Here is a 57671-nt window from a genome sequence, read left to right as displayed (position 1 = left end):
GCATGTCGGCCACCCCGATCCCGAGGACGCTGGAGATGGCGATCACCGGCATCCGGGAGATGTCGACCATCGCCACCCCGCCGGAGGAGCGGCACCCGGTACTGACCTTCGTCGGGTCGTACGACGACCGGCAGGTGGCCGCGTCGATCCACCGTGAGCTGCTCCGCGACGGGCAGGTCTTCTACCTGCACAACCGGGTCGAGTCGATCGACCGGACGGCGCGCAAACTGCGCGAGCTGGTGCCCGAGGCGCGGGTGGCGGTGGCCCACGGGCAGATGGGCGAGGAGGCCCTGGAGAAGGTGATGGTCGGCTTCTGGGAGAAGGAGTTCGACGTCCTGGTCTGCACCACCATCGTCGAGTCCGGCATCGACATCCCGAACGCCAACACGCTGATCGTGGAGCGGGCCGACCTGCTCGGCCTGGCCCAGCTGCACCAGATCCGGGGCCGGGTGGGCCGGGGCCGGGAGCGGGCGTACGCGTACTTCCTCTATCCGCCGGAGAAGCCGCTCACCGAGCACGCGCACGAGCGGCTGGCCACCATCGCGCAGCACACCGAGCTGGGCGCGGGCATGTACGTGGCGATGAAGGACCTGGAGATCCGGGGCGCCGGCAACCTGCTCGGCGGCGAACAGTCCGGGCACATCGAGGGCGTCGGGTTCGACCTGTACGTCCGGATGGTCGGCGAGGCGGTGTCGGCGTTCAAGGGGGAGAGCACCGAGGAGGAGACCGACGTCAAGATCGACCTCCCGATCGACGCGCACCTGCCGCACGACTACGTCGGGGTGGAACGGCTGCGGCTGGAGATGTACCGCAAGCTCGCCGAGGCACGCGACGACGCGCGGCTGCGCGAGGTGGTGGCCGAGATGACCGACCGGTACGGCGAACCGCCCGCCCCGGTGCAGAACCTGGTCGCGGTGGCCCGGTTCCGGCTGCTGGCCCGCCGCTACGGCCTGACCGACGTGTCGATGCAGGGCAAGCACCTCCGGTTCGGGCCGCTGCCGCTGCCCGACTCGAAGCAGTTGCGGCTCAAGCGCTACCACCCGGACTCGGTCTACAAGCAGGCCACCGACCAGGTCAGCGTGCCCCGGCCGAGCACCCGCCGGGTCGGCGGCGAGCCGCTGCGCGACCAGGCGCTGCTGGAGTGGTGCGCCCAACTCCTCGCCGACGTCCTCGGCGAACCGGCCGCGCTGGCGGGGGCGCGGGGATGAGCGGTCCGTCGCCCGCCCGGTGCGGAGCGCGGCACGGGGCGTCGGGCGGGGCCGCAGCGCACGGTGGGCGGCGTCACCGTACACAGGCAGGCATGAGAGAGTGACCGTCATGCGTGCACGCCGTCTCATCGCCGCCGCCAGCGTCGCGGCCCTGGGTGTCCTCTCCCTCACCGCCTGCGGCAAGGCATCTCCGGATGTGGCCGCATACATCGGCGACAGTCGCTACTCGGTGGCCCGGGTGGACGCGATCTACACCGACGCGCAGACGAGGTACGCCGAGGCGGTGCGCCAGGGCGCGGCCCAGTCCGGCCAGACCCCCGGCCCGGAGCAGTTGCGGGCCGGGGTGACCCGGCAGGACGTGGTGAACCTGCTGGTCAGCATCGACCTGGGTAAGCGGGTCGCGGCCGAGAAGAACCTCCAGGTCCCCGACCAGATCACCCCGGACCAGCTGGCCCAGCAGCTCCAGATGCCGCCGCAGGCGGAGTTCGCGAAGCTGTGGGGCGAGTGGGCCGACCTGTTCGTCGTGCTCAGCCAGCAGTTGCCGCCGGCCGACCTGAGCGACGAGTCGGTGATGGCGGTCTACCACGCGATCGAGAAGACCGGCGGCATCGACCGGGGGCTGTCGGTGGCGCAGGTGCGGCAGCTCTTCGGTGACGGCGGTTTCGTCCGCAGCTCGTCGGCGTTGAGCGCCGCGCTGGGCGAGCAGGCCGACAAGGTCGACGTCGAAGTCAACCCCCGGTACCGGCCGCTCGGCGTTCCCGCCTGGGTCAACAAGGGCCAGGAGCTGGTCTTCTACGCGCTGCCGTACATCGACGCGAGCGGCCCGGTGACCGACGTGTCGACGCCCGAGCCGGTCGCCAGCCCGACCCCGGAGCAGGGGCCGGCGGCCTCCTGAGCATGTCCGACCGGATCGTCCTGCTGGTCACCTCGCCCCGGTTGCCGGCCGGTCTGCTGACCGCCGCCGCCTGGGACACGCTGCGCTCCGCGCCGGTGCTGACCGGCGCGGAGGGTGCCCAGGTCACGGCGGTACGCGCGGCGGGCGTCACGGTCACCGTCGTCTCCGGCGGGGCCGGCGACGCGCTGCTCGACGCGGCGGCGGCACACGGCACGGCGGTCTGGCTGGCCGGCCCGACCGGCGACGAGTCCCTGGCCCGGGAGGTGGGCCTGCGGCTGGCCCGGCAGCCGGGGCTGGCCGAGCTGGAGCTGATGTACGGCTCGTGGGACCCGCCGGGGGCCCGGCTGCTCGACGCGGTCGAGGTGATGGACCGGCTCGCCTCGCCGGGCGGCGACCCGTGGAAGCGGGCGCAGACCCACCGCAGCCTCGCCGGCTTCCTGATCGAGGAGTGCTACGAGGCGTACGACGCGATCAGCGACGGTGACACCGACGCGTTGCGCGAGGAACTGGGCGACGTGCTGCTCCAGGTGCTGCTGCACGCCCGCCTCGCGGAGAACCTGCCCGAGGACGAGCGGTGGAGCGTCGACGACGTGGCCGGCACGCTGGTCGACAAGATGGTCCGCCGTAACCCGCACGTCTTCTCCGGTGCGCAGGCGGGTTCGCTGGCCGAGATCGAGGCGAACTGGGAGCGGATCAAGCAGGCCGAGAAGGCCCGTGCGTCGGTGCTCGACGGCATCGCCCTGAGCCAGCCCGCCCTGGCCCTGGCGGCCAAGGTGCTGGACCGCGCCGGCCGGGCCGGCCTGACCGTCCCCCTGCCGTCCCCCGACGCCCAACCCGACCCGGAGTCCCGCCTGGGTGCCACCCTGCTGGCCCTGGTGGCCCAGGCCCGCCGCGCCGGCCTGGACCCCGAAGCGGCCCTCCGCCACACCACCCTCGCCCACACCCGAACCCTCCGCACCACCGAACCCCCCACCCCGTCGAGTTGACCAAGAGGTTTGCGTCAGATCCGCGCGCCCCGGTGACGCGAAGCTCTTGATCGACGGGGTCGGCGCGCGGCCGGTGGGGGACCGGCGGGGTGGGTAGGGTCGGGGGATGGGTGCATTCGTGCCGCTGGCGGAGCGGATCGTCGAGGCCGTGCTGGAGAGCCGGCCCGGGTTCGCCACGTCGGCCGGGGACCACCGCTACGACGACCGGCTGCCCGATCTGTCCGCCCCGGCGGTCGCCGCCGACCAGGCGATGCTGCGGGAGGCCGCCGACGCGCTCGCCGAGGTCGACGCGGATTCCCTCGACGTCGAGGAGCAGGTCGACCACGCGCTGCTCGCCGCCCTGGTCGACCGGGAACTGTTCGAGCTGAGCGAGATCCGGGCCTTCGAGTGGGACCCGCTGGTGCACAACCCCGGCCCGCTGCTGCACGCCCTGCTCGCCCGCCCGTACGCGCCGGTGGAGCAGCGGCTGGCGCACCTGGTCGGGCGGCTGACCGCCGTACCCGACGCGTTGGCGACCGCGCGGGCGACGCTACGGGACATGCCCCGGGTGCACGCCGAGACGGCGGTCGGGCAGTTCGCCGGCAGCGCCGCGCTGATCCGCGACGAGGTGCCGCTGCTGCTCGCCCGGGCCCCCGCGCTGGCCGGCACGGTGGAGCCGGCGGCGACGGCGGCGATCGCCGCGCTCGACGAGTTCGTCGGCTGGCTGCGCGCCGGGCTGGCCGCCGACGCCGGGCCGGGCCGCGACCCCCGGCTGGGCCGCCGCCGCTGGGAGGCCCGGCTCTGGCACACCCTCGACACCGAGCTGGGCGCGGCCGAGGTGCAGCGCCGCGCCTGGGCCAACCTGGACCGGGTCACCGCCGAGATCCGCGCCGCCGCCGTCGAGCTGGTCGGTGGCCCGGCCGACGACGCGACGGTACGCCGGGCGCTGGACCTGCTCGCCGCCGAGCACCCCGACGACCACTCCATCGTGGACCTCGCCTCGGTCACCCTCGACGAGGCCGTCGACTTCGTCCGGGCGCACGACCTGGTCAGCCTGGTCGACGACCCGTGCGTGATCCAGGAGATGCCGGAGTTCGCCCGGGGCGTCGCGGTGGCCTACTGCGACTCGCCCGGCCCGCTGGAACCGGCCGACCTGCCCACCTTCTACTGCATCGCGCCCACCCCGGCGGACTGGCCCGCCCACCGGGTCGACTCGTTCTACCGTGAGTACAACGACCACATGATCCGCAACCTGACCGTGCACGAGGCGATGCCGGGGCACTTCCTCCAGCTCGCCCACGCCCGCCGGTACGCCGGCCCCACCCGGGTCCGGGCGCTCACCGAGTCGGGGGTGTTCATCGAGGGCTGGGCGGTCTACACCGAGGAGCTGATGGCCGGCCTCGGCTTCGGTGGCCTGCCGGTCCGCCTCCAGCAGCTCAAGATGCAGCTGCGGATGACCATCAACGCCCTGCTCGACCAGCTCGTCCACTGTGACCAGATGACCGAGGCGGACGCGCTGGCGCTGATGACCGGGCGCGGCTTCCAGGAGGAGGGCGAGGCGGCCGGCAAGTGGCGGCGGGCGCTGCTCACCTCGACCCAGCTCTCCACGTACTTCGTCGGCTACAGCGAGATGGCCGACATCGCCGCCGCCCGCCCCACGGGGGTGCCGCTACGCCGGTGGCACGACGCGATGCTCGCCCACGACTGCCCACCCCCGCGCCACCTGCGTACCCTGCTCGGCGTCTGAACCGGCCGGGTTCAGCCCCGGGCGACGACCGCGTCGATCAGCCAGCGGGAGATCGAGTACGCCGGTGGCAGCTCGGCCGGCAGCGCGTCCACCGGGAACCAGCGGGCCCGCACCAGCTCCCGCCCGTCCACCTCCGGCTCGGCGGTGGGGTCGGCGGCGGTGGCGAAGAAGCCGGCGAGCAGCACCCCCGGCCCGGAGATCGCCCAGGGCTGGCTGCCGAAGTAGTCGACGCTGCCGAGGGTCAGCCCGACCTCCTCGGTGACCTCGCGACGGACCGCCGTCTCCAACGACTCCCCGGCCTCGACGAAGCCCGCGACCAGCGCCCACAGCCCGGTCGGACCGGACGCGTGCCGCACCAGCAGCAGCTCGGTGGGGCCACCGGCCGGCCCGGGGCGGGTGATCGCCGCCAGCACCGCCGGGGAGAGCCGCAGCGGCACGTACAGGTCGCAGGCGGGGCAGCGCCGGGCCGTCTCGCCGGGCACGTCGGCCAGCTCCGCCCGGCAGGCCCCGCACCAACGGTGGGTACGCCGGAAGGTGACCACGGCCACCGCCCGCCCGGCGAGCGTGGCGAGCGGTTCGGGCAGCTCGGCGGCGATCGCCCGCCAACTGCGCCAGCGCCCGGCCGGTCGGGTCGCCCCGTCCGACGTGGCCGCCCAGGCGGGTACCCCGTCCAGCGTGCCCAGTGGCACCCAGCCGGTTCCGTCCGGCAGCTCGCCGACCCGGGGCAGGCCCCCGTCGGCGGTGGTGAGGATCCGGTGGCCGGCGACCAGCAGGCCCAGGTCCCCGGGGGCGGGTGACGGGTCGGCGGTGTCCCCGGCGGCGGGGGCGGGGTCTGCGGGTGGGGGAACGGTCACGACGTCGCCGGCCGGCGGTCGGTCACCCCGGCGCCGGCCGGCAGGTCGAACGCCGTCGGTGCCACCGAGTCGGTGTAGCGGTCCAGGGTCAGTTCGACGGGTTGGCCGTCGAGGACCCCGGTGAAGCTGCCGAGCACACCCTCGCTGGTCACGCAGGTGTCGAAGTTCCCGGCGGCCCGCCGGACGGCGACACAGGTGGCGTGGTGCCCGGTGATCGTGGTGTCGGTCTGCTTGACCTGGGCCGCCGGGTCGAGTGCGGCCTCGGTGAGCAGGCCGATCACCGCCGGCGGGGTGACCAGGCCGGCCTTGCGGGCCTCGGTGAACAGCGGCACGGCGGCCTTGCCGGACATCAGCACCGGCGGCTCGACCGTGCACGTGGTCCGCCCGGCGGTGGTCCCGCACCGGGTGATGGCCTGCTCGGAGACGGTGATCTTGCCGGCGGTCCAGGTGTACGCGGACCGGGCCGGTTCCTTCGTCTGGGCGATGGTGAAGTCCCGGCCACCGGCGAGCCGGTACTCGGCGGTCCAGGTCCGCACCAGCGACTCGTCGAGCCGGGTGGCGAGATCGTTGATCAGATCGGCGCGGCCGAGGGTGCGTCCGGCGTCGTCCAGGGTCTGACAGCCGGTGACGGTGAGCGACGCGATGACCGACACGGCGAGCACGCGGAGGGTGGTCGAGACGGCGGGCATGGCGACCAGCGTGGTCGATCGGGTCCACCCGGCGCAAACCGGTTGCCGGTTCAGGGGTGAGAATCCGGGAATGTCCGTCCCGGCGTACCGATTAGGGGTGGGCTACGTGTCCCCGGACGCCGTGCGGCCGGACGCCGCCCGATACGCTGCGTTCAACACACCTGCCTCAGCCGCACCGTCGCGGCCCGAACCGGATTCGCACACACGAACGAGGAGCGACTCAGTGGCAACCATCGAGGGAATCGTCGCCCGGGAGATTCTCGACTCGCGGGGCAACCCCACGGTCGAGGTCGAGGTAGGGCTGGACGACGGCACGATCGCCCGCGCCGCCGTACCCTCCGGCGCCTCCACCGGCGCCTTCGAAGCGGTCGAACTGCGCGACGGTGACAAGGGCCGCTACCTGGGCAAGGGCGTCGAGAACGCGGTCGCCAACATCGAGGACAAGATCGTCGACCAGCTCATCGGCTACGAGGCCAGCGAGCAGCGGCTGATCGACCAGAAGATGCTCGACCTCGACGGCTCCGACAACAAGGGCGAGCTGGGCGCGAACGCGATCCTCGGGGTCTCGCTGGCGGTCGCCAAGGCCGCGGCCGGCAGCGCCGAGCTGAGCCTGTTCCGCTACCTGGGCGGCCCCAACGCCCACCTGCTGCCGGTGCCGATGATGAACATCCTCAACGGTGGGGCGCACGCCGACTCGAACGTCGACGTGCAGGAGTTCATGATCGCGCCGATCGGGGCGTCCAGCTTCCGGGAGGCGCTGCGCTCCGGGGCGGAGGTCTACCACGCGCTGAAGTCGGTGCTCAAGAAGAAGGACCTCTCCACCGGCCTGGGCGACGAGGGCGGCTTCGCCCCCAACCTGCCCAGCAACGCCGCCGCGCTGGACCTGATCGCCGAGGCGGTCGAGAAGGCCGGCTACCGGCTGGGCACCGACATCGTCTTCGCCCTCGACGTGGCGGCCACCGAGTTCTTCGACAACGGCACCTACACCTTCGAGAGCGCGGCCAAGAGCGCCGAGGAGATGAGCAACTACTACACCAAGCTCATCGGCGACTACCCGATCGTCTCCATCGAGGACCCGCTGGCCGAGGACGACTGGAGCGGCTGGGCCACCCTGACCGCCGCCGTCGGTGACCGGATCCAGATCGTCGGCGACGACCTGTTCGTCACCAACCCGCAGCGCATCGCCCGGGGCATCACCGAGAAGGCCGCCAACGCGGTGCTCGTCAAGGTCAACCAGATCGGTTCGCTGACCGAGACGCTGGACGCCGTGGACCTGGCCCACCGGGCCGGCTTCAAGTGCATGATGAGCCACCGCTCCGGCGAGACCGAGGACACCACCATCGCCGACCTGGCCGTCGCCACCGGCTGCGGCCAGATCAAGACCGGTGCCCCGGCCCGGTCCGACCGGGTCGCCAAGTACAACCAGCTCCTGCGGATCGAGGAGGAGCTGGGCGACGCGGCGCGGTACGCCGGCGTCGGCGCGTTCCCGCGTTACCGTTCGGCCTGACCCGGGCGAACCTCGGGGGGAGGGGTGTGACGATGCAGCAGCGCCGCACACCGGGTGGACAACGCCCGGCCCGCCGGCCGACCGGTCGGCCGGGCGGGGCCCGGGGCGCCCGCACGCCGCTGCGCGACGGCGGGGTCCGCGCCGAGCCGCGGACCACCGCGGCCCGCTCGCGTGGCGTCGACGGTGTCCGGTCGGCGAACCGCCCGGCGGCGGCCCGCCGGACGGCGGCCGGCGGCACCATCCGGCGGCTCACCGCACCCCACCCCCGACGGTTCACCGGGCGGGCCACCGTCCTGTTCGCGGTGCTGCTCGCGCTCGCCCTGGCCTACACCTATCCGGTCCGGGTCTACCTCGACCAGCAGGTCGACATCGAGCGGATGGAGGCCAGCCAGGCCGCCCAGCGCGAAGAGATCGCCGAGTTGTCGGCCCAGGCGGCGAAGTGGCAGGACCCCGAATACATCAAGATCAAGGCGCGGGAACGGTTCTACATGGTGGCCCCGGGCGAGACCCCGGTGATCGTGCTCAACGACGCCGACGGCGCGGCCCGCGACGCCAACGGCGGCCGGCCGCCGGCCCCGCCCAAGGCTCCCGCCCCCTGGTACGACACCCTGTGGTCGAGCGTCCGGGCGGCGAACGGCGAAGCCGCCGACCAGTGAGCAGCACCCGCGTACCGAACGAGAGATGGGCACCGTGAACGTCGTACCACCGCAGGAGCCGGCGGCGGACTCCGTACCCCCGCCGGAGCACCAGCCGGCCACCGAGGCCGACCTGGCCGCGGTGGCCGCGCAGCTCGGACGCCCGCCCCGGGGCACCCGGGCGGTGGCCCACCGCTGCCCGTGCGGCCTGCCCGACGTGGTCGAGACCACCCCCCGGCTCGCCGACGGCACCCCCTTCCCGACGCTGTTCTACCTGACCTGCCCCCGGGCGACGGCGGCGTGCAGCCGGCTGGAGTCGGCCGGGCTGATGAAGGAGATGGCCGAGCGGCTCGCCGACGACCCGGAACTGGCCGACCGGTACCGGGCCGCGCACGAGGACTACCTGGCCCGCCGGGCCGCGATCGGCGAGGTGCCGGAGATCGCCGGCATCTCCGCCGGTGGGATGCCCGGCCGGGTGAAGTGCCTGCACGTGCACCTGGGCCACGCGCTCGGTGCCGGGCCCGGTGTCAACCCGTTCGGCGACGAGACGCTCGCCCTGGTGGAGAAGTGGTGGGCGGCCGGGCCCTGCGTGGACGTGCCGACGGCCGGGTGAGATGACCGACGAGATCGAGGTACGCCGGGCCCGCACCGGCGACGTACGCGGCATCCGGCGGCTGGTCGACACCTACACCGACGACCGGCGGCTGCTCAGCAAGGCCACCGTCACCCTCTACGAGGACGTGCAGGAGTTCCGGGTCGCGGTGGCCGGCGACGGGCGGGTGGTCGGCTGCGGCGCGCTGCACGTGATGTGGGAGGACCTCGCCGAGATCCGTACCGTGGCCGTCGACCCGGCCTGCCGGGGGCGGCGGCTCGGCCACCGGATCGTCACCGAGCTGATCGACGCCGCCCGGGAACTGGGCATCGCCCGGATCTTCGTGCTCACCTTCGAGACGGCGTTCTTCGGCGCGTTCGGGTTCACCGAGATCGACGGCGCGCCGGTGCCGCAGCCTGTCTACGAGCAGTTGCTGCGCTCCTACGACGAGGGTGTCGCCGAGTTCCTCGACCTGGAACGGGTCAAGCCGAACACGCTGGGTAACACGCGGATGCTGCTGCGCCTCTAGCCGGTGGGCGCGGTCCGCGCCCGGCACGGCAGGTTCCCGTCCGGGGCGGCGGACCGGGGGCGGTGCACAGTGGACCGGCCCCGCCTTGACCCGGCCCGGCACCCTGGGTCGGTGACGATCGTGCGCCGGTTGGGCGCGGTGCTCGCCGCCCTGGTGACCCTGTTCGCGCTGGTCGGCGTGGCCCGGCTGATCGCCCCGGCGACCGGTGGCGTCGACCGCCAGCCGCCCGGGGTGGACCGGCAACTCGACTACCTGCGAGCCGAGCTGGACGACGGTGCCGGCGAGGACGCCCAGGCGATGTTCCCGGAGGGCTGGTTCTTCGCCCACGCGCTGTACGGGCTGGCCCGGGTGGAGACCGGCCTGCGGCAACCGGCCGAGGGGCGTGCCGAGGCGCTGCGGGAGGCCCGGTGGGCGCTGTCCCGGCTGGAGTCCCCGGCCGGCACGGCCCCGTTCAGCGCCGACCTGACCCCGGCGTACGGCGTCTTCCACGCCGGCTGGACGAACTGGCTGCGCGGCGGGGTGCTCGCCCTGCAACCGGCGTCGGGGCGGGACCCGGCCGAGGTGCGGCGGTTCACCGAGACGTCGGCCGCGCTGGCCGCCGCGTTCGACGCCTCGGCCACGCCGTACCTCGCCGCCTACCCGGGGCAGGCGTGGCCGGTCGACTCGACGGTGGCGGTGGCCTCCCTGCGGCTGCACGACCACCTGCTGCCCGCGCGGTTCGACCGGACCACGGCACGCTGGCTGGACGGGGTACGCCAGCGGCTCGACCCGAACACCGGGCTGCTGCCGCACCGGGTCGACCCGGGCACCGGCGCGCCGGCCGAGGTGGCCCGGGGCACCTCGCAGAGCGTCATCCAGCGGTTCCTGCCGGAGATCGACCCGACCTTCGCCCGCGAGCAGTACCTGCGCTTCCGCACCGACTTCGTGGTGTCGCCGCTGGGGCTCGGGCCGGCCGTGCGGGAGTATCCGCGCGGCCTGGACGGCCCGGGGGACGTCGACTCGGGGCCGCTGCCGCTCGGGGTGAGCTTCTCCGCCACCGTGGTGACCCTCGGCGCGGCCCAGGTGCAGGGTGACGACGCGCTGGCCGGGGCGCTGGCCAACTACGGTGAACTGGTCGGCTTTCCGCTGGACACCCCGCACACCCGGCGGTACGCCTTCGGTCTGCTCCCGATCGGCGACGCCTTCCTGGCCTGGTCGAAGACCGCCCGCCCGTGGGTCTCCGCACCCGCCGACCCGCCACCGGCGACGGTGGACCCGTGGTGGCGCGCGCCGCTGGTGGCCCTGCTGGTGCTGCTCGCCGTGCTGCCCTGGCTGCCGTGGCTGCTGTGGCGTCGGCACCGGCGACGCTGACCAGGCCGGCCGGTGCTGCCGTGCGCGGTCGGCGGCGCCGGGCACCCGGCCGGTGCTGTCGTGCCCGGTCGGCGCTGCCGTGCACCCGGTCGGCGGCCGGGGGCGTCGCCGGTCCGGTCGGCGTCGCCGGGCCTGCGGTCCGTGCTGCCGGGTGCCCGGTCGGTGCCGCCGTGCGCGGGCGGCGGCTGCCGTAGGGTTGCTGCCGTGACGACGCGTGTGGCCGCCATCGACTGCGGGACGAACTCCATCCGGCTGCTGGTCGCCGACCTGCCCGACCCGTCGGCCGGGCCGCAGGCCCCGCTGGTCGACCTGGCCCGCCGGATGGAGATCGTCCGGCTCGGGCAGGGCGTCGACCGCACCGGCCGGCTGGCCCCGGAGGCGATCGAACGGACCCGGGTGGCGCTGGCCGGGTACGCCGCCGAGATCGACAAGCTGGGCGTCGACCGGGTCCGGATGTGCGCCACCTCGGCGTCCCGTGACGCGAGCAACGCGGCCGACTTCCGGGCCATGGTCGAGCAGACCCTCGGGGTCGCACCCGAGGTGGTCAGCGGCGACGAGGAGGCCCGGCTGTCGTTCACCGGCGCGGTCCGGGGGCTGCCCGCCGACGCGGAGCCGCCGTACCTGGTGGTCGACATCGGCGGCGGCTCGACCGAGTTCGTGGTGGGCACCCGTGACGGTGGGGTGCAGGCGGCGATCTCGGTCGACATCGGCTGCGTCCGGATGACCGAACGGCACCTGCACGGCGATCCGCCGACCGCCGACGAGGTCGCCGCCGCGCAGGCCGACATCGCCGCCGCCGTCGACCGGGCGCTCGCCGCCGTCCCCGGCCGGGAGGCCGCCACGCTGGTCGGGCTCGCCGGTTCGGTCACCACCGTCGTCGCCATCGCCCAGGACCTCCAGGAGTACGACCCCGAGCGCATCCACCACGCCCGGGTGCCGTACGAGCGGGTGGCCGGGGTGACCGCCGACCTGCTGGGCAGGACCGCCGCGCAGCGGCTGGCGATCCCGGTGATGCACCCGGGCCGGGCGGACGTGATCGGGGCGGGCGCGCTGGTGCTCAAGGTGATCATGGAGCGGGCCGGGATGTCCTCGGTGGTCGCCTCCGAACACGACATCCTCGACGGCATCGCCTGGAGCCAGCAGCCCACCCACGGCTGACCACCACCGTCCCGGCCCTTCTCCGCCCGCCCCCGCCGCTCGACATCGAGCCCGGTGATCAAGAGATTTACGTCAAAAGTCCCGTCGAGAATGCCTCGAACTTCTTGATCACCGGAGCGGAAGCCTGGTGATCAAGAAGTTTGCGTCAAAGATCCCGTCGAGGATGACCCGAACCTCTTGATCACCGGGGTCGGGACGGGGTGATCGACAGGCAAGGTGAGAGTCGGGGCGTGGTATCGCGTTGTTGACGGTACTGCGCACTGCGCAGTAGTGTGTGGTGCGTGGACACCACACAACTGCTCAAGGGTGTGCTCGACCTGGCCGTGCTGGCCGTCCTGCGGGATTCCGACGGCTACGGCTACGACATCCTGCGCCGGCTGCGCGAGGCCGGCCTCGACGAGGTCGGCGACGCCTCGGTCTACGGCACCCTGCGTCGGCTCTTCGCCGCCGGCCTGCTCACCACCTACGTCGTGCCGAGCGAGTCCGGCCCGCACCGCAAGTACTACGCGCTCAACGCCGCCGGCCGTGACCAGCTCACCCGCTCCGGCAAGACCTGGCGCGCGTTCGCCACGACGATGGACCAGCTGCTCGACGATCGGGGGAGGGCGGCATGACCGTCACTGGGCAGGAGATAACGGACTACGTCGAGCGGGTGCGGGCGGCGCTGGCCGATCTGCCGCCGCAGGTCCGCGAGGAGCTGACCGAGGACCTTCCGGAACACCTCGCCGAGGTCGCCGCCGAGGCCGACGGTTCCCTGGTCGACCGGCTCGGCACCCCGGAGGCGTACGCGGCGGAGCTGCGCGCCGCCGCCGGAGCGGGTGACCCGGCGGCCGGCCGGCGGGCGCTGGAACGGCGGATCGCCTCCGTGCTGGGACGGGCCCGGGCCCGGATCGACCGGCTCGACAGCCGGTTCGGCCCCGTGTTCGGTCACGCCACGGCGGGGGAGTTCCTGCGGCTGCTGCGCCCGGCCTGGTGGGTGGCCCGCGCCTACCTGGCCGCGATGCTGCTCACCGCGATCAGCACCGACGGCCCGCTCGGCCTGCTGCCCCGACTCGACGGCAACGGGTTCGTCGGCCTGCTGATGTTCGCCGGCCTGCTCTACGGCTCCGTCTGGTTGGGTCGGCGCACCCCCGGGCTACGGTCCTGGCGGCGCTGGGCGTTGCACGCCAGTTCGGCGGTGCTGGCGATGTTCGCGATCGGCGCGGTGGCGACCGTCGACGACCACGCCCGCTCCGGCTACGACTACGGCTACGAGTCGACCTCGGTGAACAACCCGTACGACCTCGTGCAGGACGTCTACGTCTACGACAGCGAGGGGCGGTTGGTGGAGAACGCCCGGCTCTTCGACCAGAACGGCACCCCGATCCGGCTGGGCTGGCCGACCTGCGACGATCCCGCCCTGCCCGACGTCAACCCGGTGCAGCGTGGCTACCCGTACTGCCCGCAGCAGGCGCCGTTCCGGCCGCGACCGCCGGCCGTCGCCCCGCTGCCGCCCGGGTCCGGCGTCGGCCCCGGCGGGTCGCCGTCGTCGTCGCCGACCGGGCCGGGTGTCGGGCCGACGGCCGCCGCGCCGGACACCCCCGCACCTACCGGATCGGTGCCGGCCGCGTCGCCGTCGGTGTCCGCCCCGGCGGGGACGCCCCTGCCCACCGCCACCGGTTGACCTGTCGTTCCTGGGAAATGGCTGAACGGACGATGGGAACGGGACAGCACGCGCTGATCTTCGTCGCTACGTTGTCGTCTGCTCATTCACCCCTCGGAAGGAAATTCAGTGTCAGAGCAGGTCGCATCGTCCCCCGCGCCGCAGGCGGAGCAGGTGGCCCAGCCCGAACCGGTGACCCCGGTCCCCGCCGCGCAGCCGGAGGAGCGCAAGGGTGGCGGCGCGAAGAAGGCGCTCGGCATCATCGGCGCGATCGTCGCCTTCCTCGTGATCGCGGCGCTGAAGTTCGGCGTCGCCAGCGCCATCGGCAACCTCCTCAACCCCGACGAGACGGCCGAGGCGAAGGCCGGCGACTGCATCGCCGAGCTGCCGGAGGTGACCGGCACGCAGGAGAAGTCGGTAAGCGACGCCAAGGTGGTCAAGTGCACCTCGACGGAAGCCGTCTACAACGTGGTCGGCCGGGTGGAGGAGCAGACCGAGGCGCAGGCCAAGACCGGCAAGGCGTGCGAGCAGTACATCAAGGAGGGTGAGGACGGCTACGTCTTCTACAACATCGCCCCGGGCGGCAAGGGCTACCTGCTCTGCCTGACCAAGAAGGCCTGACCAGGAAGGCCCGAGCGGCAGGCCCGGGCACGGACGGCCCGGACGACGATCCGCCGACGGCGGCGCGGGATTCCCGCGCCGCCGTCGGCGTGTTGCACGCCACCGTCCGGTGAACGCGAGGTATATGCCACTGTTCCGGCATCTTCCCGGCACGCGTACGGCGTGGCAGGCTACCGACACGTAGGAACGCCCTGCGACCAGCCAACGATGACTGACCGACAGGAGGACGGGCCGATGGGTGAGATGGTGCGTTACCGCCGCGACGCGGGGAGCGGCGAAGGGTATCTCGCGATACCGTCCAGCGGCACGGCCAGCCCGGCGGTCATCGTCATCCAGGACTGGTGGGGTCTCGTCCCGCACATCCGTTCGGTGGTGGACCGGTTCGCCGAGGCCGGCTTCGTCGCGCTGGCCCCCGACTTCCGGCACGGCCAGCCCGCCAGCAAGCCGAGCGAGCCCCGGCAGATGCTCAACAGCGTCCAGATGGACGAGGCGGCGGCCGACATCGCCGTGGCGGCGGAATACCTCGCCGGCCGGGCCGAGGTGACCGGCAAGGTGGGGTGCGCCGGCTTCTGCGCCGGGGCCAGCCTGGCGTTGTGGGCGGCCACCCGGGCCGAACGGATCGTCGCCACCGCCGCCTTCTACCCCCGGCTGCCGTGGGACGGGATGCCCGCCGAGTGGGCCGACTACGCGGGCAAGGCGGCCGTCGTGCACTGCTCCGAGGCCGACGGTCTGTCCGCCGCCGACGGCGTACAGACGGTGCGTCGGGCCGTCGAGAACGCCGGGGGCACCTGCCAGACGTACGACTACCCGGGCACCGCGCACGCGTTCTTCAACGAGGACCGGCCGGAGAACTTCGACCAGCGGGCCGCCGCCACCGCCTGGGCCCGTACCCTCGAACTCTTCCGGGCCAAGCTTGGCTGAGTCCCGTACCCCCGCCGAGGTGGTCGCCCGCGCCGCGCGGGCGACCGACCTGGCCGACCTCGACGCGGCGGTCAGCGACTGTTTCGCCTGCCCGCGCCTGGTCGACTGGCGGGAGGAGGTCGCCCGGACGAAGCGGGCCGCGTTCCGCGACCAGGACTACTGGGGTCGCCCGGTGCCCGGCTTCGGCGCCCCGGACAACCGCACCGGGCGCGGCGGCGCGGGCCCGCCGTCCACCGGGCCGGGTCCGGCGTCCGACGCCCGGATCGGGATACTCGGCCTGGCCCCGGCCGCCCACGGCGGCAACCGCACCGGCCGGGTCTTCACCGGGGACCGCTCCGGCGACGTGCTCTTCGCCGCCCTGCACCGCGCCGGGCTGGCCAACCAGCCGACCAGCGTCGCCGCCGACGACGGCCTCACCCTGGCCGGTGTCCGGATCTTCGCCGCCGTGCGCTGCGCGCCGCCGGACAACAGGCCCACCCCGGCCGAGCGGGACACCTGCGCCCCCTGGGTGCACCGGGAGGTGGCGCTGATCCGACCCACCCTGCGGGTGGTCGTCGCGCTGGGCGCGTTCGCCTGGGCGGCGTGGTGGCCGGTGCTACGCCAGGTGTACGGCGTCCGGCCGCCCAGCCCGCGACCGGTCTTCGGCCATGGGGCACACTGGTCCGGGTCGGCCGCTCCCGATCTGCTCGGTTGCTACCACGTCAGCCAGCAGAACACCTTCACCGGGCGGTTGACCACACAGATGCTGGACGATGTGTTCGCCCGGGCGAAACAGCTCGCGGGGGTGGACTGAGCAGCGTGGGGCGGTGGCGATGGACCTCGGCGTACTGCGCAGATGGTGGCCCGTCGCCCTGGTGACGCTGCTGCTGCTGGCCGCCGCGCTCGCCGCCGGGCACTCGTCGATCGGGGCCAGCCGCATCCCGCCGGCCGCCGACAACATCCCCTACGTGCCGGACTACCCCTCCGCCGAGCCGGCCGCGTCGATCCCGATCGAGCCGCGTACCGAGGCCGCGCAGACCCGGCCGAGCGTCCCGCAGTGGATCGCCACGGCGGCCATCGCGCTGCTCGCCACGGCGATCCTGGCCGCCCTCGGCTACCTGGCCTTCACCCTGCTGCGCGGTGCGCTGCGGCGGACCACCCGGGCGGTCCCGGTGGCGCGGGCCCGGCGTACCGCCGAGGGCACCGCGCGGGAGGTGGTGGCCGCGCTCGACGCCGGCCTGGAGGAGTTGGACGACGCCGACACCGACCCGCGTACCGCCGTCATCGCCTGCTGGGTACGGCTGGAGGAGGCCGCCACCGAGGCCGGCGTGCCACGGCGGACCGGGGACACCCCGACCGACCTGGTGACCCGGCTGCTGCGCGGCGACCCGGCGGCCGGGGTGCCCGCCATCGCCAGCGCCGACGTGCTGGACGGCTTCGCGCACGTCTACCGCGAGGCCCGCTACGCCACCCGGACGGTCGACGCCCGGATGCGCGACCAGGCCCGGGGGGCGCTGCGCCGGCTGCGCGGTGAGCTCACCGCCCTGGCCGATCCGCAGGTGCCGGCGTGACCGCCCGCCGCAGCGCACCCGGTGGGGTGGCGGGATGAGCGAGTCGACCGGCCTGGACGACCTGTTCTCCTTCGAGGAGGACCCGCCGGCCCGGACGGGACGGGCCCGGGGCGGACGCGCCCGGCAGGCGTTCCGGCTGCTGCTGACCGCCGCCGGGGTGACCGCCGTGGTCCTGGTCGGGCTGCGCGCGGTCGGCCTGCAACTGTCCCTCGGGATCGTGGTGGCCGGGGTGCTGGCGGTGCTCACCGTCCGCCGGGTCACCACCGCGCTGGCCCCGCCGCCCCCGCCCCGGGGCGGTGCCCGCGCCCCCGCCGGTGAGGAGCCGGGCACCTACAACTGGGCGGCCCGGGACGCGCTGCGGGCCGCCATCAACGGTTGGGAACGCCCGCTGGACTGGTCCTCGGGCAACCCGGAGCGGTTCACCGAACGCATCCTGCCCCGCCTCGGTGAGCTGGCCGACGAGCGGTTGCGCCAACGCCACGGCCTGACCCGGGAATCCGACCCGACCCGGGCCCGGGCCCTGCTCGGGGAGCCGCTGTGGAGTTTCCTCGACACCCCCTCCCGCCGTCCCCCGTCGCCGCGCGACCTCGCGGCGATCGTCGCCGAACTGGAGAAGATCTGATGAACGACGTGGACCGCAGCATTCCCGCCACGGAGGTCGGCCACCTGGCCCGGGCGGTGCTGGACGCGGTCGGCACGGTCGTGGTCGGCAAGCGGGAGGCCCTGGAACTGGTGCTCGCCGGCATCCTGGCCGGCGGGCACGTGCTGCTGGAGGACCTGCCGGGGCTGGGCAAGACGCTGACCGCGCGGTCCTTCGCGCAGGCCCTCGGGCTGGACTTCCGCCGGCTCCAGTTCACCCCCGACCTGCTGCCCGCCGACGTCACCGGCTCGTTCCTCTACGACCAGCGCAGCGGCGACTTCTCCTTCCGGGCCGGCCCGCTCTTCACCAACCTGCTGCTCGCCGACGAGATCAACCGGACGCCGCCGAAGACCCAGTCGGCGCTGCTGGAGGCGATGCAGGAGAAGCAGGTCTCCGTCGAGGGCGTCACCTACCGGCTCGACGAGCCGTTCCACGTCCTGGCCACCGCCAACCCGATCGAGTACGAGGGGACGTACCCGCTCCCGGAGGCGCAGCTCGACCGGTTCCTGCTGCGGGTGTCGTTCGGCTACCCGCAGCGCGACGAGGAGTGGGAGGTGCTGCGTCGCCGGATGGACCGCCGTCGCGAGGAGGCGCAGATCGAACCGGTGGTCGACGCCGGCACCCTGCGGGCGATGCAGGCCGCGCTGGAGGACGTGGTGGTGGAGGACTCCGTCGGCAGGTACATCGTGGACCTCACCGCAGCCACCCGGGAACACCCGTCGGTGCTGGTCGGCGCGTCCCCCCGGGGTTCGCTGGCGCTGCTGCTGCTGGCCCGGGTCCGGGCCGTCTTCGCCGGCCGCGACTACGTGGTGCCGGAGGACGTGAAGGAGGTGGCGGCCCCCGCGTTGGCGCACCGGATCACGTTGCGCCCGGAGATGTGGCTGCGCCGGGTCGACCCGTCGTTCGTGGTCGGTGAGGTGCTGGAGCAGACCCCGGCCCCGGCCAGCGGCGCGCTGCCCAGCTACGCGGCCGGCCGGGCCGGGCGCTGATCGTCGTGCCTGACCGTCAGGAGCCGGCGGCGGGCTGGTCGCCCACCTGGGCGCTCGGCCGGGCGGTGCTGCTCACCGGGCTGCTGCTGATCGCCGCGGTGCTGCTCGGCCGGGTCGACCTGGTCGTGCTGGCCACCCCGTTCGCGCTCGGCACCGCGTACGCGCTGCGCCGCCGGCCCACCGCCGCCCCGCAGCTGGAGATCACCGCCGGGGACGCCCAGTTGGTCGAGGGAGGCGACCTGGCCGGCGCGGTGGTGGTGGGCAATCCGGACACCGTGGCGTACGACGTGGTGGTGGTCCGGACCCGGATCTCGCCGTGGCTGTCGGTACGCCGGGCCGGCTTCGGCGGCATCGGGCTGGACGTCAGCCGCTCCGGTGGGGCCGACCGTCCGTTCGTCGCCGCGCTGTCCCGGGGCACCGCCGTCGACCTGGAGCTGACCGGCACCGCGCTGCGGTGGGGGCGGCACCCGATCGGTCCGGCCGGCGCCCGCGCCGCCGCCGCCGACGGGCTGCTGGTCTCCCGGGCGGTGCTCACCGAGCCGGTGCGGATGCGGGTGTACCCGAAGACCGAACCGTTCGAGGCGGTGGAGGCGATGCCCCGGGCCGCCGGGCTGGTCGGCGCGCACCACTCGCGGCGGCCGGGGGAGGGCGGCGAACTGGCCGGGGTACGCGTCTTCGGGCCGGGGGACCGGCTGCGCCGCATCGACTGGCGGGTGTCGCTGCGGACCCGGCAGCTGCACGTGGCGTCGACCCTGTCCGACCGGGACGCCGAGGTGGTCGTCCTGCTCGACGTGCTGGCCGAGGCGGGGCGGTCCGGCGGGGTGGCCGGGGCGGCGTCCGTGTTGGACACCACGGTCCGGGCCGCCGCCGCGATCGCCGAGCACTACCTGCACCGGGGTGACCGGGTGGCCCTGCTGGAGTACGGTCCGGCGGCGCGTCGACTGCGTCCCGCCACCGGACGCCGGCAGTACCTGACCGTCCTGGAGTGGCTGCTCGACGTACACGCCGAGTCCTCCCCGCACGAGCCGTACGACCAGGTCTTCGGCCCGCAGGTGCTCTCCGCCGACGCGCTGGTGGTGGTGCTCACCCCGCTGCTCGACGAGCGGTCCGCGCAGATGCTGGCCCGGCTGGCCCGGGGCGGCCGGTTCGTGGTGGCGGTGGACACCCTGCCGACCGACCTCGCCCCGCCCGGCGACCGGGGGTGGGCGCCGGTGGCGTACCGGCTGTGGCGGCTGGACCGGGACACGATGATCACGCAACTGCGGGAGCACGGCGTGCCGGTGGTGGGGTGGGCGGGCGCGGGCAGCCTGGACCAGGTGCTGCGGGACGTCGCCCGGTTGGCGACCGCACCCCGGGTGGGTGGCCGGTGAGCCCGGTGGACGCGGCCCGGGAACGGGTCCGGGCGGCGGGTACGGCGGTGCGCCGGGTGGCCCTGCTGCCGTTGCTGGTGCGCGGTCTGGTCTTCCTGGTGGTGCTGGCCGGGCTGCTGCTGGCGTACCCGGTGGAGCTGTTCCAGGCCCGGTCGCTGCTCGCGCTGACGGTGGTGGCGGTGCTGCCGGCGGTGGCCCCGCGCCGGATCTGGCCGACCTTCGCCGCGTTGGTCACGGTGGGCGGTTGGGTGTTCGCCTCGGCCGGTTACGACAGGCCGATCGCGTTGTGGCGGTTGTTGGCGGTGGCGACCCTGCTCTACCTCGGACACACGCTCTGCGCCCTGGTGGCCGTGCTGCCCTACGACGGGGCGATCGACCCGGACGTCGTGCTGCGCTGGCTCACCCGGGCCGGCGCGGTGGTGCTGGCGTCGGCGGTGATCGGGGTGCTGCTGACCCGCTCGGGGCAACTCGGCCCGGATGACGGTTTCCAGGTCGCCACCGTGGTGGGACTGCTGGTGGCGGTGGGTCTGACCGGGTTGCTGGGCTGGCTGCTGCGCCGCAGATAGCGCGACGTTGTGCAGCTCACAGGTGTTGTGCTCCGTCACAGATGGGGGTCTCGAGGGGTATTACCGGAGCCGCCCGGGGAAAGATGGATGACGTGAATCCGAAGCGGATCCTTGTCGTGGGTGCCGGGCACGTGGGCCTGTACGCCGCTCTGCGCCTGTCCAAGAAGCTGAGCTCCCGTGAGGCCGAGGTCGTCGTGGTCGACCCGCAGCCGCACATGACGTACCAGCCGTTCCTGCCCGAGGCGGCGGCCGGCAACATCTCCCCCCGGCACTCCGTGGTGCCGCTGCGACGCGAGCTGCGCCGGTGCAAGGTCGTCGCGGGCGCGGTGACCCGGATCGACCACAGCCGCAAGACCGCCGTGGTGCAGCCGATCTCCGGCCCGACCCGGGAGATCGCCTACGACCACGTGGTGGTGGCCCCCGGCTCGGTGTCCCGCACCCTGCCGATCCCCGGCCTGCACGAGCACGGGATCGGGTTCAAGACCATCGGCGAGGCCATCTACCTGCGCAACCACGTGCTGGACCGGCTCGACGTGGCCGCCGCCACGCCGGACCCCGACGTCCGCCGCTCCGCGTTGACCTTCACCTTCGTCGGCGGCGGCTACGCCGGCATCGAGGCGTTGGCCGAGATGGAGGACATGGCCCGGGACGCGCTGCGCTACTACCCGGAGCTGAAGCCGGACGACATGCGCTGGGTGCTGGTCGAGGCGACCCAGCGGGTGCTGCCCGAGGTCGACCGGGACATGGGCGCGTACACGGTGCAGCAGCTGCTGAAGCGGAACATGGACATCCGGTTGGACACCCGGCTGGAGTCGTGCGTCGACGGTGTGGTGAAGCTCTCCGACGGCGACAGCTTCCGCTCCGACACCATCGTCTGGACGGCCGGCGTGAAGCCGTCGCCGATGCTGGACCGCACCGACTTCCCCCGCGACGAGCGGCGTCGGGTCACCTGCCTGCCCACCCTCCAGGTCGTCGACGGCGACCGGGTGGTGGAGGGGGCGTGGAGCGCCGGTGACTGTGCCGCCGTCCCGGACCTCACCAAGGAGCCGGGCAACTACTGCTCACCGAGCGCCCAGCACGCGGTGCGGCAGGCCGCCCGGATGGCCGACAACATCGCGCTGGTGGTGCGGGGCCGGGAGCCGGTCGACTACAAGCACAAGCACGCCGGCAGCGTGGCCAGCCTCGGCCTGCACAAGGGCGTGGCCCAGGTGTACGGCATCAAGATGAAGGGCTGGCCGGCCTGGTTCATGCACCGGACGTACCACATGAGCCGGATCCCGTCGTTCAACCGCAAGGTCCGGGTCGTGGTGGACTGGTCGCTGGCCTTCTTCCTCAAGCGTGAGGTGGTCGCGCTCGGCCAGTTGCACGACCCGCGCGAGGAGTTCGCGGAGGCTTCGCAGCCGATCCCGATCACCAGCAGGGCGGCCTGACCGCCCGGTCCGACGCGCCGGTCGCCCCCGCCCGCTCCCGGGTGGGGGCGACCGGCGTTCGCCGTTCCGCAGGGGCGGACAGGGTACGCCGGGGCGACGCGGAACGGCTACCGTGAGACTGCACCGTCGCGCATCGACGTGACGCGCCCCCGCCCGGGTGGTGGAACGGCAGACACGGCCGCCTTAAAAGCGGCTGCCGCAAGGCGTGCGGGTTCGAGACCCGCCCCGGGCACCACACTCTCAGCTTTCCCACAGCCTCCCGACCGGCGGCGGTCGGGCCCCGCCGTTTACCCTGGAAGGGCACGTTTGCGTGCGACTGACCCCCTGAGGGAGGCCTGAGACAGTGAAGACCTCGAACCCGGTGCTCGCCCGGCTCGGCCAGGCGGCCGAGCGGGAGCGTTCCGCCGGGTACGCCCAGCCCGGGCCGTACGGTTACGGACAGCCCGGCATTCCGCAGCAGTACCCGGGCCAGCCGGGCTCCCCGGTCGCCCCGACGGTGTCCGGCACGATGACGGTCGACGACGTCGTCGTCAAGACCGTCGCGCTCCTGGCCATCCTCGGCGTCTCCGCCGCCGCCGCCTGGATCGTGGTGCCGGATTCGGTGCTCGGCGTCGCCTGGATCGGCGCCGCGATGGTCGGCCTGGTCCTCGGCCTGATCATCTCGTTCTCCCGGGTCGCCAACCCGGCCCTGGTCGTCGCGTACGCGATCGTCGAGGGCGCGTTCGTCGGCCTGGTCAGCAAGGTCTACGAGACGGCCTACCAGGGCATCGTGCTCCAGGCCGTGGTCGCCACCTTCGGCGTCTTCTTCGTGATGACGATGCTCTACAAGGCGCGCGTCATCCGGGCCACCCCCAAGTTCGTCAAGGGCATGATCGCCGTGATGGCCGGCCTGTTCGCCGTCATGCTGATCAACCTGGTGCTCGCGCTGTTCGGCGTGAACACCGGCCTGCGCGACGGCAGCCCGCTGGCCATCGGGTTCAGCCTGGTGTGCATCGTGGTCGCCTCGCTGAGCTTCGTGCTCAGCTTCAAGGAGGTCGAGGACGGCGTCCGGATGGGGCTGCCGGCCCGCTACTCCTGGACGGCCGCGTTCGGCATCGTGGTCAGCCTGGTCTGGCTCTACCTGGAGATGCTCCGCCTGATCAGCTACTTCCAGGGCGACGACTGACGGTTTTCGCACCCGACGCCCGCCACCGCGACCCCGCGGCGGCGGGCGTCGTCGTCTGCGCGGTCGGCCCGGGGCCGGTCGGTGGTGCGTAGACTCGCCGACGATGAGCGCAGCGGAGTTGGACCGGGCGGTGACGGCGCTGGTCGGTCAGGTGGGCCACTGGCAGCAGCCGCGCTGGGCGGCGGTCGCCACGGGTGGCAACGTGTCCCGGGCCGACCTGGTGCACAAGCTGGTGCAGGAGGTCGCCGACCTGGCGGCCGACGCCGAGGGCGGGCCCCGGCGGGACGTGCCCCGGTTGGCGCATCCGATGGCGCTGCCCGACCAGCTCCGGGTGGTCACGGCGGATCTGGTCGCCGCCGGCCCGCCCGAGGCGGTGCTGGCCGGGGCCGCCGCCCTGGTGGCGGCGACCCGCGGCGCGCTGTAGGGCTCAGTTGAGCCGTTCGAGCACCATCGCCATGCCCTGACCGCCACCGACGCACATGGTCTCCAGGCCGATCGTCGCGTCGTGCCACTGCAGGGCGTTGAGCAGGGTGCCGGTGATCCGGGCGCCGGTCATCCCGAACGGGTGGCCGACGGCGATCGCCCCGCCCATCACGTTGACCTTCTCCTGCGGGATGCCGAGCTGCCGGTACGACGGGATCACCTGGGCGGCGAACGCCTCGTTGATCTCGACCAGGTCGACGTCGTCGACGGTCATCCCGGCCCGGCGCAGCGCCTGCCGGGACGCCTCGACCGGGCCGAGGCCCATGATTTCCGGCGACAGGGCGGTGACGCCGGTGGAGACGATCCGGGCCAGCGGGGTCAGCCCCAGCTCGTCGGCCCGCTGGGCGCTCATCACCACCACGGCGGCGGCGCCGTCGTTGAGCGGGCAGCAGTTGCCGGCGGTGATCCGGCCGTCCGGACGGAACACCGGCTTCAGCCCGGCCACCGCCTCCGGGGTGACCCCGGCGCGCGGGCCGTCGTCGGTGCCGACCACGGTGCCGTCGGGGGTGGTGACCGGGGTGATCTCGCGGGCCCAGAAGCCGTCGGCGATGGCCTTCTCGGCGAGGTTCTGGCTGCGGACGCCGAACGCGTCCATCTCCTCCCGGGTGACGTCGTACACCTGGGCCAGGTTCTCCGCCGTCTGCCCCATGGCCAGGTAGATGTCGGGGAGCTGACCGGCCTCGCGCGGGTCGGTCCACACCTCGGCGCCGCCCTGGGCGCGGGCCACCGACCGCTGCTGCGCCTCGGCGAACCGCGGGTTCTCCCAGCCGCCGCCGACCAGCGCCTGCGCCTCGGGTGGCAGCGTGTCGGAGTTGCCCCGGGCGTACCGGGAGACCATCTCGACGCCGGCGGAGACGAAGACGTCGCCCTCCCCGGCCCGGATCGCGTGCATCGCCATCCGGGTGGTCTGCAACGACGACGCGCAGTAGCGGGTCAGCGTGGCCCCGGGCAGCCCGTCCAGGCCCATCAGGGTGGCGACCACCCGGGCCAGGTTGAAGCCCTGCTCGCCGCCGGGCAGCCCGCAGCCGAGGTAGAGGTCGTCGATGGTGGTGGGGTCGAGCCCGGGGACCTTGTCCAGCGCGGCCTGGACGATGGTGGCGGCGAGGTCGTCCGGGCGGACCTCACGCAGGGAACCCTTGAACGCGCGGCCGATGGGGGACCGGGCGGTGGCGACGATGACGGCGTCGCGGGACGACTCAATCGGCATGAACCAACGTTAACTTGACGGTAACTTGACGCGGAAGGACGCCGACCAGCGGGAAATGTCACCCGTACCGGCCCGGCCGGACCCGCCCGCCGGCCGCGACCCGTCGCAGCCGGCGGAACGGATCGAGGCCGGTCAGTGCCGGGAGGCGACGTTCGCGGCGGCGACGACCGCCGGCAACAGGGCGTGCGCCCAGACCCGGTAGCCGTCGGCGGACGGGTGGAACCCGTCGTGGCAGAGCGTCCCGGCGTCGGCCCGGAACACCGGCCCGGTCTCCGTACCCAGGTCGACGACCGTCCCGCCGGCCTCCAGCACGGCGGCGGTCTGCGCCCGCGCGACCCGCCGGCCCGACCAGCCGATCACCTGCCGTAGCGGCGGGGCCACCGCGCGCACCGCGCCCAGGTCCGGGCAGGTGCCGACGACTACCTCGACCCGGGCCTCCCGCAGCCGGCGCACCGCCGAGGCGAGGTACGCCGCCGCCTCCGCCGGCCGCCGCATGGCCGTGGCGTCGTTCGCCCCGATCAGCACCACCGCGACGTCCGGCCGGTCACCCAGCAACGCCCGCGCCACCTGGGTCGCCAGGTCGGTGGAGCGGGACCCGGACACCCCCACGCTGGACAGGTGCACCCGCCGGCCGGTCGGCCCCTCGGTCAGCAGGTGGGCGAGCTGACCGCCGACCGTCTCGTCGAAGCGGGCCACCCCGACGCCGAGCGCCGAGGAGTCACCGAGCAGCACCAGCCGCAGCAGCGGGGCGCCGACCCGGCCGACCGTGGCCCGCAGCGCCAGTCCCAGCTCCGGCTGGGCGTAGTCGCGGTTACGGGCCGCCACCGCCTGACCGGCGAGCACCGCCGCACCACCGATCGTCCCGGCGACCAGGGAGACCGCCGCGGCCTTGCCGAGCCGTACGGCCAGCTCGCCGCCGAGCGAGCGGCCCGTCACGGTGTCACCGCCCGGGGGCCCACGGCGGCGGTGACCGGCCCGGCGGGGCACCTGCGGCACCCGGTGGTTCGCTCGCTGCGCTCGCTCATGCCAGTCCCTCCAGTTGGGGTGAGTCGGCCCCGGTGCCGGGTTGCGGCACCGGGGCGACGCCGAAGAAGGCCCGCCGCCGCAGCTGCGCCCAGCGACCGGCCGGGCCGTGGTCCCGGCCCCGGACCTGCGTGCCGCTGACCTCCGTGCCGGCGTTGCGGGCCGCCTCGTGGGCGGCCTGGGGCAGCGACCGTACGCCCTCGCCCGGGGCCAGCGTCGGCCGGCGCTCCCCGCTGCCGAGCGCCGACAGCACGGTCGGCAGGAGCGCGGCGGCGGCCATCGCGTACCCCTCGGCGGAGGGGTGGAACCTGTCCCAGGCGAACATCCGGGTCGGCTCGGCGGCGAACCGGGGTCCGAGCAGGTCGCCGAGGGAGACCGTCCAACCGCCCGCCTCGACCACCGCGACCGTCTGGGCGGTGGCGAGCTGCCGGCTCCACCGCCGGGCCAGCCAGCGCAGCGGGGGCTGGATCGGCCGGATCGCCCCCAGGTCGGGGCAGGTCCCGACGACCACCTCGCACCCGGCGGCGCGCAGCGTGCGGACCGCGTCGACCAGGTGGCGCACGGCGACGGGGTAGGACGTGCGGTTGGTGATGTCGTTGCCGCCGACCAGGATCACCGCGACGTCCGGGGTGCAGTCCAGGGCCGCCTCGACCTGTGGGCGCAGCCCGGCGGAGAGCGCGCCGACCACGGCGAAGCGGTGCACCCGTACGGCCCGGTGCAGCCGCCGGGACAGCCCGGTGGCCAGCAGCGCGCCCAGGGTCTCGCGCCGCCGCGCCACCCCGTAGCTGGCGGCGGAGGAGTCACCGAGGATCACCATGGTCAGCGGCGGGCCGGGGATCTTGGCACCGTAGACGCCGTCGCAGCGTGGTGGTGGGGCCTCCGCCATCGGGATGGTGCGCCGGGCCTGCCGGGCCTGCCCGAGCAGCACGCCGCCGGTCGCGGCGACGGCCGCCACGGTGGCACCTGTGCCGATCGCCGCCAGCCGGACCAGCTGCCAGGCGCGGTGCCAGCGCGGACCAACCGGTACGACGGAACCTGCCACCCCCATACAGCGACATTATCGCGCCGCAGCGTCACCCCGCCTCCGTCAGGACGGCCGGTTTTCGGGCTGGGCGGCGACGGTTCTGGGTACCTGGTCGGGTGGCGGGGGCACCCGTGGGTGCCCCGCCGCAGGTGGCGGCGGCTTGCGCGGGCCAGTCACGCTGGTCGGTGGAGAGGGGCTGGATGAGATGGGTAGGACATTGAAGCGCACCGCGGCGTTCACGGCGCTGGCCCGGTCGCTGGCGGCCGGCGCCCGGGGTGGTCCGTCGCTGGGCGCCCGGCTGGCGGCGCTGCCCCGGATGATCCAGGCCACCGCCAAGGGCGAGTACGACGGCGGCCTCCGGCTGGCGATGATGACGGCCGCGGCGGTCTACGTGGTGTCGCCGGTCGACCTGGTGCCGGAGCTGTTCCTGACCGTTCTCGGTCTGGTGGACGACGCCGTCATGGTCACCTGGCTGGCCGGCAGCGTGCTGTCGGAGACCGAGCGCTTCCTGGAGTGGGAGGCCCGCCGGGCCTCCGTCATCCCCGGTCATGTGACGCTCTGAGGGCACGTACGCTGAGCGACGAAGGACCGTCTGCCAGGCCGCCGTCGTCGGCGCCGCAACGAAGGGCACAACGAGGTGCAGTACTACGACAACGTCGTCGACCTGATCGGTAACACCCCGCTGGTGCGGCTGCGTAACGTCACCGCGGGCATCCGGGCGACCGTGCTGGCCAAGGTGGAGTACCTCAACCCGGGCGGCTCGGTGAAGGACCGGATCGCGCTGCGGATGGTGGAGGACGCCGAGGCCGCCGGGATTCTCCGCCCCGGCGGCACCATCGTCGAGCCGACCAGCGGCAACACCGGTGTCGGGCTGGCCCTGGTGGCCCAGCTCAAGGGCTACCACTGCGTCTTCGTCTGCCCCGACAAGGTCAGCCAGGACAAGCAGGACGTGCTGCGGGCGTACGGGGCCGAGGTGGTGGTCTGCCCGACCGCCGTCGCCCCGGAGGACCCCCGGTCGTACTACAACGTCTCCGACCGGCTGGCCCGGGAGATCCCCGGCGCGTGGAAGCCCGACCAGTACAGCAACCCGGCCAACCCGCGCTCGCACTACGAGACCACCGGGCCGGAGCTGTGGAAGCAGACCGGGGGCGGGCTCACCCACTTCGTGGCCGGGGTCGGCACCGGCGGCACGATCTCCGGTATCGGGCGCTACCTCAAGGAGGCGTCCGAGGGGCGGGTGAAGGTGATCGGGGCGGACCCGGAGGGTTCGGTCTACTCCGGCGGCACCGGCCGGCCCTACCTGGTCGAGGGGGTCGGTGAGGACTTCTGGCCCGAGACGTACGACCGGGGTATCGCCGACGAGATCGTCGAGGTCTCCGACAAGGCGTCCTTCGAGATGACCCGACGGCTGGCCCGGGAGGAGGGTCTGCTGGTCGGCGGCTCCTGCGGGATGGCCGTGGTGGCGGCGCTGGAGGTGGCCCGCGCCGCCGGCCCGGACGACGTGGTCGTGGTGCTGCTGCCGGACAGCGGCAAGGGCTACCTGTCCAAGATCTTCAACGACCGGTGGATGGCCCGGTACGGCTTCCTCGACCACTCGGGCACCGAACCGACGGTCGCCGACGCGCTGGCGAGCAAGCCGGGCGGCCTGCCCGAACTGGTGCACGTGCACCCGACCGAGACGGTCCGCGACGCCATCGACTACATGCGCGAGTACGGCGTCTCCCAGCTCCCGGTGCTCAAGGCCGAGCCGCCGGTGGTGACCGGTGAGGTGGCCGGTTCGATCGCCGAGCGGGATCTGCTGGACGCCCTGTTCACCGGCCAGGCGCACCTGCACGACACCATCGAACGGCACATGGCCGACCCGCTGCCGATGATCGGTGGCGGTCAGCCGGTGAGCGAGGCGGTCGGCATGCTGGAGAAGTCCGACGCGGCGCTGGTGCTGGTCGACGGCAAGCCCAAGGGCGTGCTGACCCGGCAGGACCTGCTCGCCCACCTCGGCGCGCACTGATCCGACGCACCTGCGGGGCCCCTTGCGGTGGGAGGGGCCCCGCAGCGTGTCCGGGTCGACCATTCACAGCAGGGGGACAGGAGCGGCACAGAGGGCGTCCGTGCAGCCTGCCTACCGTCGGGGTCAGCCGAGAGGCACCGACCCACGGGAGGAACGACATGCGCCACGACCTCGACCACCACGAGGGGCAGCGGGTCAGCCGCCGCCGTTTGATCGCCGGAGTCGGCTCGATCGGGTTGGCCGGTCTGCTCGCGGCCTGCGGCCGGGACGGCGGCACGGTCACCACGTCGACCGGGGAAACCGTGTCCCCGCAGGCGACCGCCAGCACGTCGGCGGACCTGGCCGCGCTGTTCGGCGCGGCGAACACCTGCACGTTGACCGCGAGCACCACGCAGGGCCCGTACTACTTCGATGCCGACAAGATCCGCAGCGACATCCGGGAGGACCGGGCGGGCACCCGGCTGCGGGTGGCGATCCGGGTGCAGGACAGCGAGCAGTGCGGGCCGCTGGCCGACGCCGTCGTGGAGATCTGGCACTGCGACGCGGCCGGCCTCTACTCGGGGGCGGAGGCCCAGTCGTCCGGCGCGTCGGGCGGCGGCGCGCCGTCCGGTGGCACCCCGCCCAGCGGCACGCCCGGTGGCAACCCGCCCACCGGCAACCCGCCCGGGGGTGGGGCGGCCCCCGGCGGCGGTGCCGAGGGGTCGGCGGCGGACCTGACGCCGACCGACGACAAGCGTTACCTACGCGGCGCCCAGGTCACCAACGCCGACGGGATCGTCGAGTTCACCACCATCTGGCCGGGCTGGTACCGGGGCCGCACCACGCACATCCACGCGATGGTGCACGTGGGCGACAACCGGGTGCTGACCACCCAGATGATGTTCGACGAGACCCTCAACAGCAGGGTGTACGCCGCCGCGCCGTACGCCGCGCACACCGGGCGGGACACGTTCAACGACAACGACAGCATCTACGCCGAGACGATGCTGACGAAGGTCGTCGAGGACGGCGACGGCTACCTCTCGGTGATCAACTTCTCGGTCGACGCGGACCGCGACGGCACCTGACGGTCAGCAGCCCGGTAGCTGCCGGGCGTAGCGGAGCTGTGCGGTGGGGGCGCGCCCGATCCGCTCCTTCCGGCGTTCGCCGGTCGCCTGCCAGCCGCCGCGCTCGTAGAAGTGCCGGGCCGCGAGGTTGCGTTCCAGCACCCACAACACCCCGCGACGCCAGCCCCGGGCGCGCATGGTGTCCAACGCGTCCACCATCAACGCCCGGCCGGTGCCCCGGCCCCGTTCGGCCGGGTCGAGGTGGATGGCGTTGAGCAGCCCGGTCGCCGGGTCACCCGCGTCGTCCGGGCCGAGGTAGCTGAACCCGACCAGCCGGCCGTCCCGTTCGGCCACGGTCATCAGGTGCTCGTCGCGTTCCCACGTCCACCGCTCGACCCAGTAGGTGCCCATCGCCTCGGGCGTCGGGTCGGCCAACGCCTCCGCCGGCAGGAACGACGAGTACGCCGCGACCCGGGACCGCTGGTGCAGGGCGCCCACCGGCATCAGGTCGTCGGCGACGGCGGGACGGAGCGTGACGGTCACCCGGCCGAGGCTACCCGCCGGGGCGGGACGGGCACGGTGGTCAGGTCCTCGGCGACCACCAGCTCCCCGGTGAAGTGCTCACGGGCCTCGTCGTGGAAGCGGCGCGGGTCGGCGTACCGCTGGGAGAAGTGGGTGAGCACCAGGGTGCGTACCCCGGACTCGGTGGCGACCCGGGCGGCCTGGCCGGCGGTCAGGTGGCCGACCTCGGCGGCGAGCGCGGCCTCCGACGCCAGGAACGTCGCCTCGATGACCAGCAGGTCGGCATGCTCGGCGAGGGCGTACACCCCGTCGCAGAGGCCGGTGTCCATCACGAAGGCGAACCGCTGCCCCGGCCGGACCACGCTCACCTCGTCCTGGGTGACGCGGCGTCCGCCGACGTCCAGGTGGCCGGCGCGCAGCAGCTCGCCGACGGCCGGTCCACCGATGCCGTACGCGGACAGCCGCTCCGGCAGCATCCGGCAGCCGTCCGGCTCGACCAGCCGGTACCCGTACGTCTCGATCGGGTGCCGCAGCCGGCGGGCCTCCAGCGTGCCGACGCCCAGGGTGATCCGCTGCCCGTCGGCGGTGATCGGCTTGACGGCCAGCTCGGCGGTCTCGTGGAAGCTGCTGGCGTGCCGCAACCGGGCGAAGTATTCCGCGCCACCGGCGGGGAAGTGCACCGCCACCGGGTGCGGCACCCGGTCGAGGGAGAGCCGCTGGATGGTGCCGGGCAGGCCAAGGCAGTGGTCGCCGTGGAAGTGGGTGACGCAGATCCGGGTCAGGTCGGTGGCGGTGATCCCGGTGTGCAGGAGCTGTCGCTGGCTGCCCTCGCCCGGGTCGAAGAGGATCACCTCGTCGTCCCAGCGCAGCACGTAGCCGTTGTGGTTGCGCAGCCGGGTGGGGGTCTGGCTGGCCGTGCCGAGCACGGTCAGCTCCCGCATGGACACCGCCGGCCTCCCCCGGAGACGAAGCGACCCCCGGGGCTTCCGTGCTCGCGCACGGGCCGACTGGACTGGGTCGGCACCCCGGGGGTCGGGTGGCTGTCGTGGATTCGCCGCACCGCTGCCACACGGTCTCGACGATCATGCTGGTCGTTCACTGTCGAGGACAGCGGCTAGCGGACAGCCACCTCACGAGTCCGATTGCTATACAAGTCTGGACCACCTCCTTTCCCGTGTACCGCCACGCTACCCACTGCACCCCGGGTGCCGGTAGTGATTTTTTGCGCGGTCCTGCGGTCGGGGGTCGCCCGTCGCCGGTCGGGCGCTTCGGAGGACTTTTGCTCAACGAAGCGAAAGTTCGTGTTCATCTGGCCTATCTTTCGCCTGATGTGAGCATTACTCTCTGCCCCACAGTGGCCACCTCCCGCCGCTGCCCGCCCGAGCCGTCCCCTCGGTCGCTCCCCCCGTGAGGTGAACCGTGCCCGTCTCGTCCACCACCCGCAGGAACACCCGACGATCCCTGACCCTCGGCCTGGTCGGCATGCTGGCCGTCGCCGCCGGCCCGGTCCCCCCGGCGGACGCCGCCGCGCCGGCCACCACCCGGCCGTCCACCGCCACCGGCGCGAACGTGGCGAACCCGGTGGTCGCCGGACCGATCGCCCGGACCACCCCGGTCGGCGACCCCGGCCACGGCTACCCGTTCCTCGCCACCGACGTCAACCTGGCCGCCGCCGGCTACGTCGAGGAGGAGTTCTTCCTCTTCGGCACCGCCACCCGGTACGCCGTGCAGGGCACCCAGAACGCGACGACCATCGCCACCGACCAGCCCTACGGCACCCGGCTGGTGGTCCGCCGGCCGGCCAACACCAAGAAGTTCAACGGCGTGGTGGTCGCCGAGTGGAACAACGTCAGCAACCAGTGGGACCAGGAGGTCGACTGGTTCCAGTCGCACGAGCACCTGATCCGCTCGGGCTACGCCTGGGTCGGGGTCTCCGCCCAACGGGCCGGGCTGCACTCGGCCACCGGGCTCAAGGCGTGGAGCCCCACCCGGTACGGCCCGCTGGACGTCACCGTGGGCGGCACCGTCACCGACGACAGCCTCTCGTACGACATCTTCAGCCAGGCGGTGAAGGCGGTCCGCAACCCGACCGGCGTCGACCCGCTGGGCAAGCTGCCCGCCCCGCAGTACGTGATCGCCACCGGCCACTCGCAGTCGGCCGGCCGCCTCGCCAACTACTACAACGGCGTCCAGCAGTCGGCGAACGTGCTCGACGCGGTCGTCCTGCACGGCGGCGGCGGGGTGCTGCGGACCGACCTGACGACGCCGGTGTTCCGGATCAACTCCGAGGGGGACGTGGCGAGCGGCATCCTGCCCGCCGCCGCCCGCGCCCAGGCCGACTCGCCGGTGCTGCGCTCCTGGGAGGTCGCCGGCGCCTCGCACGGCGACTGGAAGCTGATCACCGACTACGGGCCGCTGCGCAAGCGGGACATCGGCAGCTACCCCGGTGGCTACCCGGGCGAGCCGCAGACCTGCACGCTGCCCTCGCTGTCGCGCATCCCGCAGCACATGGTGCAGAACGCCGTCTACGACCACACCGTCGCCTGGGTCGCCCAGCAGGTGGCCCCGCCCAGCGCCCCGCCGATCCGGACGACTACCACGACCCCGCCGGCCGTCGCCCGCGACGAGCTGGGGCTCGCCCTCGGCGGCATCCGGCTCGCCCAGCACGAGGTGCCGCTGCGGGTCAACAGCGGCAGCAACACCGGGCCCGGCTTCTGCTTCCTCGACGGCAGTTCGGTGCCGTTGACCGACGCGCAACTCGCCGCCCGCTACCCGACCGTCGCGTCGTACGTGGACGCCAGCGTCGCGGCCACCCTCGCCGCCGCCGACGCCGGCTACCTGCCCGCGTCGTACACCCGCGACCCCGCCTGGTACTCCGACATGCGTGACCTCATCACCGAGTACGTCGCCGCCGGCCGGATCACCGAGTACGTGGCGGCCCGGCTGGAGGACCGGCTCCAGCGCGCCGAGCAGGCCGGCACCGCCGGGAACGCGGCCCGCGCCGGTGAACTGCTGGGGCAGCTGGCCGACCGGGCGGAACAGCGGATCACCGGTGACCCGGCCGCCCGGGACGCGGTGCTGCGGGTGACCGGGGCGCTGATCGCCCTGCTCGACGCGGCGCAACGCGGTAACCGGTGACCCGACCGCAGGGACCGACGCCACGGTGAGGGGCCGGGGCGCTCGGTGAACGGCGGGCACGACGCGCGATGTCGTGCCCGCCGTTCACCTGTTGCTCCGGCAGTGCGGCTACCAGCCGGTCAGTCGATGCCGATCGGGCCCTCGCGGGGGCCGTCCCCGCCCGCCGGCTGCACCGCCAGCGACGGGAAGTCGGCCAGGTCACCCTCCGGCTCGGCGTCCCACTCGGGGAAGACCAGGTCGCTCTGGAGATAGAGGCAGAGCAGTTGGGTCAGGTGGCGCAGCCCGTCGAGGTGGGTGCGCTCGTGGCCGTGGGTGGCGTCCACCCCGAAACCGAGCAGCGCCACCCGGGCGTGCGCGCCCGCCTCGACCGCCGCCGCGACGTCCGAGCGGTAGTAGTCGAAGACGTCGCGGACCAGGTCCACCCCGTGTTCCCGGGCGATGGTGGCCAGGTTGCGGGTCAGGTGGTAGTCGAACGGGCCGACCCCGTCGCCCATCGCCAGGGTCGCCGCGTCCTCCCGGGACTGCTGGCCGGGGGCGACCACCGCCGCGTCCACCGAGACGATCTCGGCGACGTCCGGGTCGAGGCCGTGGCTGGCCCCGTGGCCGATCTCCTCGGTGACCGTGACCAGCAGGTGGGCGGTGACCGTCGGGGTGATCCCGGCGTCCACCACCGCCTTGAACGCGGTCAGCACCGCCGCCACCCCGGCCTTGTCGTCCAGGTGCCGGGACTTCACGTACCCGGACGGGGTGACCATCGGGTTCGGCAGGAACGCCACGAAGTCGCCCGCGTCGATGCCGAGCGCCCGCAGGCCGGCGATGTCCTCGACCGGCTCGTCGACCCGGACCTCGACGTGTTCCCAACCGACGCCCTGCAGGTCGACGTCGTCGTTGTAGCGGTGCCCGCTGGCCTTCAACGGCAGCACCTGCCCGGTGACCACCCGGTCCAGGTCGTCGGTGAAGATCCGCACGTGCGCGCCCTCGGCGAACCGGGCCGAGTGGGTGCCGATGGTCTTCAGCTCCAGCCGGCCGTTCTCCTTGAGCCGCTTGACCATCCCGCCGATGGTGTCGGTGTGCACCACGATCGCCCGGTCCGCACCCGTCTGCCGGGGGCCGGGCAGGCAGGCGCTGAGCGCCCCCCGCCGGGTCAGCGTGGACGGGATGCCCAGCGCGGAGAGCCGTTCCCCCACGTACTGCTGCACGTGGTCGGTACGCCCCGACGGGCTGGGGATGTCGAGCAGTTCCACCAGCACCTGACGGAGGTAGTCCAGATCGATGTCGAGGGGCTTGAGGCTCACGCGACCCCTCCGGGCCCGGCCGGGCTCCAGAGGCGCTGCGGTGCCCGGGTGCCCGGGAAGAGCAGGTCCACGAAACGCTCGGCGGTCGGCTGGGGCTCGTGGTTGGCCAGCCCCGGCCGCTCGTTCGCCTCGATGAACACGTGCTCGGGCTGGTCGGGGGCGGGGACCAGCAGGTCCAGCCCGGTCACCGGGATGTCCAGGGCCCGGCTCGCCGCCACGCAGGCAGTGGCGATCGCCGGGTGCAGTTCGGCCGTCACGTCGTGGATTGTGCCACCGGTGTGGAGGTTGGCCGTCCGGCGCACCGCCAACACCTGCCCCTCGGGCAGCACGTCGTGCATCCGGTGCCCGGCCTCGGCCACCACCTCGCGGGTCATCTCGTCGATCGGGATGCGGGACTCGCCGCCGGTGGCGGCGGCCCGCCGCCGGCTCTGCCGCTCGATCAGCTCGGTGACGTCGTGCACCCCGTCGCCGGTGATCTGCGCCGGTCGGCGGACGGCGGCGGCCACCACCTCGTGGTCGATCACGATCACCCGCAGGTCCTCGCCCGCGCGCAGCTCCTCGACCAGCACGTCGGGGCAGAACCGGCGGGCCAGCTCGACGGCCGTGGCCAGCGCCTCGGCGGTGCGTACCCCGACGGTGATGCCGTTGCCCTGCTCGCCCCGGGCCGGCTTGACCACCACCGGGCCGACGTCGGTGAGGAAGGCCAGGTCGTCGGCGTCGCCGGTGGCGGTCCGGCCACGCGGCACCGACAGGCCCGCCTCGGTGAGGATGCGCCGGGTGACCCGCTTGTCGTCACAGCGGCTCATCGCCACCGCCGAGGTCAGCTCGGACAGCGACTCGCGGGTGACGATCGTCCGGCCGCCGTTGGTCAGCCGCAGCTCACCCCAGTGCGCGTCGGTGACCTCCACCCGGATGCCGCGCCGCATCGCCTCGTCGGCGACGATCCTCGCGTACGGGTTCAGCTCGTCGTAGCCCGCCGGGGTGGCCGGCAGGAACAGCCGCTCGTTGATCGGGTTCTTCCGCTTGACGCAGAGCGTGCCGGTGCGGTGGAAGCCCAGCCGCTCGTAGAGCCGGATCGCACCGGAGTTCTCGGCCAGCACCGACAGGTCGACGAAGGCGCGCCCCCGCGCGTCGAGCCGGTCGGCCAGCTCGGTGAGCAGGGCCTGGCCGGTGCCGGGCGGGGCGGTGTTGAAGTCCACGGTCAGGCACCACAGGCTCGCGCCGTTCTCCCGGTCGCCGAAGACCGCCACGTGGTCGACGCCGGTGATGGTGCCGACGACCTCGCCGGTGCTCGCCTCGGCCACCAGGTGCAGGAACCGGTCGGTGCCGGCGTTGTCGACGAGCACCTCCACCGGCGCGGTGACCATGCCGTTGCGGGCGTAGATCCGGTTCACCGCGTCGGCGTCGTCGGCATCGCGCAGCGGCCGGACGACCAGCCCCGGGATCTCCATCCGCTCGGTGGCCTCCGGGCGGCGCTCGCCCAGCGGCAGCCGGTAGGTCAGCGACGGGTCGATGAACAGCTCGTCGGGCAGCCGGGACACCAGCACGTGCGGGTCCCGCAGATAGATGCAGATGTCCCGCGCGCCGGCCGCCTCGGACCGCAGCACCTGCGCCACCGCGATCTGCTCGTGGAAGGTCTGGCCGAAGACCAGCCGTCCCCAGCCGCAGTCCAGGACCACGTCGGACGGTCCGGCCGGCTCCCGGCGCGGCTCCGGGGCGGCACCCGGCGCGACCGGGTCACCGCCGGGGCCGATCCGTTCCCGGCGGCGGCCGAGCACCCGTTCCCGGTCGGTTCGGGCTGTGCCGGTCGCGAGGGTCTCGTTCACGGTCAGTCGATTCCGTGGCTCTGGAGCCACATTTCCAGGAGTCCCAGTTGCCACAGTTTGTTTCCGTTCAACGGGGTCAGTTCGGCGTTCGGGTCGGCGAGCAGCGCATCGACGTAGTCGGCACGGAACAGGTCGCGGCGGCGGGCCTGCGGCGCGGTGAGCGCGTCGCGGACCCGGTCGAGGAGCTTGCCCTCCAGGTGGGTCAGGCCGGGCACCGGGAAGTAGCCCTTGGGGCGGTCGATCACCTCGTGCGGCAGGACCCGGCGGCCGATCTCCTTGAGTACGCCCTTGCCGCCCTGGGCCAGCTTCAGCTCGGGCGGGCAGCCCGCCGCCAACTCCACGAACTCGTGGTCGAGGAACGGCACCCGGGCCTCCAGACCATGCGCCATGGTCATGTTGTCGACCCGCTTCACCGGGTCGTCGGTGAGCATGATCTGGGTGTCGATCCGCAGGCCGGCGTCGACGGCGGTCTGCGCCCCGGCCCGGCCCAGGTGGGCGGCGACGAACTCGCGGGCCGGGTCGCCGTCGGCCAACCACGCCGGGTTGAGCACCCGGGCCAGCCCGGCCGCGTCCCGGTCGAAGAACGCCTTCGCGTACGTGTCGAGCGCCTGCTCCCGGTCGATGCCGGCCAGCGGCGGGTACCAGTGGTAGCCGCCGAGGATCTCGTCCGCGCCCTGGCCGGACTGGACCACCTTGACGTGCCGGGACACCTCCTGGCTGAGCAGGTAGAACGCGACGCAGTCGTGGCTGACCATCGGCTCGCTCATCGCGGCCACCGCCGCCTCCAGCGGCGGCACCAGGTCACCGGCGGCCACCTTGAGCTGGTGGTGGTCGGTGCCGAAGGTCTGCGCGACCAGGTCGGAGTAGACGAACTCGTCGCCCTCGCGCCCGCCGACGGCGTCGAAGCCGATGGAGAAGGTGGACAGCCCGGACCGGGTCTGCCCCTCGCCGGCCAGCAACGCCACCACCAGGCTGGAGTCCAGGCCGCCGGAGAGCAGCACCCCCACCGGCACGTCGGCGACCATCCGGCGACGGACCGCGGTGGTCAGCGACTCCAGCAGGGCGTCCTCCCAGTCCCGGGCCGACCAGTCGGCGCGCGACGCGTCCCGGGTGAAGGACGGGTCCCAGTAGACCCGCTCGTGGGTGCGGCCGTCCGGCTCGTAGACCCGGACGGTGGCCGGGGGGAGCTTGGCGACGCCGCGCAGGATGGTGCGCGGCGGCGGCACGATGCTGTGGAAGCTGAGGTAGTGGGCCAGCGCCACCGGGTCGATGCCGGTGTCGATGCCGCCGCCGGCCAGCAGGGCGGGCAGGGTGCTGGCGAACCGCACCACGCCCGGCGTCTCGGCCAGGTAGAGCGGCTTGATGCCGAGCCGGTCCCGGGCCAGCACCAGCCGGCCGGTGTCCCGCTCGGTGATCGCGACGGCGAACATGCCGATCAGGTGGTCGACGAAGTCGAGCCCCCACTCGGCGTACGCCTTGACCACCACCTCGCTGTCGCCGGAGGAGAAGAAGCGGTGCCCCAGGGCCTGCAACTCCTCGCGCAGCTCGCGGTAGTTGTAGATGCAGCCGTTGAACACTCCGGTGAGCCCGGCGGCCGGGTCGACGATGGGTTGCCCGCTGGCGGCGGAGAGGTCGATGATCTTCAAGCGGCGGTGTCCGAGGGCGGTGGCCCCCTGTGACCACACTCCGCTGTCGTCGGGCCCCCGGTCACTCATCGTGGCCGCCATGCGTTCCACCGCCGACACGTCGGCCCGGGAACCGTCACGGCGGAACTCTCCCGCAAGTCCGCACATGCCAGCCAATGCTGCCAGAGGTTGTTGCACTTCGCCTGTTGAGCCGATGTCGGCCGTGTTACGGGATTGCTAGTATGTGCGCCACTCACCGTGACGGTGCCGCGCGACCCGACGTTCCTGCCCGGGGCCCGACGGGTGCCCGATTCGCCCCGGGCCCACGATGTGACAAACACCGCAGGCCCGGAAAACGGCCGCCAGGCGGGTCGCCCGACGGCCGGACGTCGGCAGGTCAGCCGGCCGTACGGGCCACCCCGACCGGGCAGCTCAACCCGTTCGGACCGTGGTTGCAGTAGCCGTTCGGGTTCTTCGTCGGGGCCAGATACTGCTGGTGGTAGTCCTCGGCGAAGAAGTAGTCGCCCAGCGGGGCGATCTCGGTGGTGATCTCACCCTTGCCGGCCCGCGCCACGATCGGTGCGAACGCGTCCCGGGACGCCTGCGCGGTGGCCAACTGCGCGTCGGTCGTGGTGTAGATCGTCGAGCGGTACTGGCTGCCGACGTCGTTGCCCTGGCGCATGCCCTGGGTCGGGTCGTGGTTCTCCCAGAACACCTTGAGCAGGTCCTCGTAGCTGATCACGGCGGGGTCGTAGACCACCTGGACCACCTCGGCGTGCCCGGTCATCCCCGAACACACCTCCTCGTACGTCGGGTTGGCGGTGTAGCCGCCCGCGTAGCCGGCCGAGGTGGTGAGCACCCCCGGCAGGGTCCAGAACAGCCGCTCGGCGCCCCAGAAACACCCCATGCCGAACACGGCGACCCGGGCGCCCTCCGGGAACGGGCCCTTCAGCGACGACGCCAGCACCTCGTGCCGGTCCCCGATCGGCATCGCGATCGGACGGCCGGGCAGGGCCTGGTCGGGGCTGATCATCTCGGCCTTCATGCGGCGAAGGAACACGGTGGAACTCCTCTCGTACCTCTCCCCGCATGCAACACCGGCGGGCCCGGCTTCCTTACCCGCTGAACAGCGCCTCTCGCCCGCTGAGCCCGCCGAATGTCGGCGGGGTTCAGGCCAGGGCGGCGGCGACCCGCTCGGCGAAGGACCGCGCCTCGGCGTCGTCGGCGTAGCGGGTACGCGGCCAGAAGAAGCCGCGCAGGCCGTCGCCCTTCGTCCGCGGCACCACGTGGGTGTGCAGGTGCGCCACCGACTGGGACACCCGGTTGTTCATCGCCACGAACGTCCCGCCGGCCCCCAGACCGGATTCCACGGCCGCCGCGAGGCGCTGCACCAGCCCGAAGTAGCCGGGCAGGTCGGCCGCCGGCAGGTCGGTCAGGGTGACCAGGTGGGTACGGGGCACCACCAGGACGTGCCCCTTGAACACCGGCCGGGTGTCCAGGAACGCCACCCCGTCCGGCTCGTCGGCCACCCGGAACGCCGGCACCTCCCCGGCCACGATCCCGCAGAACACACACCCGCTCACCCGCGCAGCCTAAGGCCCCGCACGCCCGCCCACCACGCGGAGCGGACGCCGCCGGGGCGCAGGCGCGGGATGAGCGGGGGCGGGTTCCGGCCGGCGGGAGTGCGCGGCGGACTAACGTCTGCGGGATGAGTCACGGCTTCGAGACGCTCGCCATCCACGCCGGCCAGGACCCGGAGGCCCGCACCGGCGCGGTGATCCCCCCGATCTACCAGACCAGCACGTACGCCCAGGACGCCGTCGGCGCGCCCCGGCAGGGCTACGAGTACAGCCGCTCCGGCAACCCCACCCGCGACGCCCTCCAGGAGTGCCTGGCCGCGCTGGAGGGGGGCCGGGTCGGGCTCGCCTTCGCCAGCGGCCTGGCCGCCGAGGACACCCTGCTGCGGACGGTCTGCTCGCCCGGCGACCACGTGGTGATCCCCGACGACGCGTACGGCGGCACGTACCGGCTGTTCGCCAGGGTCGCCGAGCGGTGGGGGCTGACGTACACCCCGGCGAAGGTCTCCGACGTCGACTCGGTCCGGGCGGCGATCCGCCCCGAGACGAAGATCGTCTGGGTGGAGACGCCGACGAACCCGCTGCTCGGCATCGCCGACATCGCCACCCTGGCCGGGGTCGCGCACGAGGCCGGGGCGCTGCTGGCGGTCGACAACACGTTCGCCTCGCCGTACCTCCAGCAGCCGCTCGCGCACGGCGCGGACGTGGTGGTGCACTCCACCACGAAGTACGTCGGCGGGCACTCCGACGTGGTCGGTGGCGCGTTGATCGTCGCCGATCCGACCCTCGGCGACGAGCTGCGCTACCACCAGAACGCGATGGGCGCGATCAACGGCCCGTTCGACGCCTGGCTCACCCTGCGCGGCATCAAGACCCTCGGGGTACGGATGGACCGGCACTGCGACAACGCCGAGCGGATCGCCGCCTTCCTCGACGGTCACGCCAAGGTCGCCCAGGTCATCTACCCGGGCCTGCCGGCGCACCCCGGGCACGAGGTGGCCGCCAAGCAGATGCGCCGGTTCGGCGGGATGATCTCCTTCCGGGCGGCCGGCGGCGAGGAGCACGCCGTGGAGATCTGCAACCGGGCCCGGCTGTTCGTCCTCGCCGAGTCGCTCGGCGGGGTGGAGTCCCTGATCGAGCACCCGGGCCGGATGACACACGCAAGTGCCGCCGGCTCGCCGCTTGAAGTTCCCGGCGATCTCGTGCGACTGTCTGTCGGCATCGAGACGGTCGACGACCTGCTCGCCGATCTGGAGCAGGCGCTGGGCTGACCGCGGGCTGGGAAGAGGTGGCCGTGCAGGACATCATGCCGACCTGGGTGGGGGCGACCGCCAAGCAGATCGCCCGGGGCGTACGCCGGGGTGACGTCTCCGCCACCCAGGTCGTCGCCGACCACCTGGACCACGTCGGCCGGGTCGACGGCGCCCTCTGCGCGTTCCGGGTGGTCCGGGGCGGCGAGGCGATCACCGAGGCGGAGAAGGTCGACGAGCAGGAGGAGCTGGCGAACCTCCCGCTCGCCGGGGTGCCGGTGGCGGTCAAGGAGAACACCCCGGTCGCCGGCCTGCCCACCTGGAACGGGTCGGTCGCCGCGCGTACCGGGGTGGCGGAGGCCGACCACGAGGTGGTGCGCCGGCTGCGCGGCGCGGGCGCGGTGATCCTCGGGGTGACCCGGATGCCGGAGCTGGGACTCTGGGCGATCACCGACGACGCGACCGCCGTCACCCGCAACCCGTGGGACCTGCGGTACACCCCCGGCGGCTCCTCCGGCGGGGCCGCCGCGGCGGTCGCGGCCGGGCTGGTGCCGATCGCGCACGGCAACGACGGGCTCGGCTCGATCCGCATCCCGGCCGCCTGCTGCGGCCTGGTCGGGCTCAAGCCCGGCCGGGGCGTGGTCCCGTGCCAGCTCGGCGCGGAGGACTGGTTCGGGCTGACCGAGCACGGCATGCTCACCACCACGGTCGCCGACGCCGCCGTCGGCTTCCAGGTGCTCGCCGGGCGTCGCCCCGACAAGCTGGTCCCGCCGTCCCGGCTGCGGGTCGGCGTGTCGCTGCGCTCCCCGGTGCGCGGCGTCGCGCCGGACGCCCCCAACCGGGACGCGGTGGCCGCCGCCGGCCGCCTGCTCGCCGCCGCCGGCCACGACACCGTGCCCGCCGACCCGGTCTACCCGACCTCGCTCGGCCTCCAGGGCATCGCCACCTGGCTCGCCGCCGCCGCGGCCGACGTGCGGGCCGCCGGCATCGACCGGCGCGGCCTGCAACGACGCAGCCGCCGGCACGTCGCGCTGGGGGAGTGGGCGCAACGCCGGGGGTACGTGCGGGAGGCCGACCGGGCCGCCTGGCGGGACCGCTCCGTCGGCTTCTTCACCGACCACGGGATCGACCTGCTGCTCACCCCGGCGCTGGCCGGGCCGCCGCCGGAGGCCACCTCCTGGTCCGGCCGCTCCTGGCTGGCGAACATGAAGACCAACATCCGGTACGCCCCGTTCGCCGCCCCGTGGAACGTCGCCGGCCTGCCGTCGATCGTGGTGCCGGTGGGTCGCCGCCCGGACGGCCTGCCGGTCGCCGCGCAACTGGTCGGCCCGCCCGGCTCGGAGCTGCTGCTGCTCGGGGTGGCCGGGCAGTTCGAGATGCAGGCCCCGTGGACCCGGCACGCCCCCGGCTACCCCCGGGTCGACACGCCCTCCCCGGCCGTCGGGCCGAAGGCTGGTGGCACGATCGGGGCATGACGGAACTGGTCGACCTCGCCGACGTACGGGCCGCCCGGGAACTGCTCGCCGGGGTCACCCGGACCACCCCGCTGGAGCCGTCCCGGCCGCTGAGCGCGGCGCTGGCCGGCCCGGTCTGGCTCAAGTGCGAGAACCTGCAACGCGCCGGCTCGTACAAGGTGCGCGGCGCGTACGTGCGGATCTCCCGGCTGTCGGCGCGGGAGCGGGAGCGGGGCGTGGTCGCGGCCAGCGCGGGCAACCACGCCCAGGGGGTGGCGCTCGCCGCCGGCCTGGTCGGCACCCACGCCACCGTGTTCATGCCGGTCAACGCGCCGCTGCCGAAGGTGGCCGCCACCAAGGGGTACGGCGCGCGGATCGAGCTGATCGGCAACACCGTCGACGAGTCGCTGGTGGCCGCGCAGACCTTCGCGGAGCGGACCGGCGCGGTGTTCATCCACCCGTTCGACCATCCGGACGTGATCGCCGGGCAGGGCACCGTCGCGTTGGAGATCCTCGAACAGTGCCCCGAGGTCGAGACGATCATCACGGGGGTCGGCGGTGGCGGCCTGATCTCCGGGATGGCGGTGGCCGCGAAGGCGCTGCGGCCCGACGTCCGGATCATCGGCGTCCAGGCGGAAAGCGCCGCCGCGTTCCCGCCCTCCCTGGCCGCCGGGGAACCCGTCCGGCTGCCGGCGTTCGCCACGATCGCCGACGGCATCGCGGTCGGCCGGCCCGGGGAGATCACCTTCAACCACGTCCGCAAGCTGGTCGACGAGATGGTCACCGTCGCCGAGGAGGACATCTCCCGGGCGCTGCTGATGCTGCTGGAACGGGGCAAGCAGGTGGTCGAGCCGGCCGGGGCGGTCGGGGTGGCCGCGCTGCTCGCCGGTGCGGTGCAGGTGCGGACCCCGACGGTGGCGGTGCTCTCCGGCGGCAACATCGACCCGCTGCTGATGATGCGGGTGATCGAGCACGGTCTCGCCGCCGCCGGCCGCTACCTGCGGGTCACCGTCCGCTGCTCGGACCGGCCCGGTCAGCTCGCCTCGCTGCTCACCGAGATCGCCGAGCACCGGGCGAACGTGGTCGACGTGGAGCACCAGCGGGCCAACCCGCACCTGCGGCTCGGCGAGGTGGAGGTGGCCCTGTCGGTGGAGACCCGGGGCGTCGAGCACTCCGACACGCTGATCAGCGCACTGCGGGCCAGCGGTTACCAGGTGGCCCTCACGGCCGAGGCGTGAGCCGGACGTCACGCCCCGGCGGGTGGCGGGGGACGCCGCCGGGGCCGGTGGACCCGGCGGCGGCGCGGCTCAGCCGGAGAACGGCTCGAAGCTGACGATCGTCACCTTGATGTCCGCCCCGCTGGGCGCGGTGTAGGTGCACGCCTGACCGGGACGGCCGCCCAGGATGGCCTTGCCGAGCGCCGACTCGGGGCTGTAGACCGTCAGCTCGGTGGTGGCGGCGATCTCCCGCGACCCGAGCAGGAACGTCTCGGTGTCGCCCTCGTCGTCGTCGAAGTAGATCGTCACGACCATGCCCGGTGCCACCACGTCGGCGGTCGGCGCCTCGCCGACCTGGGCGGTGCGCAGCAGTTCCTTGAGGTAGAGGATGCGGCCCTCGGCCTTGCCCTGCTCCTCGCGTGCGGCGTGGTAGCCACCGTTCTCCCGCAGGTCGCCCTCTTCCCGCCGGGCGTTGATCTCGGCGGCGATGACCGGCCGGTTGGCGATCAGCTCGTCGAGCTCGGCCTGGAGGCGGTCGTGCGCGTCCTGGGACAGCCAGGTGGCGGGCGCCTTGTGGTCATTGGTGGACACAGGCGTACTCCTCGGATGTGCGTGCTGGCTGACAGGTGACTTACCAACCTACCAGTGGACCGCACTCCCGGGCGTCGTCGATCACCCGGCCGGGGGACGGCCGGCGGCCCGCCGCGACCCGGGGCCCGGTCCCGTCGCCGCTCAGCCGGCCGGACGGCAGCGGACCACCTCGCCGATGAACGGGCGTTCGGTGGTGCTGACCCGGTGCCGGGTGGTGACGTGCCGCTGGCCGGGGGCCGCCGTCACCGTGACCTCCTCGTGGCCCACCTCGGCCCCGGCGTGCGAGCGGGCCCGGACCAGGCACACCGCCGCACCGCCCGCAGGCACGGTCACCCGGAAGTCGACCCGGACGCCGGTGTCGTCGACATCGGTGTAGGTGATCACCTCGGGCTTGTACTCCGGGTCGCCGTAGCGCTGGTAGAGCTGCGTCGAGGCCAGCACCAGACCGGCGGTCAGGGCCGCCGCCAGCACCCAGCGCAGCAGGGGGCGGCGGCGCTCGGGCTCCCGCCGGCGTCCGTACCGGCCGGGCGGGAACACCGGCGCGGCCGAGGGAACTGTGGCGTGCGTCTCGGTCACCGGCGGGTATCTCCTGGCGTTGTTGTCGGCGGCATCGGCAAGAATGACAGGGTCCATCTTCCCAGCCCGGGGCCGAGCCCGGCCCGGCAGGTCGGCAACCGCGCCGGCAGGTCACCACGACAGGTCGGGCGAGCGACCCGGAGCGGGCCGCCGACGGGCACAGACGAGGAGCGCCCACGTTGGCAGAGAAGCTGCGGCTCATGGCCGTGCACGCACACCCGGACGACGAGTCCAGCAAGGGCGCCGCCACCATGGCGAAGTACGTCGCCGAGGGGGTGGACGTGCTGGTCGTGACCTGCACCGGCGGTGAGCGGGGCAGCGTGCTCAACCCCAAGCTGGACCGCCCCGAGGTGTGGGCCAACATCGGCGAGATCCGGCGGGCCGAGATGGACGCCGCGCGTGCCGTCCTCGGCGTCGAGCAGGCCTGGCTGGGCTTCGTCGACTCGGGCCTGCCCGAGGGCGACCCGCTGCCGCCGCTGCCCGAGGGGTGCTTCGCCCTCCAGGACGTCGAGGTGGCGGCCGGGCCGCTGGTGAAGCTGATGCGGGAGTTCCGGCCGCACGTCGTCACCACCTACGACGAGGACGGCGGCTACCCGCACCCCGACCACATCATGTGCCACCGGGTCAGCGTGGCGGCGTTCGACGCGGCCGGCGACCCCGACCGCTACCCGGAGCTGGGCACCCCCTGGCAGCCGTTGAAGCTCTACTACGACATCGGCTTCTCCAAGGGCAAGATCACCGCCCTGCACGAGGGCATGCTGGCCGCCGGCCTCACCTCGCCGTACGACGAGTGGCTCAAGCGGTGGGACGAGCGGCCGGACAAGGGCACCCGGATCACCACCCGGGTCGAGTGCGCCGAATACTTCCCGGTCCGCGACGACGCGCTGCGCGCCCACGCCACCCAGGTCGACCCGGACGGCTTCTGGTTCCACGTGCCGATCGAGTTGCAGCAGCGCGCCTGGCCGACGGAGGACTTCCAGCTCGTCCGTTCGACGGTCGACTCCCCGCTGCCGGAATCCGACCTGTTCGCCGGGGTACGCGAAGCCGCCCATGCCGGGTGACCGGGGTGCGGGGCTACGCTGACACTCCACCGCACATCGGAGAAAACACCATGCTGAACGCTGTCCAGGTGCTCGCGGAGAACAACTTCGGTGACACCCGCACGGGCGGCCTGGCCGGGCCGATGGGCCTCTTCCTCATCGTGCTCCTCGGCACCGCCACCGTCCTGCTCATCCGCAACATGAACTCCCGGCTGCGTCGGCTGCCCGAGCGGTTCCCCCACCAGGGTGGTCCGGTCGGGACCGATTCGTCGGCTACCGGTCCGTCGGACGGGACGACGGGGCAGGAATCACGTACGAACCCGCCCAGCGGCCACCAGCAGCCCTGAGTGGGGTGACCGGAGCGTGAATCACGCCGATCCGGGTCGTCGCCCCCTGTTGCGGCCACCCGGATTGGCTTAGCCTTCCGCCGGGGGACGAAAGTCCCTGAGCCGTGCGCGGGAGGGGGTGCCATGACCGTCGTAGCCGCGTTCGTCCGTCGCGCCGTCGACGGCCCCGCGGACGGAGCCGGGCGGTGACCTCCGGCAGGGCCGGCGCGTCCGACGACGGGCCGACGCCGCCGGAGACTCCGCTGCGGGTGCGCGTCCTCACCCTCGCGGTGACGGTGACCGCCCTGGTGGCGGTGCTGGTCGGCCTGCGCCTGCCCACCGCCCTGCCGGCCGACGATCCGCTCCCGGCCGTCGCCCGGTTCGGCATCGTCGCGGCCGTGTTCGCCCTGGCCCAGCTCGCCCGGCTGCGGTTCCGCACCGCCACCGGCATGGTGAGCATCACCTGGGGCGAGGCCGCCCTGATCGTCTGCCTCTACCTGGCGCCGGCCGGCTGGCTGCCGGCCGCCGCGCTGCTCGGCACCGGCGCGGCCTGGACGGCGATGTCGCTGGCCGCCGACCGCCGTCCCCCGGTGGAACTGGTCCGGATCGCCGCCTCGCTGACCGCGGCCACCGCGCTCGCCGTCGTCGTCGCCACCGCGCTGGGTGAGCCGTTCCTGGCCGGCCCCACCCCGACGCTCGTGCCCGCCCTCGTCGCCGGTGCGGTCACCTACCTGCTCACCACCGCCGGGCTGGGCGGTGCCACCCTGGCCCTGCGGCACGGCGTGGCGGTCGGCCCGGCACTGCTCGTCGCGCTGCGCGGCAAGGTGCTGATGTTCGTCGGCAACGTGATGGTCGGGCTGGTCGTGGTGGCGTTGCTGGAGGTCGACCCGCGCTGGCTGCTGCTGCTCCCGCCGCTGCTCTGGCTGCTCCAGCAGACCTACCGGCACCGGCTGCGCGCCGACCAGGAACAGCGCACCTGGCGCGCGTTCGCCGAGGCCACCGCCGCGCTCAACCAGCTCGACGAGCGGGGGGTGGCCACCGCCGCGGTGACCGGCGCGCTGGCCCTGTTCGGCGCGGAACTGGTCGACGTGGACGTGGCCCGGGGCGACGGCCGGTGGCGGCGCTACCGGGGTGACTCCTCGGGCCGGCTACGGGACCGGGAGGCCGGGCCACCCGCCGGCGCGGCCCCGGACTCCCACGAACTCGTCCGCCCGCTGGCCGTCGGTGACGTGCAGGTCGGGCAGATCCGGGTCCGGTTCCCCGTCTCCGGGCCGCCGGACGACCGGGAACGGGACGCGCTGGCGGCCTACTCCGACGCCCTGGCCGCCGCCCTGCACGACGCGGCCACCCACCGGGAGCTGCGGCTGGTCAGCGCCCGCTCGTCGTATGACGCGGTGCACGACGCGTTGACCGGGCTGGTCAACCGGACGGCCATGCTGAGCAAGGGCGACCAGGCGTTGCGGCAGCTCGCCCACGATCATCCGGTGGCTCTGCTGCTGCTCGACATCAACCAGTTCAAAGAGGTCAACGACACCCTCGGGCACGCCGCCGGTGACCAGTTGCTGCGGCTCACCGGCAACCGGCTGGGCACCCTGGCCCGTCCCGGTGACCTGCTCGCCCGGCTCGGCGGCGACGAGTTCGCGCTGCTGCTGACGTCGGTCCCGGTGATCGGCGACCGGGCCGCCCCGATGGCGTACGCGCTGCGGCAGGCCCGGGAGATCGCCGAGCGGCTGGCCGTGCCGACCGAGGTGGCCGGGGTGCGGATGTCGGTGGAGGTCTCGGTGGGGGTGGTGGTGGCCGGGGCGGGCACCGCCGACCTGACCGAGCTGCTGCGCCGGGCCGACATCGCCATGTACCAGGCGAAGGAGGGCGGCGGCAGCGTCGCCGCGTACGACAGCACCCGGGACGCCGCCAGCACGGACCAGCTGGCCCTGCTGGCCGAGCTGCGGGAGGCGTTGCAGGCCGACGACCAGCTGGTGCTGGCCCTGCAACCGGCGGTCGACCTGGCCACCGGCGCACCGACCGGGGTGGAGGCGCTGATCCGCTGGCAGCACCCCCGGCGGGGCTGGCTCGGCCCGGCCGACTTCATCCGCCCGGTGGAGAACAGCGAACAGCTCGGCACGTTCACCCGGTACGTGCTGGACAAGGCGCTCTCGGTGGCCGCCGGGTGGGCCCGGGACGGGCTGGACGTGCCGATCTCGGTGAACCTCTCGGCGCGCAGCCTGCTCGACCCCCGGCTGCCGGCGGAGATCGCCGACGCGCTGCGCCGGCACCAGGTGCCGGCGCACAAGCTGGTCCTGGAGATCACCGAGACGGTGGTGATGAGCGAGCTGGAGGTGATCGACGAGGTGCTGGCGACCCTGCGCACGATGGGTGTCCAGCTGGCCGTCGACGACTTCGGCACCGGATTCTCGTCGCTGTCGTTCGTGACCCGGATCGCGGTGGACGAGTTGAAGGTGGACCGCTCCTTCGTGATCCGGATGGCCGACTCGCCGGAGGCGGCGGCGATCGTCCGGGCCACCGTGGGGCTCGCCCACGAGCTGGGGTTGCGGGTGGTCGCCGAGGGGGTGGAGACGGCCGAGCAGCGGGCCGCGCTGGTGGCGTTGGGCTGCACCGCCGCCCAGGGCTACCACTTCTTCAAGCCGATGCCCGCCGACAAGATCGGCGCGGTGCTCGGTTCGCTGCGCGACTCCGCCGAGTCGAACGTCTTCCCGCTGCGCGCCGACGGCGCCTCCTGACCGGGCGCGCCCGTCCCCGTCGGGCGTGATCGACTCAAGGTCGCCGATGTAGCGGTATCCCGGTGGAGGGACACCGCTACATCGGCGACACAGCGCAGAGTCGCCCGGTCAACCCCGGGAGACCACCTCGCCGACCACCGCCGGCAGGGCCGCCCAGTCGGCCGATGCGACGCTGGCGTGGGCGGCGGCGAGCTGGGCGAGCCGGGCGCGGGCGGCCGTCGGGTCGGTGTTGCCGACCGCCGGTGGGACGTTCTGCGCGTCGGTCATCACCAGCAGGTAGTGGTTGGTGTCGTACCAGGAGGTGTCGATGCCGCCGGTGACGTACGCGCTGGCGTCACCGTCGAACAGCACGAACCACGGGCGCAGGCCGGTGTCGGCGTACCTGGTGCGCGGGTCGCCGGACTGGGCCCGGTGCACCGCCGGGAACGCCTGCGCCTGGCCGAGGGTGCCGGCCGCCGCCAGGCCGACGAGGTGCTGGGCGTACTCGATGTCGGTCCACAGGGTGTCGGTCGGGTTGCCCTCCTCGACGGTGCCCGGGATCAGCTCCACGATCACCTTCCCGGCGAGCTGCCCCCGGGTCGGCCAGGCGTTCGCGCGGGCGGCGGCGTCCAGGGTGGCGTACCCGCCGCGCAGGTCGGCGGGGCGGAACACCCGGCTGCCGAGCCGGGCGGCGAGCACCGCGTCGAGCTGCACCGGCCCCTGCCCGGTACGGCTGCTGAAACCGGTCTTCAGCTCCAGTTTGAGCTGGAGCGGCCCGGCGTCGGGGTGGGCGTCGAACCAGAGTCGGATGTCGTCCAGGCAGTTCTCCAGGTTCTTGTTGCGGGTGCCGGTGTAGAGCTGCGCGGGGGTGGTGGCGGCGACGCAGTTGTTGTCGTTGCCCAGCGGGTTGGAGTGGCTGACCCGCCACTGCTTGGTGATGATGTCCGGCCAGACGTCCAGCTCGATCAGGCCGGGGCGGGCGTCGAGCGCCTGCGCCAGATAGGTGTACGTCCCGCGTTCGTACGCGTTGTGCGTGCCGACCACGGTGGTCGCCGAGACCCGGGTGCCGGGGTCCACCGCGGCCGAGGCGGGGGCGGCGGTGCTGAACACCGCCGCCACCACCGCGACCGACGTGAGCGCCGACAGGAGACGGGAACCGCGCATGGGGTACCTCCTCGCAGGGCGGTGCCGGTCACCGCACCCGCACAGATCAAAGACGATGAATGTGAACGGGGGAAGGCCCGGTTTCGGCGGGACGGTTGCCCCGGCGGGTGCGCCGGGGGTGGATAGGGTCGTCGGGTGAACCGACTCGCCCAGGCCACCTCGCCGTACCTGCTCCAGCACGCCGACAATCCGGTCGACTGGTGGCCGTGGTGCGACGAGGCGTTCGCCGAGGCCCGTCGGCGCGACGTCCCGGTGCTCATCTCGGTCGGCTACGCCGCCTGCCACTGGTGCCACGTGATGGCCCACGAGTCGTTCGAGGACGAGACGGTCGGCGCGCTGGTCAACGCCGGCTTCGTGGCGATCAAGGTGGACCGTGAGGAACGCCCCGACGTCGACGCCGTCTACATGACCGCCACCCAGGCGATGACCGGCCAGGGCGGGTGGCCGATGACGGTCTTCGCCACCCCCGACGGCACCCCGTTCTTCTGCGGCACCTATTTCCCGAAGCCCAACTTCGTCCGGCTGCTGGAATCGGTAGGCACCGCGTGGCGGGAGCAGCGGGAGGCCGTACTGCGGCAGGGCGCCGCGGTGGTCGAGGCCATCGGCGGCGCCCAGGCCGTCGGCGGCCCCACCGCCCCGCTCACCGCCGGACTGCTCGACGCCGCCGCCGACCAGCTCGCCGCCGAGTACGACGAGACCAACGCCGGCTTCGGGGGCGCACCGAAGTTCCCCCCGCACATGAACCTGCTCTTCCTGCTCCGGCACCACCAACGCACCGGCTCGACGCGCAGCCTGGAGATCGTCCGGCACACCGCCGAGGCGATGGCCCGGGGCGGCCTGCACGACCAGCTCGCCGGCGGGTTCGCCCGCTACTCGGTGGACGCCCACTGGACGGTGCCGCACTTCGAGAAGATGCTCTACGACAACGCCCTGCTGCTGCGGGTCTACACCCAGCTGTGGCGGCTCACCGGCGACCCGCTGGCCCGCCGGGTGGCCCGGGACACCGCCCGGTTCCTCGCCGACGAACTGCACCGCCCCGGCGGCGGTTTCGCCTCCGCGCTCGACGCCGACACCGACGGGGTGGAGGGCCTCACCTACGTCTGGACCCCCGCGCAGCTCGTCGCGGCGCTCGGCGAGGACGACGGCCGCTGGGCCGCCGACCTCTTCGACGTCACCGAGGTCGGCACCTTCGAACCCCGCCCGGCCGCCGGCTCGGACGCGGCCGGGCACGGCACCGCCGGCACCAGCGTGCTGCGGCTCGCCCGGGACGTCGACGACGCCGACCCGGAGATCCGGGACCGCTGGCGCAGCGTGGTGGGCCGGCTGCTGGCCGCCCGGGACACCCGCCCCCAACCGGCCCGCGACGACAAGGTGGTGGCCGCCTGGAACGGCCTGGCGATCACCGCGCTCGTCGAGTTCCTCCAGGTCGTCGCCGTCCGGGTGACCTCCGACGACGAGGACGCCAACCTGATGGACGGGATCGCCATCGTCGCCGACGGGGCGCTGCGCGACGCCGCCACCCACCTGGCCGACGTGCACCTGGTCGACGGCCGGCTGCGGCGGGCCTCCCGGGACGGCGTCGTCGGCGAGCCGGCCGGCGTGCTGGAGGACTACGGCTGCGTCGCCGAGGCGTTCTGCGCGCTGCACCAGCTCACCGGCGAGGGACGCTGGCTGGAACTGGCCGGTGGCCTGCTCGACGTCGCGCTGGCCCGGTTCGCCGCCCCCGACGGCGGCTTCTACGACACCGCCGACGACGCCGAACGCCTGGTCGCCCGGCCGGCCGACCCGACCGACAACGCCACCCCGTCGGGCCGGTCGGCGGTCGCGGCGGCGCTGACCGCGTACGCGGCGTTGAGCGGGGAGAGCCGCTACCGGGAGGCGGCCGAGGCGGCCCTGTCCACGGTCGCGCCGATCGTCGGCCGGCACGCCCGGTTCACCGGGTACGCGGCCACCACGGGCGAGGCGCTGCTGTCCGGGCCGTACGAGATCGCGGTGGTCACCGACGACCCGGCCGGGGACCCGCTGGTCGCCGCCGCGCACCGGCACGCCCCACCCGGCGCGGTGGTGGTCGCCGGCCGGCCCGACCAGCCCGGCGTGCCGCTGCTCGCCGACCGGCCGCTGGTCGACGGGCGGCCCACCGCGTACGTCTGCCGGGGGTTCGTCTGCCAGCGGCCGGTGACCTCGGTCGACGACCTGGTCGCCCAGCTCGGCTGAGCCCGCCCGGAGTCCTCCGGCTCCCGACGGCCTCCGGCGGCCGGGCCGGCGGTCGGGCGTGGCCGGTCCGACCGCCGGGGGTGGCCCTCGGGTCGGCCGGCGGGCCGGCCCGGTTAGGCTGGCGGCGCTATGGACTCCCGTACCGGTCTGCCCGTCGTCGGCATGGTGGGTGGCGGCCAACTGGCCCGGATGACCCACCAGGCCGCCATCGCCCTCGGCCAGTCACTGCGTGTGCTGGCGCTCGCCCCCGACGACGGCGCCGCGCTCGTCGCCGCCGACGTGCAGTACGGCGACCACACCGACGTCGCCGCGCTGCGTACCTTCGCCAAGGGCTGCGACGTGGTCACCTTCGACCACGAGCACGTCCCGACCGAGCACATCCGCACCCTCGCCGCCGAGGGCGTGAAGCTGTTCCCACCCGCCGACGCGTTGCTGCACGCCCAGGACAAGCGGGTGATGCGGGAACGGCTCGGCACGCTGGGCGCCCCCAACCCGGCCTGGCGGCCGGTGGACGACCCGGCCGACCTGCTCGCCTTCGGCGCGGAGCACGGCTGGCCGGTGGTGCTCAAGGCGGCCCGGGGCGGCTACGACGGGCGCGGTGTGTGGCTGGTCGACGACGCCGGGCAGGCCGCCGAGCTGGCCGCGACCCTGCTCGCCGGCGGCACCCCGCTGCTCGTCGAGGAGCGGGTGCCGCTGCGCCGGGAGCTGGCGGTGCAGGTGGCCCGCTCGCCGTTCGGGCAGGTCGCCGTCTATCCGGTGGTGGAGACCGTGCAGCGGGACGGGATCTGCGTCGAGGTGCTCGCCCCCGCGCCCGACCTGGTGGAGGAACTGGCCGTCGCCGCCCAGCAGCTCGCCATCGACCTGGCCACCGCGCTCGGTGTGGTCGGCCTGCTGGCGGTGGAGCTGTTCCAGACCGACGCCGGGCTCGTCGTCAACGAGCTGGCGATGCGCCCGCACAACTCCGGGCACTGGACCATCGAGGGGGCCCGGACCTCCCAGTTCGAGCAGCACCTGCGGGCGGTGCTCGACTACCCGATGGGGGACACCTCGCTCGCCGCCCCGGTGGTGGTGATGGCGAACGTGCTCGGCGGCGAGCCGGGCGGGATCTCCCTCGACGAGCGGCTGCACCACCTCTTCGCCGCCGAACCGGGTGCCCGGGTCCACCTGTACGGCAAGCAGGTCCGACCCGGCCGCAAGATCGGGCACGTCACGGTGCTCGGCGACGACCTGGACGACGTACGGGCGCGGGCGGCGCGGGCCGCCCGCTGGCTGCGGGAGGGGCACGGGTGAGCACCGTCGGGCTGATCATGGGCAGCGACTCGGACTGGCCGGTGATGAAGGCCGCCGCCGCCACCCTGGACGAGTTCGACGTCCCGTACGAGGTGGCGGTGATCTCCGCGCACCGCACCCCGGTCAAGATGATCGAGTACGGCCGGGACGCCGCCGACCGGGGACTGAAGGTCATCATCGCCGGGGCGGGCGGGGCCGCCGCGCTGCCCGGCATGGTCGCCTCCGTCACCCCGCTGCCGGTGATCGGTGTGCCGGTGCCGCTGAAGCACCTGGACGGGATGGACTCGCTGTTGTCCATCGTGCAGATGCCGGCGGGGATTCCGGTGGCCACCGTGTCGATCGGCAACGCCCGCAACGCCGGCCTGCTCGCGGTCCGCATCCTGGCCGCGACCGACCCGGCCCTGCGCGCCCGGATGACCGCCTTCCAGGCCGACCTGGAGGAGCTGGTCGCCGAGAAGGACGCCGCCCTCCGCGCCTCCCTGACCTGACCTCGGGCGGGACCGCCCCCGGAGGCGGGCTGCCCGCGCAATGTGGCCGATGTTGCGGTATCCGACCCCGTCGTCACCGCAACGTCGCCCCAAGCGGGTCGATCACCGTGGCCCGTCCTGGGCCGTTCCGACCGGCACATGACCGCCCGGCCCGCGCCCGGCCGGGGTGCACCCGCCCACGATCACCCGGCCGGGGTGTGCACGTCCACGACCACCCGGCCGGGGTGTGCACGTCCACGACCACCCGGCCCACTGAGCCCGACCACGTCCGACCCCGCCGTGACCCTCCGATTCATCTCATGGAGCGCAGGGCGGTCTGGAGCCGGTCCTGGGCGCGGCGGCGGCGTTCGTTGCTCGCCCCGAGCACCAGCAGCACCAGGCCGACCGGGATGAGCACCAGCCACGGGCCGAGGCTGAACAGGGCGTGCACCGCCGCGATCGCGGTCACCGCCGCGCCGACGATGACCGGGGCCTGCTGCCGGCTGGTCGATCCGTACACCAGGACCGCGACCGCGCCGAGCAGCAGCAGCACCTGGCGCAGCATGCTGGAGTCGGTGGCCAGCACGATCGCCAGCGTCGGCACGAACGCCGCGATCAGCGCCGGGCCGTACGCCACCCAGCTCGACAGGTCGGGGCGGTCGCGTAGTTCGAGGATGCCGACCAGCAGGGCGAGCGCCGCGAACGGCAACGTGTACGCCTCGGGCAGCGCCACGTCGGCGACCAGCATCATGATCCACCAGGCGACGATCTCGCAGGCGACCACCGCCCAGAACAGGATCCGCCGTTCCACCGGTCGTCGCCCCGGTCGGATCGCGGCCACACCCAGCACGGCACCCCAGGCGGCGAGCAGGGCGGCGATGTGCCGGGGCGAGTCGAACGCCAACGCCAGGGCGATGAGCGCGGCGGCGTACCCGCTCCACTCGACCGTGGCGGCCTCCCGTTGTGCCTCGGGTCGCCGTAGCCGGGGCAGCGTCGCGGCGAAGACCTGCAACGCCGCGCCCACCGCGAGCACCCCGAACGCCGACCAGACGGCGGGGAAGCCGGCCACCAGACCGGCGGTGAGCACGAAGAGCTGCGCCATCAGCGAGGCGAACAGCCAGCCGAGGATGCGGGCCCGCCCGGTGGTGCCGAAGAGCGCGGCGACCACCCCGACGCCGACCGCGCCACCCAGGGTGAACAGGGTCAGCCCCTCGCTGGCGAGGCTGCCGGCGAGCCCCGCACCGCCAGCGGCCAGCCCGATGACGAAGACCAGTACCCGGGCCAGCCGCAGCGACCGGGCCCGCTCGGCCAGCGGGGGCGGCGGGGTCAACGCGAGACCCAGCATCGAGATGGTGAAGACGGCGAGAGCGGCCAGGGCGTTCTGCGGCCACGCCATGCCCAGCGCGATCGGGGTGATCAGCAGCGTCACCGCGAGACCGGGCAGCACCACCGGCACCGCCCGGGACCGGCGGCCACCGGCCAGACCGATGGCGGCCAGCGCGGCGGTGCCGGTGAGCAGCAGCGCGGTGAGCACGTGCGTCGGGTCCACCAGTTCCGGTGGCGGGGTCCGCAGCTGCGGCGGCGGCCCCTGCCAGACGTGGGCGAGCATCCGGTGCGGCTCGACCAGCGCCACGAACAGCAGCGGCGCGAGGGACACCAGGGCCAGCACGGTGGGCACGGCCGCGGCGGCCAGCGCCCCGGCGGCCGGGTCGATCCGCCAGCGTCGCTGCGTACCGTCGTCGGGCAGCCGGCGCAGCGCACCGTCCAGCAGGACCGCCCAGCGGCGGGTCGGCTGGGCGGACCCGACCGGTGGCACGGTCGCCGCCCGGACCAGTTCGGCGAGGACGCCGAGCAGCGCCGCCGCGGCGGCGAACACCCCGGAGGGTAGGTCGACGAAGATGGCGGCGACGGCGCTGACGGTCGCCCCACCGGCGACCGCCGCGCTCGCGTACGGCAGATACTGCGGGACCTGCCGGCGGACGGCGGCCACCGCGGCGAGCCCGAAGCTGGACGCGGCCAGCGCGGCGGTCAGCACCACCTGTGCCCCGTGGCCGAACTCGGCGGCCAGCGCGGCCACCGCGCCGGGGAGCGCGAGCAGCGCGGCGGCCGTCGCCAGGCCACCGATCTGCACCAGGTGCGGCGGCATCCCCTCGGTCTCGACGTCCTCGACCAGCGAGGGGGCCAGGGAACGGGCCATCGCCGCGACGGTCAGGCCGATCAGCGCGATGCCGCCCAGGGCGAGCGCGGTGGTCCACGGGCGGACCAACCCGGCCCCGGCGGCGTGCAGCGCGACCACCCCGGCGACGGTGGCCCGGGACAGCCCGGCGCGGGGGTCGGCGGAGGCCACTGCGGCCGTGCCGAAGACGGTGGCGACGGTCAGCCCCACCAGGACGGGGGACCACCACGGCAGGTCGAAGGCGGCCGGGACGCCGACGGTGGCCAGCACCACGCCGATCCCTGCCACGTCGTACTTCCAGGGGGTGGGGAGCAGGATCGCGGCGGCCAGCGCGAGCAGCGCCAGCGCGACGGGGGCCTGCCAGGTCGATCCGCCGGTCGGCGCGGCCGGCCAACCGGTGAGGTCGCCGGCCCAGATCGGACCCGGGGTGGCGAGCACGCCCACCCCGCCGCGCAGCGCCGACCAGCCGGCCAGCACCCCGATCAGGGCGGCGCCGACGGCGATGCCGAGCACCGGTCCGCGTCGCCACTCCTCGGGCATCGCCCGCGCGGCGACGGCGACCACCAGCACCAGCACGGCGGCGACCGCGAGCTGCCCGCCGGGCGAGATGACCGCCGTGATCCGGGCGAGGGTGGCGATCAGCGCCGTGGTGACGGCGGCGGCGGCCAGGTCGGCACCGTCGAACGCCAGATCCGACGGGCGACGCGCGTCGATCCGGCCGGCGAAGAGCAGCAGCAGGGTGGCGACCAGCACCAGCCCGCCGAGCCAGGCGTCGGCGGCCGTGCGGCCCGGGGCGAAGAAGGCGGCCCCGATCACCGCCAGCGCGCCCAGCCCGGTGCCGACGGCGTGCGGCAGGCTCAGGTGCCGCTGCGACACCTGCATCACCGCCGCGTAGCCGAGGGTGACGCAGACGGCGAGGAAACCCGCCGCCAGGATCGGCACCGTCAGCTCCCGCTGCACCGCCGGGGTGAGCACCGGCCCGGACGGCTCGGTGGCCGCGACGAACGCGGCGACCGCGCCGGGCAGCGCGAACGCCGCGCCGCCGGCCGCCCAGCCGGAGAGGACGTCGGCGGCGGCCGGGGCGATCCGTACCCGGGGCGCGAGCGCCACCAGTACGCCCGCCAGCATCAACGTCGCCAGGGTGGCGGCGGTCAGCGCCGGTCGGCTCAACGCGGCACCGGCCCCGAGGAACCCGACCACGGTGGCGGCTCCGGCGTGCACCACGGCCGCCCGGGTGGTGTCGGCCCAGAGCCCGGCGACGCCGATCGCGACCGCCGCCAGCACCATCGGCCAGGGTGCCGCCGCCCAGCCCAGCCCCAGCGAGGCGGGCACCGCCAGCGCGGTCAGCCCCGCGCCGACCACCGCGAACTCGCGGCGGATCTCCGGCGAGAT

At 73.9% G+C, this 57671-nt stretch carries 52 protein-coding genes and 1 tRNA gene (1 of these 53 running past the window's edge); 37 read left to right on the top strand and 16 right to left on the bottom strand.

The annotated features are described in order from the left end of the window. From mfd to H1A17_RS12560, 4 genes are all read left to right on the top strand, one after another. Positions 1-1208: part of a transcription-repair coupling factor coding region (gene mfd / locus H1A17_RS12575; RefSeq protein WP_194821930.1), annotated on the top strand (this coding region is incomplete at its 5' end). The annotated region extends 2274 nt beyond the left edge of the window; the window shows 1208 of its 3482 annotated nt. A 109-nt stretch (positions 1209-1317) separates the two neighbouring features. Beyond that, on the top strand, positions 1318-2103 hold the full coding sequence (locus H1A17_RS12570; RefSeq protein WP_145917939.1) for a hypothetical protein: 786 nt from the start codon (positions 1318-1320) through the stop codon (positions 2101-2103). A gap of 2 nt (positions 2104-2105) precedes the next feature. Next, positions 2106-3089 carry a nucleoside triphosphate pyrophosphohydrolase gene (locus H1A17_RS12565; protein WP_145917940.1) on the top strand — a complete coding sequence of 328 codons (984 nt, stop codon included), beginning with the start codon at positions 2106-2108 and terminating at the stop codon, positions 3087-3089. Between the two features lie 106 nt (positions 3090-3195). Continuing rightward, complete coding sequence (locus H1A17_RS12560; RefSeq protein ID WP_145917941.1) at positions 3196-4815, top strand: DUF885 domain-containing protein; 1620 nt, start codon at positions 3196-3198, stop codon at positions 4813-4815. 11 nt (positions 4816-4826) lie between these two features. Here H1A17_RS12560 and nudC read toward each other — a convergent pair whose 3' ends face one another. Together nudC and H1A17_RS12550 are read right to left on the bottom strand one after the other, a co-directional pair. Further along, positions 4827-5669, bottom strand: a complete 843-nt coding sequence (gene nudC / locus H1A17_RS12555; RefSeq protein ID WP_194821929.1) for an NAD(+) diphosphatase — start codon at positions 5667-5669, stop codon at positions 4827-4829. Further along, entirely contained in the window at positions 5666-6358 is a 693-nt protein-coding gene (locus H1A17_RS12550; RefSeq protein ID WP_145917943.1) for a hypothetical protein, read from the bottom strand. Before H1A17_RS12550 ends, nudC begins: the two co-directional genes overlap by 4 nt. Positions 6359-6581: 223 nt before the next feature. Here H1A17_RS12550 and eno point away from each other — a divergent pair, with 223 nt between their 5' ends. The 20 genes from eno to H1A17_RS12450 all read left to right on the top strand — a co-directional run bounded on the left by eno (position 6582) and on the right by H1A17_RS12450 (position 23447). Next, complete coding sequence (gene eno, locus H1A17_RS12545) at positions 6582-7865, top strand: phosphopyruvate hydratase (RefSeq protein ID WP_194821928.1); 1284 nt, start codon at positions 6582-6584, stop codon at positions 7863-7865. 32 nt (positions 7866-7897) lie between these two features. Next, positions 7898-8521: a septum formation initiator family protein gene (locus tag H1A17_RS12540; protein WP_145917945.1), complete on the top strand. Its 624-nt coding sequence runs from the start codon at positions 7898-7900 to the stop codon at positions 8519-8521. 34 nt (positions 8522-8555) lie between these two features. After that, positions 8556-9113, top strand: a complete 558-nt coding sequence (locus tag H1A17_RS12535; protein ID WP_145922568.1) for a DUF501 domain-containing protein — start codon at positions 8556-8558, stop codon at positions 9111-9113. A 1-nt stretch (position 9114) separates the two neighbouring features. After that, positions 9115-9621, top strand: a complete 507-nt coding sequence (locus tag H1A17_RS12530; protein WP_145917946.1) for an amino-acid N-acetyltransferase — start codon at positions 9115-9117, stop codon at positions 9619-9621. 111 nt (positions 9622-9732) lie between these two features. Beyond that, the gene (locus H1A17_RS12525; RefSeq protein ID WP_309236765.1) at positions 9733-10971 is read left to right on the top strand and encodes a hypothetical protein; all 1239 of its coding nucleotides are present in this window, start codon (positions 9733-9735) and stop codon (positions 10969-10971) included. Positions 10972-11187: 216 nt separating this feature from the next. Then, a complete protein-coding gene (locus tag H1A17_RS12520) occupies positions 11188-12129 on the top strand; it encodes a Ppx/GppA phosphatase family protein (RefSeq protein ID WP_194821931.1) in 942 nt (313 codons plus the stop codon). Between the two features lie 281 nt (positions 12130-12410). Further along, positions 12411-12743 carry a PadR family transcriptional regulator gene (locus H1A17_RS12515; RefSeq protein WP_145917948.1) on the top strand — a complete coding sequence of 111 codons (333 nt, stop codon included), beginning with the start codon at positions 12411-12413 and terminating at the stop codon, positions 12741-12743. After that, positions 12740-13792: a DUF1761 domain-containing protein gene (locus H1A17_RS12510; protein WP_145917949.1), complete on the top strand. Its 1053-nt coding sequence runs from the start codon at positions 12740-12742 to the stop codon at positions 13790-13792. The genes H1A17_RS12515 and H1A17_RS12510 overlap by 4 nt, the downstream gene beginning before the upstream one ends. A gap of 108 nt (positions 13793-13900) precedes the next feature. After that, positions 13901-14392 (top strand): hypothetical protein, encoded by a 492-nt coding sequence (locus H1A17_RS12505; RefSeq protein WP_228543412.1) that lies wholly within the window; start codon positions 13901-13903, stop codon positions 14390-14392. Between the two features lie 234 nt (positions 14393-14626). After that, positions 14627-15313, top strand: coding sequence for a dienelactone hydrolase family protein (locus H1A17_RS12500; protein WP_145922572.1), 687 nt, complete (start codon positions 14627-14629; stop codon positions 15311-15313). Further along, positions 15306-16106: a uracil-DNA glycosylase gene (locus H1A17_RS12495; RefSeq protein ID WP_305070357.1), complete on the top strand. Its 801-nt coding sequence runs from the start codon at positions 15306-15308 to the stop codon at positions 16104-16106. Before H1A17_RS12500 ends, H1A17_RS12495 begins: the two co-directional genes overlap by 8 nt. A gap of 19 nt (positions 16107-16125) precedes the next feature. Continuing rightward, positions 16126-16863 (top strand): DUF4129 domain-containing protein, encoded by a 738-nt coding sequence (locus H1A17_RS12490; protein WP_145922573.1) that lies wholly within the window; start codon positions 16126-16128, stop codon positions 16861-16863. 34 nt (positions 16864-16897) lie between these two features. Beyond that, positions 16898-17485: a hypothetical protein gene (locus tag H1A17_RS12485; RefSeq protein WP_194821927.1), complete on the top strand. Its 588-nt coding sequence runs from the start codon at positions 16898-16900 to the stop codon at positions 17483-17485. Further along, the gene (locus H1A17_RS12480) at positions 17485-18492 is read left to right on the top strand and encodes a MoxR family ATPase (protein WP_145917951.1); all 1008 of its coding nucleotides are present in this window, start codon (positions 17485-17487) and stop codon (positions 18490-18492) included. Before H1A17_RS12485 ends, H1A17_RS12480 begins: the two co-directional genes overlap by 1 nt. A 5-nt stretch (positions 18493-18497) precedes the next feature. Further along, positions 18498-19862, top strand: a complete 1365-nt coding sequence (locus H1A17_RS12475; protein ID WP_370517001.1) for a DUF58 domain-containing protein — start codon at positions 18498-18500, stop codon at positions 19860-19862. A 5-nt stretch (positions 19863-19867) separates the two neighbouring features. Further along, complete coding sequence (locus H1A17_RS12470) at positions 19868-20428, top strand: hypothetical protein (RefSeq protein WP_145922574.1); 561 nt, start codon at positions 19868-19870, stop codon at positions 20426-20428. Between the two features lie 92 nt (positions 20429-20520). After that, positions 20521-21858 (top strand): NAD(P)/FAD-dependent oxidoreductase, encoded by a 1338-nt coding sequence (locus tag H1A17_RS12465; RefSeq protein ID WP_145917953.1) that lies wholly within the window; start codon positions 20521-20523, stop codon positions 21856-21858. A gap of 151 nt (positions 21859-22009) precedes the next feature. Beyond that, positions 22010-22093: transfer RNA gene (locus tag H1A17_RS12460), tRNA-Leu, on the top strand. Positions 22094-22201: 108 nt separating this feature from the next. Next, positions 22202-23023 (top strand): Bax inhibitor-1/YccA family protein, encoded by an 822-nt coding sequence (locus tag H1A17_RS12455; RefSeq protein ID WP_088642890.1) that lies wholly within the window; start codon positions 22202-22204, stop codon positions 23021-23023. Between the two features lie 103 nt (positions 23024-23126). Beyond that, complete coding sequence (locus H1A17_RS12450; protein ID WP_194821926.1) at positions 23127-23447, top strand: hypothetical protein; 321 nt, start codon at positions 23127-23129, stop codon at positions 23445-23447. A gap of 3 nt (positions 23448-23450) precedes the next feature. On the opposite strand, the gene H1A17_RS12445 is transcribed toward H1A17_RS12450, so the two are convergent. From H1A17_RS12445 to H1A17_RS12435, 3 genes are all read right to left on the bottom strand, one after another. Further along, complete coding sequence (locus tag H1A17_RS12445) at positions 23451-24713, bottom strand: acetyl-CoA C-acetyltransferase (RefSeq protein WP_145917955.1); 1263 nt, start codon at positions 24711-24713, stop codon at positions 23451-23453. 132 nt (positions 24714-24845) lie between these two features. After that, positions 24846-25649: an SGNH/GDSL hydrolase family protein gene (locus H1A17_RS12440; protein WP_194821925.1), complete on the bottom strand. Its 804-nt coding sequence runs from the start codon at positions 25647-25649 to the stop codon at positions 24846-24848. A gap of 85 nt (positions 25650-25734) precedes the next feature. Beyond that, entirely contained in the window at positions 25735-26784 is a 1050-nt protein-coding gene (locus tag H1A17_RS12435; RefSeq protein WP_145917957.1) for an SGNH/GDSL hydrolase family protein, read from the bottom strand. Between the two features lie 181 nt (positions 26785-26965). Between H1A17_RS12435 and H1A17_RS12430 the strand changes: the two genes are divergently transcribed. The 3 genes from H1A17_RS12430 (at position 26966) to H1A17_RS12420 (ending at position 29835) form a co-directional block, all read left to right on the top strand. Then, the gene (locus tag H1A17_RS12430; RefSeq protein WP_194821924.1) at positions 26966-27322 is read left to right on the top strand and encodes a YkvA family protein; all 357 of its coding nucleotides are present in this window, start codon (positions 26966-26968) and stop codon (positions 27320-27322) included. 75 nt (positions 27323-27397) lie between these two features. Next, complete coding sequence (locus H1A17_RS12425) at positions 27398-28768, top strand: cystathionine beta-synthase (protein ID WP_145917959.1); 1371 nt, start codon at positions 27398-27400, stop codon at positions 28766-28768. Between the two features lie 158 nt (positions 28769-28926). After that, positions 28927-29835, top strand: coding sequence for a protocatechuate dioxygenase (locus tag H1A17_RS12420; RefSeq protein ID WP_145917960.1), 909 nt, complete (start codon positions 28927-28929; stop codon positions 29833-29835). Positions 29836-29838: 3 nt separating this feature from the next. Here the strand turns inward: H1A17_RS12420 and H1A17_RS12415 are convergent, their stop codons facing one another. Further along, positions 29839-30357, bottom strand: a complete 519-nt coding sequence (locus H1A17_RS12415; RefSeq protein WP_145917961.1) for a GNAT family N-acetyltransferase — start codon at positions 30355-30357, stop codon at positions 29839-29841. Then, entirely contained in the window at positions 30354-31283 is a 930-nt protein-coding gene (locus H1A17_RS12410) for a ribonuclease Z (protein WP_194821923.1), read from the bottom strand. Before H1A17_RS12410 ends, H1A17_RS12415 begins: the two co-directional genes overlap by 4 nt. Positions 31284-31755: 472 nt before the next feature. Between H1A17_RS12410 and H1A17_RS12405 the strand changes: the two genes are divergently transcribed. Next, positions 31756-33474, top strand: coding sequence for an alpha/beta hydrolase domain-containing protein (locus H1A17_RS12405; protein ID WP_194821922.1), 1719 nt, complete (start codon positions 31756-31758; stop codon positions 33472-33474). Positions 33475-33593: 119 nt separating this feature from the next. Here H1A17_RS12405 and H1A17_RS12400 read toward each other — a convergent pair whose 3' ends face one another. From H1A17_RS12400 to H1A17_RS12380, 5 genes are all read right to left on the bottom strand, one after another. Next, complete coding sequence (locus tag H1A17_RS12400) at positions 33594-34769, bottom strand: osmoprotectant NAGGN system M42 family peptidase (RefSeq protein ID WP_145917964.1); 1176 nt, start codon at positions 34767-34769, stop codon at positions 33594-33596. Further along, positions 34766-36595, bottom strand: a complete 1830-nt coding sequence (ngg, locus tag H1A17_RS12395; protein WP_194821921.1) for an N-acetylglutaminylglutamine synthetase — start codon at positions 36593-36595, stop codon at positions 34766-34768. The genes H1A17_RS12400 and ngg overlap by 4 nt, the downstream gene beginning before the upstream one ends. 2 nt (positions 36596-36597) lie before the next feature. Continuing rightward, positions 36598-38388: an N-acetylglutaminylglutamine amidotransferase gene (locus H1A17_RS12390; protein WP_145917966.1), complete on the bottom strand. Its 1791-nt coding sequence runs from the start codon at positions 38386-38388 to the stop codon at positions 36598-36600. A 229-nt stretch (positions 38389-38617) separates the two neighbouring features. Further along, positions 38618-39280, bottom strand: a complete 663-nt coding sequence (gene msrA / locus H1A17_RS12385) for a peptide-methionine (S)-S-oxide reductase MsrA (protein ID WP_194821920.1) — start codon at positions 39278-39280, stop codon at positions 38618-38620. A gap of 109 nt (positions 39281-39389) precedes the next feature. Next, positions 39390-39803: an HIT family protein gene (locus H1A17_RS12380; protein WP_194821919.1), complete on the bottom strand. Its 414-nt coding sequence runs from the start codon at positions 39801-39803 to the stop codon at positions 39390-39392. 125 nt (positions 39804-39928) lie between these two features. Here H1A17_RS12380 and H1A17_RS12375 point away from each other — a divergent pair, with 125 nt between their 5' ends. From H1A17_RS12375 to ilvA, 3 genes are read left to right on the top strand one after another with little or no spacing between them, the layout of a single operon-like run. Next, entirely contained in the window at positions 39929-41068 is a 1140-nt protein-coding gene (locus H1A17_RS12375; RefSeq protein ID WP_145917968.1) for a cystathionine gamma-synthase, read from the top strand. A 17-nt stretch (positions 41069-41085) separates the two neighbouring features. Beyond that, positions 41086-42522, top strand: coding sequence for an amidase (locus H1A17_RS12370; protein ID WP_194821918.1), 1437 nt, complete (start codon positions 41086-41088; stop codon positions 42520-42522). Next, complete coding sequence (ilvA, locus tag H1A17_RS12365; RefSeq protein WP_145917970.1) at positions 42519-43739, top strand: threonine ammonia-lyase; 1221 nt, start codon at positions 42519-42521, stop codon at positions 43737-43739. Before H1A17_RS12370 ends, ilvA begins: the two co-directional genes overlap by 4 nt. Before the next feature lie 69 nt (positions 43740-43808). On the opposite strand, the gene greA is transcribed toward ilvA, so the two are convergent. Together greA and H1A17_RS12355 are read right to left on the bottom strand one after the other, a co-directional pair. After that, positions 43809-44309, bottom strand: coding sequence for a transcription elongation factor GreA (gene greA, locus H1A17_RS12360; RefSeq protein ID WP_145917971.1), 501 nt, complete (start codon positions 44307-44309; stop codon positions 43809-43811). A 141-nt stretch (positions 44310-44450) separates the two neighbouring features. Continuing rightward, positions 44451-44885, bottom strand: coding sequence for a DUF4307 domain-containing protein (locus H1A17_RS12355; RefSeq protein ID WP_194821917.1), 435 nt, complete (start codon positions 44883-44885; stop codon positions 44451-44453). Between the two features lie 179 nt (positions 44886-45064). Between H1A17_RS12355 and mca the strand changes: the two genes are divergently transcribed. From mca to H1A17_RS12340, 3 genes are all read left to right on the top strand, one after another. Beyond that, the gene (gene mca / locus H1A17_RS12350; RefSeq protein WP_145917973.1) at positions 45065-45946 is read left to right on the top strand and encodes a mycothiol conjugate amidase Mca; all 882 of its coding nucleotides are present in this window, start codon (positions 45065-45067) and stop codon (positions 45944-45946) included. Positions 45947-45996: 50 nt separating this feature from the next. Further along, complete coding sequence (locus H1A17_RS12345) at positions 45997-46272, top strand: hypothetical protein (protein ID WP_088642912.1); 276 nt, start codon at positions 45997-45999, stop codon at positions 46270-46272. 242 nt (positions 46273-46514) lie between these two features. After that, positions 46515-48989 carry a bifunctional diguanylate cyclase/phosphodiesterase gene (locus tag H1A17_RS12340; protein WP_228543416.1) on the top strand — a complete coding sequence of 825 codons (2475 nt, stop codon included), beginning with the start codon at positions 46515-46517 and terminating at the stop codon, positions 48987-48989. Between the two features lie 108 nt (positions 48990-49097). On the opposite strand, the gene H1A17_RS12335 is transcribed toward H1A17_RS12340, so the two are convergent. Then, positions 49098-50132: a phosphatidylinositol-specific phospholipase C domain-containing protein gene (locus H1A17_RS12335; RefSeq protein WP_194821916.1), complete on the bottom strand. Its 1035-nt coding sequence runs from the start codon at positions 50130-50132 to the stop codon at positions 49098-49100. 135 nt (positions 50133-50267) lie between these two features. On the opposite strand from H1A17_RS12335, the gene H1A17_RS12330 reads away from it, so the two are divergent. From H1A17_RS12330 to purE, 3 genes are all read left to right on the top strand, one after another. Further along, positions 50268-52346 (top strand): thioredoxin domain-containing protein, encoded by a 2079-nt coding sequence (locus H1A17_RS12330; RefSeq protein ID WP_145917976.1) that lies wholly within the window; start codon positions 50268-50270, stop codon positions 52344-52346. A 129-nt stretch (positions 52347-52475) separates the two neighbouring features. Then, complete coding sequence (locus H1A17_RS12325; RefSeq protein WP_145917977.1) at positions 52476-53636, top strand: 5-(carboxyamino)imidazole ribonucleotide synthase; 1161 nt, start codon at positions 52476-52478, stop codon at positions 53634-53636. Then, complete coding sequence (gene purE, locus H1A17_RS12320) at positions 53633-54124, top strand: 5-(carboxyamino)imidazole ribonucleotide mutase (RefSeq protein WP_145917978.1); 492 nt, start codon at positions 53633-53635, stop codon at positions 54122-54124. The genes H1A17_RS12325 and purE overlap by 4 nt, the downstream gene beginning before the upstream one ends. Positions 54125-54416: 292 nt before the next feature. Here purE and H1A17_RS12315 read toward each other — a convergent pair. Further along, a partial coding sequence (locus H1A17_RS12315) for an SCO7613 C-terminal domain-containing membrane protein (protein WP_375372811.1) occupies positions 54417-57671 on the bottom strand: 3255 nt, incomplete at its 5' end.

The sequence above is a fragment of the Micromonospora sp. S-DT3-3-22 genome (assembly GCF_015354745.1).
Lineage (GTDB): Bacteria > Actinomycetota > Actinomycetes > Mycobacteriales > Micromonosporaceae > Micromonospora > Micromonospora wenchangensis.
This window is presented reverse-complemented; position numbering and strand designations above follow the sequence as displayed.

Coding starts and splice junctions, on each gene's coding strand:
- H1A17_RS12560 (WP_145917941.1), top strand. CDS start 3,196: ATGGGTGCATTCGTGCCGCTGGCGGAGCGGATCGTCGAGGCCGTGCTG.
- H1A17_RS12390 (WP_145917966.1), bottom strand. CDS start 38,388: ATGTGCGGACTTGCGGGAGAGTTCCGCCGTGACGGTTCCCGGGCCGAC.
- H1A17_RS12565 (WP_145917940.1), top strand. CDS start 2,106: ATGTCCGACCGGATCGTCCTGCTGGTCACCTCGCCCCGGTTGCCGGCC.
- H1A17_RS12480 (WP_145917951.1), top strand. CDS start 17,485: ATGAACGACGTGGACCGCAGCATTCCCGCCACGGAGGTCGGCCACCTG.
- H1A17_RS12445 (WP_145917955.1), bottom strand. CDS start 24,713: ATGCCGATTGAGTCGTCCCGCGACGCCGTCATCGTCGCCACCGCCCGG.
- H1A17_RS12550 (WP_145917943.1), bottom strand. CDS start 6,358: ATGCCCGCCGTCTCGACCACCCTCCGCGTGCTCGCCGTGTCGGTCATC.
- H1A17_RS12345 (WP_088642912.1), top strand. CDS start 45,997: ATGCTGAACGCTGTCCAGGTGCTCGCGGAGAACAACTTCGGTGACACC.
- H1A17_RS12500 (WP_145922572.1), top strand. CDS start 14,627: ATGGGTGAGATGGTGCGTTACCGCCGCGACGCGGGGAGCGGCGAAGGG.
- H1A17_RS12510 (WP_145917949.1), top strand. CDS start 12,740: ATGACCGTCACTGGGCAGGAGATAACGGACTACGTCGAGCGGGTGCGG.
- H1A17_RS12490 (WP_145922573.1), top strand. CDS start 16,126: ATGGACCTCGGCGTACTGCGCAGATGGTGGCCCGTCGCCCTGGTGACG.
- H1A17_RS12375 (WP_145917968.1), top strand. CDS start 39,929: ATGAGTCACGGCTTCGAGACGCTCGCCATCCACGCCGGCCAGGACCCG.
- H1A17_RS12530 (WP_145917946.1), top strand. CDS start 9,115: ATGACCGACGAGATCGAGGTACGCCGGGCCCGCACCGGCGACGTACGC.
- H1A17_RS12450 (WP_194821926.1), top strand. CDS start 23,127: ATGAGCGCAGCGGAGTTGGACCGGGCGGTGACGGCGCTGGTCGGTCAG.
- H1A17_RS12430 (WP_194821924.1), top strand. CDS start 26,966: ATGGGTAGGACATTGAAGCGCACCGCGGCGTTCACGGCGCTGGCCCGG.
- H1A17_RS12335 (WP_194821916.1), bottom strand. CDS start 50,132: ATGCGCGGTTCCCGTCTCCTGTCGGCGCTCACGTCGGTCGCGGTGGTG.
- H1A17_RS12325 (WP_145917977.1), top strand. CDS start 52,476: ATGGACTCCCGTACCGGTCTGCCCGTCGTCGGCATGGTGGGTGGCGGC.
- H1A17_RS12540 (WP_145917945.1), top strand. CDS start 7,898: ATGCAGCAGCGCCGCACACCGGGTGGACAACGCCCGGCCCGCCGGCCG.
- ilvA (WP_145917970.1), top strand. CDS start 42,519: ATGACGGAACTGGTCGACCTCGCCGACGTACGGGCCGCCCGGGAACTG.
- H1A17_RS12435 (WP_145917957.1), bottom strand. CDS start 26,784: ATGGGGGTGGCAGGTTCCGTCGTACCGGTTGGTCCGCGCTGGCACCGC.
- H1A17_RS12570 (WP_145917939.1), top strand. CDS start 1,318: ATGCGTGCACGCCGTCTCATCGCCGCCGCCAGCGTCGCGGCCCTGGGT.
- H1A17_RS12420 (WP_145917960.1), top strand. CDS start 28,927: ATGCGCCACGACCTCGACCACCACGAGGGGCAGCGGGTCAGCCGCCGC.
- H1A17_RS12485 (WP_194821927.1), top strand. CDS start 16,898: ATGAGCGAGTCGACCGGCCTGGACGACCTGTTCTCCTTCGAGGAGGAC.